The 54951-nt window shown below is 59.4% G+C and carries 63 protein-coding genes (2 of these 63 cut by a window edge); 26 read left to right on the forward strand and 37 right to left on the reverse strand.

Annotated elements, in window-relative coordinates; translation table 11 throughout:
• Positions 1–119, reverse strand: partial view of an enoyl-CoA hydratase gene (locus ACR0NO_RS16870; protein WP_480724804.1) — the start only. It extends 658 nt beyond the left edge of the window; 119 of the gene's 777 nt are visible here — the first part of the coding sequence; the start codon lies at positions 117–119; the stop codon falls past the left edge of the window.
• Between the two features lie 66 nt (positions 120–185).
• The gene (mutM, locus tag ACR0NO_RS16875) at positions 186–1037 is read right to left on the reverse strand and encodes a bifunctional DNA-formamidopyrimidine glycosylase/DNA-(apurinic or apyrimidinic site) lyase (protein ID WP_480724805.1); all 852 of its coding nucleotides are present in this window, start codon (positions 1035–1037) and stop codon (positions 186–188) included.
• An 86-nt stretch (positions 1038–1123) separates the two neighbouring features.
• On the opposite strand from mutM, the gene ubiE reads away from it, so the two are divergent.
• Together ubiE and ubiB are read left to right on the forward strand one after the other, a co-directional pair.
• Complete coding sequence (gene ubiE / locus ACR0NO_RS16880) at positions 1124–1876, forward strand: bifunctional demethylmenaquinone methyltransferase/2-methoxy-6-polyprenyl-1,4-benzoquinol methylase UbiE (RefSeq protein WP_480724806.1); 753 nt, start codon at positions 1124–1126, stop codon at positions 1874–1876.
• On the forward strand, positions 1877–3406 hold the full coding sequence (gene ubiB, locus ACR0NO_RS16885) for a 2-polyprenylphenol 6-hydroxylase (RefSeq protein WP_480724807.1): 1530 nt from the start codon (positions 1877–1879) through the stop codon (positions 3404–3406).
• 97 nt (positions 3407–3503) lie between these two features.
• Here the strand turns inward: ubiB and ACR0NO_RS16890 are convergent, their stop codons facing one another.
• Complete coding sequence (locus ACR0NO_RS16890; RefSeq protein ID WP_480724808.1) at positions 3504–4679, reverse strand: acetyl-CoA C-acyltransferase family protein; 1176 nt, start codon at positions 4677–4679, stop codon at positions 3504–3506.
• Between the two features lie 120 nt (positions 4680–4799).
• Here ACR0NO_RS16890 and ACR0NO_RS16895 point away from each other — a divergent pair, with 120 nt between their 5' ends.
• The 6 genes from ACR0NO_RS16895 (at position 4800) to ACR0NO_RS16920 (ending at position 10525) form a co-directional block, all read left to right on the forward strand.
• Positions 4800–5363: a helix-turn-helix domain-containing protein gene (locus tag ACR0NO_RS16895; protein ID WP_480724809.1), complete on the forward strand. Its 564-nt coding sequence runs from the start codon at positions 4800–4802 to the stop codon at positions 5361–5363.
• Between the two features lie 200 nt (positions 5364–5563).
• Positions 5564–6751 (forward strand): glycine C-acetyltransferase, encoded by a 1188-nt coding sequence (locus tag ACR0NO_RS16900; RefSeq protein ID WP_480724810.1) that lies wholly within the window; start codon positions 5564–5566, stop codon positions 6749–6751.
• Positions 6748–7698, forward strand: a complete 951-nt coding sequence (locus ACR0NO_RS16905; RefSeq protein ID WP_480673235.1) for a PLP-dependent cysteine synthase family protein — start codon at positions 6748–6750, stop codon at positions 7696–7698. Before ACR0NO_RS16900 ends, ACR0NO_RS16905 begins: the two co-directional genes overlap by 4 nt.
• 19 nt (positions 7699–7717) lie before the next feature.
• A complete protein-coding gene (gene tdh, locus ACR0NO_RS16910) occupies positions 7718–8746 on the forward strand; it encodes an L-threonine 3-dehydrogenase (protein WP_480724853.1) in 1029 nt (342 codons plus the stop codon).
• 64 nt (positions 8747–8810) lie between these two features.
• On the forward strand, positions 8811–9686 hold the full coding sequence (locus ACR0NO_RS16915; RefSeq protein ID WP_480724811.1) for a tryptophan 2,3-dioxygenase: 876 nt from the start codon (positions 8811–8813) through the stop codon (positions 9684–9686).
• Positions 9686–10525 carry an alpha/beta hydrolase gene (locus tag ACR0NO_RS16920; protein ID WP_480724812.1) on the forward strand — a complete coding sequence of 280 codons (840 nt, stop codon included), beginning with the start codon at positions 9686–9688 and terminating at the stop codon, positions 10523–10525. Before ACR0NO_RS16915 ends, ACR0NO_RS16920 begins: the two co-directional genes overlap by 1 nt.
• Positions 10526–10553: 28 nt before the next feature.
• Here the strand turns inward: ACR0NO_RS16920 and ACR0NO_RS16925 are convergent, their stop codons facing one another.
• The 7 genes from ACR0NO_RS16925 to pip all read right to left on the reverse strand — a co-directional run bounded on the left by ACR0NO_RS16925 (position 10554) and on the right by pip (position 18862).
• Positions 10554–11318, reverse strand: a complete 765-nt coding sequence (locus ACR0NO_RS16925; protein WP_480724813.1) for a caspase family protein — start codon at positions 11316–11318, stop codon at positions 10554–10556.
• A gap of 260 nt (positions 11319–11578) precedes the next feature.
• A complete protein-coding gene (gene infB, locus ACR0NO_RS16930; RefSeq protein WP_170470980.1) occupies positions 11579–14053 on the reverse strand; it encodes a translation initiation factor IF-2 in 2475 nt (824 codons plus the stop codon).
• 8 nt (positions 14054–14061) lie between these two features.
• The gene (locus ACR0NO_RS16935; RefSeq protein ID WP_480724854.1) at positions 14062–14685 is read right to left on the reverse strand and encodes an RNA-binding protein; all 624 of its coding nucleotides are present in this window, start codon (positions 14683–14685) and stop codon (positions 14062–14064) included.
• Positions 14686–14708: 23 nt separating this feature from the next.
• Entirely contained in the window at positions 14709–16319 is a 1611-nt protein-coding gene (nusA, locus tag ACR0NO_RS16940; RefSeq protein ID WP_170463030.1) for a transcription termination factor NusA, read from the reverse strand.
• A complete protein-coding gene (gene rimP / locus ACR0NO_RS16945; protein WP_480724814.1) occupies positions 16319–16909 on the reverse strand; it encodes a ribosome maturation factor RimP in 591 nt (196 codons plus the stop codon). The genes nusA and rimP overlap by 1 nt, the downstream gene beginning before the upstream one ends.
• 160 nt (positions 16910–17069) lie before the next feature.
• Positions 17070–17888, reverse strand: a complete 819-nt coding sequence (locus ACR0NO_RS16950; RefSeq protein ID WP_480724815.1) for an ABC transporter substrate-binding protein — start codon at positions 17886–17888, stop codon at positions 17070–17072.
• Positions 17885–18862 (reverse strand): prolyl aminopeptidase, encoded by a 978-nt coding sequence (gene pip / locus ACR0NO_RS16955; protein WP_480724816.1) that lies wholly within the window; start codon positions 18860–18862, stop codon positions 17885–17887. The genes ACR0NO_RS16950 and pip overlap by 4 nt, the downstream gene beginning before the upstream one ends.
• Positions 18863–18911: 49 nt before the next feature.
• On the opposite strand from pip, the gene ubiG reads away from it, so the two are divergent.
• Positions 18912–19658: a bifunctional 2-polyprenyl-6-hydroxyphenol methylase/3-demethylubiquinol 3-O-methyltransferase UbiG gene (gene ubiG, locus ACR0NO_RS16960; protein WP_480724817.1), complete on the forward strand. Its 747-nt coding sequence runs from the start codon at positions 18912–18914 to the stop codon at positions 19656–19658.
• 397 nt (positions 19659–20055) lie between these two features.
• Here the strand turns inward: ubiG and ACR0NO_RS16965 are convergent, their stop codons facing one another.
• The 4 genes from ACR0NO_RS16965 to ACR0NO_RS16980 are packed head-to-tail and all read right to left on the reverse strand — an operon-like array spanning position 20056 to position 22401.
• Positions 20056–20496 (reverse strand): MarR family winged helix-turn-helix transcriptional regulator, encoded by a 441-nt coding sequence (locus tag ACR0NO_RS16965; RefSeq protein WP_170379967.1) that lies wholly within the window; start codon positions 20494–20496, stop codon positions 20056–20058.
• A 14-nt stretch (positions 20497–20510) separates the two neighbouring features.
• Positions 20511–21341, reverse strand: a complete 831-nt coding sequence (locus ACR0NO_RS16970; protein WP_480724818.1) for a carbon-nitrogen hydrolase family protein — start codon at positions 21339–21341, stop codon at positions 20511–20513.
• The gene (grxC, locus tag ACR0NO_RS16975) at positions 21341–21598 is read right to left on the reverse strand and encodes a glutaredoxin 3 (RefSeq protein WP_170379965.1); all 258 of its coding nucleotides are present in this window, start codon (positions 21596–21598) and stop codon (positions 21341–21343) included. The genes ACR0NO_RS16970 and grxC overlap by 1 nt, the downstream gene beginning before the upstream one ends.
• A 38-nt stretch (positions 21599–21636) precedes the next feature.
• The gene (locus ACR0NO_RS16980) at positions 21637–22401 is read right to left on the reverse strand and encodes a double zinc ribbon domain-containing protein (protein ID WP_480724819.1); all 765 of its coding nucleotides are present in this window, start codon (positions 22399–22401) and stop codon (positions 21637–21639) included.
• Between ACR0NO_RS16980 and ACR0NO_RS16985 the strand changes: the two genes are divergently transcribed.
• A complete protein-coding gene (locus ACR0NO_RS16985) occupies positions 22382–23212 on the forward strand; it encodes a class I SAM-dependent methyltransferase (protein ID WP_480724820.1) in 831 nt (276 codons plus the stop codon). The genes ACR0NO_RS16980 and ACR0NO_RS16985 overlap by 20 nt on opposite strands.
• A gap of 56 nt (positions 23213–23268) precedes the next feature.
• Complete coding sequence (gene hemH / locus ACR0NO_RS16990) at positions 23269–24318, forward strand: ferrochelatase (RefSeq protein WP_480724821.1); 1050 nt, start codon at positions 23269–23271, stop codon at positions 24316–24318.
• Between the two features lie 75 nt (positions 24319–24393).
• On the opposite strand, the gene ACR0NO_RS16995 is transcribed toward hemH, so the two are convergent.
• A complete protein-coding gene (locus tag ACR0NO_RS16995) occupies positions 24394–24576 on the reverse strand; it encodes a hypothetical protein (RefSeq protein WP_170379961.1) in 183 nt (60 codons plus the stop codon).
• 140 nt (positions 24577–24716) lie between these two features.
• Positions 24717–25316, reverse strand: a complete 600-nt coding sequence (locus ACR0NO_RS17000; RefSeq protein WP_170641872.1) for a L,D-transpeptidase — start codon at positions 25314–25316, stop codon at positions 24717–24719.
• A gap of 169 nt (positions 25317–25485) precedes the next feature.
• Here ACR0NO_RS17000 and dalA point away from each other — a divergent pair, with 169 nt between their 5' ends.
• Positions 25486–26001, forward strand: a complete 516-nt coding sequence (dalA, locus tag ACR0NO_RS17005) for a divisome-associated lipoprotein DalA (RefSeq protein ID WP_170470962.1) — start codon at positions 25486–25488, stop codon at positions 25999–26001.
• 68 nt (positions 26002–26069) lie between these two features.
• On the opposite strand, the gene ACR0NO_RS17010 is transcribed toward dalA, so the two are convergent.
• The 7 genes from ACR0NO_RS17010 to ACR0NO_RS17040 form a co-directional block, all read right to left on the reverse strand.
• Positions 26070–26534, reverse strand: a complete 465-nt coding sequence (locus ACR0NO_RS17010) for a PTS sugar transporter subunit IIA (RefSeq protein ID WP_480724822.1) — start codon at positions 26532–26534, stop codon at positions 26070–26072.
• A 57-nt stretch (positions 26535–26591) separates the two neighbouring features.
• Complete coding sequence (hpf, locus tag ACR0NO_RS17015) at positions 26592–27155, reverse strand: ribosome hibernation-promoting factor, HPF/YfiA family (RefSeq protein ID WP_170379957.1); 564 nt, start codon at positions 27153–27155, stop codon at positions 26592–26594.
• A gap of 252 nt (positions 27156–27407) precedes the next feature.
• The gene (lptB, locus tag ACR0NO_RS17020; protein ID WP_170379956.1) at positions 27408–28166 is read right to left on the reverse strand and encodes an LPS export ABC transporter ATP-binding protein; all 759 of its coding nucleotides are present in this window, start codon (positions 28164–28166) and stop codon (positions 27408–27410) included.
• Positions 28166–28630, reverse strand: a complete 465-nt coding sequence (locus ACR0NO_RS17025) for an LptA/OstA family protein (protein ID WP_170379955.1) — start codon at positions 28628–28630, stop codon at positions 28166–28168. The genes lptB and ACR0NO_RS17025 overlap by 1 nt, the downstream gene beginning before the upstream one ends.
• Before the next feature lie 33 nt (positions 28631–28663).
• Entirely contained in the window at positions 28664–29263 is a 600-nt protein-coding gene (gene lptC, locus ACR0NO_RS17030; protein WP_170470960.1) for an LPS export ABC transporter periplasmic protein LptC, read from the reverse strand.
• A gap of 11 nt (positions 29264–29274) precedes the next feature.
• Positions 29275–30237: a KpsF/GutQ family sugar-phosphate isomerase gene (locus ACR0NO_RS17035; protein WP_480724823.1), complete on the reverse strand. Its 963-nt coding sequence runs from the start codon at positions 30235–30237 to the stop codon at positions 29275–29277.
• The gene (locus ACR0NO_RS17040) at positions 30234–30848 is read right to left on the reverse strand and encodes a ribonuclease D (protein ID WP_480724824.1); all 615 of its coding nucleotides are present in this window, start codon (positions 30846–30848) and stop codon (positions 30234–30236) included. Before ACR0NO_RS17040 ends, ACR0NO_RS17035 begins: the two co-directional genes overlap by 4 nt.
• Before the next feature lie 133 nt (positions 30849–30981).
• On the opposite strand from ACR0NO_RS17040, the gene ACR0NO_RS17045 reads away from it, so the two are divergent.
• The 8 genes from ACR0NO_RS17045 to ACR0NO_RS17080 all read left to right on the forward strand — a co-directional run bounded on the left by ACR0NO_RS17045 (position 30982) and on the right by ACR0NO_RS17080 (position 38030).
• Positions 30982–31236 carry a metal-sensing transcriptional repressor gene (locus ACR0NO_RS17045; protein WP_480724825.1) on the forward strand — a complete coding sequence of 85 codons (255 nt, stop codon included), beginning with the start codon at positions 30982–30984 and terminating at the stop codon, positions 31234–31236.
• Positions 31237–31239: 3 nt separating this feature from the next.
• A complete protein-coding gene (locus ACR0NO_RS17050) occupies positions 31240–32454 on the forward strand; it encodes an MFS transporter (protein WP_480724826.1) in 1215 nt (404 codons plus the stop codon).
• A 49-nt stretch (positions 32455–32503) separates the two neighbouring features.
• The gene (locus ACR0NO_RS17055; protein WP_170379949.1) at positions 32504–32932 is read left to right on the forward strand and encodes an Lrp/AsnC family transcriptional regulator; all 429 of its coding nucleotides are present in this window, start codon (positions 32504–32506) and stop codon (positions 32930–32932) included.
• A gap of 73 nt (positions 32933–33005) precedes the next feature.
• A complete protein-coding gene (locus ACR0NO_RS17060; protein ID WP_480724827.1) occupies positions 33006–33704 on the forward strand; it encodes a lytic transglycosylase domain-containing protein in 699 nt (232 codons plus the stop codon).
• A 69-nt stretch (positions 33705–33773) separates the two neighbouring features.
• Positions 33774–35801, forward strand: coding sequence for a flagellar biosynthesis protein FlhA (gene flhA / locus ACR0NO_RS17065; RefSeq protein ID WP_480724855.1), 2028 nt, complete (start codon positions 33774–33776; stop codon positions 35799–35801).
• Positions 35798–36571, forward strand: coding sequence for a flagellar biosynthetic protein FliR (locus ACR0NO_RS17070; RefSeq protein WP_480724828.1), 774 nt, complete (start codon positions 35798–35800; stop codon positions 36569–36571). The genes flhA and ACR0NO_RS17070 overlap by 4 nt, the downstream gene beginning before the upstream one ends.
• Positions 36568–37653 carry a flagellar type III secretion system protein FlhB gene (flhB, locus tag ACR0NO_RS17075; RefSeq protein ID WP_480724829.1) on the forward strand — a complete coding sequence of 362 codons (1086 nt, stop codon included), beginning with the start codon at positions 36568–36570 and terminating at the stop codon, positions 37651–37653. The genes ACR0NO_RS17070 and flhB overlap by 4 nt, the downstream gene beginning before the upstream one ends.
• Positions 37650–38030 (forward strand): hypothetical protein, encoded by a 381-nt coding sequence (locus ACR0NO_RS17080; RefSeq protein ID WP_480724830.1) that lies wholly within the window; start codon positions 37650–37652, stop codon positions 38028–38030. Before flhB ends, ACR0NO_RS17080 begins: the two co-directional genes overlap by 4 nt.
• Before the next feature lie 5 nt (positions 38031–38035).
• Here ACR0NO_RS17080 and ACR0NO_RS17085 read toward each other — a convergent pair whose 3' ends face one another.
• Genes ACR0NO_RS17085 through ACR0NO_RS17125 form a run of 9 tightly spaced genes read right to left on the reverse strand, consistent with a single transcriptional unit; the run spans position 38036 to position 42592 of the window.
• Positions 38036–38557: a flagellar basal body-associated protein FliL gene (locus ACR0NO_RS17085; RefSeq protein WP_480724831.1), complete on the reverse strand. Its 522-nt coding sequence runs from the start codon at positions 38555–38557 to the stop codon at positions 38036–38038.
• A gap of 9 nt (positions 38558–38566) precedes the next feature.
• The gene (gene flgH / locus ACR0NO_RS17090) at positions 38567–39298 is read right to left on the reverse strand and encodes a flagellar basal body L-ring protein FlgH (RefSeq protein ID WP_170470939.1); all 732 of its coding nucleotides are present in this window, start codon (positions 39296–39298) and stop codon (positions 38567–38569) included.
• Positions 39298–39714 (reverse strand): flagellar basal body P-ring formation chaperone FlgA, encoded by a 417-nt coding sequence (gene flgA, locus ACR0NO_RS17095; protein ID WP_480724832.1) that lies wholly within the window; start codon positions 39712–39714, stop codon positions 39298–39300. The genes flgH and flgA overlap by 1 nt, the downstream gene beginning before the upstream one ends.
• Positions 39714–40499: a flagellar basal-body rod protein FlgG gene (flgG, locus tag ACR0NO_RS17100; RefSeq protein WP_170470935.1), complete on the reverse strand. Its 786-nt coding sequence runs from the start codon at positions 40497–40499 to the stop codon at positions 39714–39716. The genes flgA and flgG overlap by 1 nt, the downstream gene beginning before the upstream one ends.
• Before the next feature lie 15 nt (positions 40500–40514).
• Positions 40515–41225, reverse strand: coding sequence for a flagellar hook-basal body complex protein (locus tag ACR0NO_RS17105; protein WP_419741276.1), 711 nt, complete (start codon positions 41223–41225; stop codon positions 40515–40517).
• Positions 41225–41497: a flagellar biosynthetic protein FliQ gene (locus tag ACR0NO_RS17110; protein ID WP_170379938.1), complete on the reverse strand. Its 273-nt coding sequence runs from the start codon at positions 41495–41497 to the stop codon at positions 41225–41227. The genes ACR0NO_RS17105 and ACR0NO_RS17110 overlap by 1 nt, the downstream gene beginning before the upstream one ends.
• 3 nt (positions 41498–41500) lie before the next feature.
• A complete protein-coding gene (gene fliE, locus ACR0NO_RS17115) occupies positions 41501–41791 on the reverse strand; it encodes a flagellar hook-basal body complex protein FliE (RefSeq protein ID WP_480724833.1) in 291 nt (96 codons plus the stop codon).
• Positions 41792–41803: 12 nt separating this feature from the next.
• Entirely contained in the window at positions 41804–42190 is a 387-nt protein-coding gene (gene flgC / locus ACR0NO_RS17120; RefSeq protein ID WP_170479807.1) for a flagellar basal body rod protein FlgC, read from the reverse strand.
• A 12-nt stretch (positions 42191–42202) separates the two neighbouring features.
• Positions 42203–42592 carry a FlgB family protein gene (locus tag ACR0NO_RS17125; protein WP_480724856.1) on the reverse strand — a complete coding sequence of 130 codons (390 nt, stop codon included), beginning with the start codon at positions 42590–42592 and terminating at the stop codon, positions 42203–42205.
• Between the two features lie 87 nt (positions 42593–42679).
• Between ACR0NO_RS17125 and ACR0NO_RS17130 the strand changes: the two genes are divergently transcribed.
• The 6 genes from ACR0NO_RS17130 (at position 42680) to ACR0NO_RS17155 (ending at position 49911) form a co-directional block, all read left to right on the forward strand.
• Positions 42680–44017, forward strand: a complete 1338-nt coding sequence (locus ACR0NO_RS17130) for a FliI/YscN family ATPase (protein ID WP_480724834.1) — start codon at positions 42680–42682, stop codon at positions 44015–44017.
• An 87-nt stretch (positions 44018–44104) separates the two neighbouring features.
• Entirely contained in the window at positions 44105–44944 is an 840-nt protein-coding gene (locus ACR0NO_RS17135; RefSeq protein ID WP_170641816.1) for a flagellar motor protein MotB, read from the forward strand.
• A 91-nt stretch (positions 44945–45035) separates the two neighbouring features.
• Positions 45036–46331: a flagellar hook protein FlgE gene (locus ACR0NO_RS17140; RefSeq protein WP_480724835.1), complete on the forward strand. Its 1296-nt coding sequence runs from the start codon at positions 45036–45038 to the stop codon at positions 46329–46331.
• A 27-nt stretch (positions 46332–46358) separates the two neighbouring features.
• A complete protein-coding gene (flgK, locus tag ACR0NO_RS17145; RefSeq protein WP_480724836.1) occupies positions 46359–47810 on the forward strand; it encodes a flagellar hook-associated protein FlgK in 1452 nt (483 codons plus the stop codon).
• 2 nt (positions 47811–47812) lie between these two features.
• On the forward strand, positions 47813–48820 hold the full coding sequence (locus ACR0NO_RS17150; RefSeq protein WP_170667926.1) for a flagellin: 1008 nt from the start codon (positions 47813–47815) through the stop codon (positions 48818–48820).
• The gene (locus ACR0NO_RS17155; RefSeq protein ID WP_170667925.1) at positions 48817–49911 is read left to right on the forward strand and encodes a flagellar basal body P-ring protein FlgI; all 1095 of its coding nucleotides are present in this window, start codon (positions 48817–48819) and stop codon (positions 49909–49911) included. The genes ACR0NO_RS17150 and ACR0NO_RS17155 overlap by 4 nt, the downstream gene beginning before the upstream one ends.
• A 24-nt stretch (positions 49912–49935) precedes the next feature.
• On the opposite strand, the gene ACR0NO_RS17160 is transcribed toward ACR0NO_RS17155, so the two are convergent.
• The 5 genes in view from ACR0NO_RS17160 to ACR0NO_RS17180 are tightly spaced (at most 10 nt apart) and all read right to left on the reverse strand, a layout consistent with a single transcriptional unit that may run on beyond the window.
• Positions 49936–50580, reverse strand: coding sequence for a DUF1523 family protein (locus tag ACR0NO_RS17160; RefSeq protein ID WP_480673174.1), 645 nt, complete (start codon positions 50578–50580; stop codon positions 49936–49938).
• Positions 50581–50590: 10 nt separating this feature from the next.
• Complete coding sequence (locus ACR0NO_RS17165) at positions 50591–50857, reverse strand: hypothetical protein (RefSeq protein WP_170379920.1); 267 nt, start codon at positions 50855–50857, stop codon at positions 50591–50593.
• A 1-nt stretch (position 50858) separates the two neighbouring features.
• Positions 50859–52196 carry a DUF6638 family protein gene (locus ACR0NO_RS17170; RefSeq protein ID WP_480724837.1) on the reverse strand — a complete coding sequence of 446 codons (1338 nt, stop codon included), beginning with the start codon at positions 52194–52196 and terminating at the stop codon, positions 50859–50861.
• Positions 52193–53227: a hypothetical protein gene (locus ACR0NO_RS17175; protein ID WP_480724838.1), complete on the reverse strand. Its 1035-nt coding sequence runs from the start codon at positions 53225–53227 to the stop codon at positions 52193–52195. Before ACR0NO_RS17175 ends, ACR0NO_RS17170 begins: the two co-directional genes overlap by 4 nt.
• On the reverse strand, positions 53220–54951 hold the 3' portion of the coding sequence (locus tag ACR0NO_RS17180; RefSeq protein ID WP_480724839.1) for an AAA family ATPase. 203 nt of this gene lie beyond the right edge of the window; 1732 of the gene's 1935 nt are visible here — the last part of the coding sequence; the start codon falls outside the window, past its right edge; it ends in the stop codon at positions 53220–53222. The genes ACR0NO_RS17175 and ACR0NO_RS17180 overlap by 8 nt, the downstream gene beginning before the upstream one ends.

Here is a 54951-nt window from a genome sequence, read left to right on the forward strand (position 1 = left end):
AGTGCGGCGCACAGCTCACCCACCAATTGGGTGTTCAGCGCATTCATCGCATCTGGTCTGTCGAGTTTGATAAGGGCGACGTGGTCTTCGATTTCGACGATGATCGTCTCAAAAGCCATGAGGTATAAGCTTCCGGTTGTTCCGTTCAGGTACGATTCCTTAACACGCGATTTCGCTGGATCAAGCTATCTTTGGCATTGCGCACAATAGAAGGATGAGCGACCGGACTGGGTGATTCTCTTGATTTCGGCACCGCAACCCTGGGTTCGGCAGGGTTCGCCTTCGCGGCCGTAAACATCAAAGCTGTGCTGAAAATATCCAAGTTCTCCATCGGCTTGACGGAAATCTTTCAGTGACGATCCCCCTGCCTCGATCGCGTCCTGCAACACCTGCCGGATAATCGGCACAAGGGCCGCGACACGTGCCGCAGAAATCTTTCCGGCCTTGCGACGTGGCGACACCTTGCCGCGATAAAGCGCCTCGCAAACGTAAATATTCCCCAACCCGGCAACGATTCCCTGATCCAGAAGTGCCGATTTGACCGGCGTGTTCTTACCCTTGAACGCGTCAATCAGGTGCTGTTCGTGAAAATCATTGCCCAATGGCTCTGGCCCCAGAACGGACAGCAGTTTGTGGTCTTCTGCGGTTGCGGTTGGCAGCAAATCCATGGCCCCGAACCGGCGCGGATCGTTGAAGGTCACGCGGGCACCATTGGCCATGTGGAACACGACATGGTCATGCTTTTCGGGCATCGGATGGTCATGGACGAACTGCCCCAGCGGATCACCCGACACTGTCATACGCCCCGACATACCCAAGTGAATCAACAACGTCTCGCCACTGCTGAGATCTGCCAGAATGTATTTTGAGCGCCGCCGCAGGCGCTGAACCGCCTGACCCGTCAACCGCTCGGCCATACGCTCCGGAAAGGGCCAGCGCAGATCGGGACGGTTCACATCGGCATGCTCGATGACCACCCCCTCCATCGCAGGGGTCAGGCCGCGTCTTACTGTCTCGACCTCAGGCAATTCGGGCATTAGATGGCTCCTATTCCAAAGGGCCGCATTGTGCCCGCCTCTGATGGCCCTATAACAGAGGCGAAATTCGACAAACGGCAAGGCAAATGTCCGACAACAGCGACAAGACCACTCATTTCGGGTTCGAAACCGTCCGCGAGGCTGACAAGGCCGGGCGCGTACAGGGCGTTTTCAACTCGGTGGCCTCGAAATACGACGTGATGAATGATGTCATGTCGATGGGCATCCACCGGGTCTGGAAAGACGCGATGATGGACTGGCTTGCCCCGCGCCCCGGTCAGCGCCTGCTGGACGTCGCAGGCGGCACCGGAGACATCTCGTTCCGTTTCCTGAAACGCGCGGGCTATGGCCACGCCACCGTTCTTGACCTGACCGAACCAATGCTGGTCGAAGGCCGTCAGCGGGCTGAGGCCGACCAGATGTCGGATAGCCTGAACTGGGTCGTCGGCGATGCGATGTCTCTGCCGTTCGAGGACAACACCTTCGACGTCTACACGATCTCCTTCGGCATCAGGAACGTCACCCGCCCGCAAGAAGCGCTGAACGAGGCCTATCGCGTTTTGAAACCCGGTGGTCGCCTGATGGTGTTGGAGTTCAGCCAGTTGCCCAACGATGGGCTGCAAAAGCTCTATGATCTCTACAGCTTCAACGTCATCCCGCGCATGGGCAAGCTGATCGCCAATGACTACGACAGCTACCAGTACCTCGTGGAATCGATCCGCAAGTTCCCCGATCAGGAGACATTCCTGAGTATGGTCCGCACCGCCGGTTTCGAAAACGCCAAATACCGTAACCTAAGCATGGGAATCGCCGCGTTGCATTCCGGCTGGAAGATCTAAATGCGCGGCCCTCACAACATCATACGCCTGATCCGAACAGGCGCCACGCTAGAGCGCACGGGCGCCATGGGTGTCGTGCTGGACGCGTTCGAAGCCCCCCGCGCGGTCCGCTTTGTGGCCCACGCGCTTGGCAAACCGTTTCAATGGCTTGGGTACAAGGGCGATCCAGAGATGCCCCCTGCCACACGCGCGCTGACCGCGCTGGGTCCGGCGTACATCAAATTCGGACAGGTCCTGTCGACCCGGCCCGACGTGGTTGGCAACGAACTGGCCGAGCAACTGCGCGTATTGCAGGACAAGCTGCCCCCTTTCCCGAAGACCGAAGCCATGGCCGAGGTCGAGAAAGAGCTGGGCCAGCCGATCTCAGAAATGTTCAGCGAGTTCAGCGAACCGATCGCTGCGGCCTCGATCGCTCAGGTTCACAAGGCCAAGCTGACCAGCACAGGAGAGGACGTCGCCGTCAAAGTCCTGCGTCCGGGAATCGAGCGCGCCTTCCGCAAGGATGTCGACGCGTTCTATTTCGCCGCCCGCATGGTACAACTCTGCGCCCCGGGCGCGCGCCGCCTCCGTCCAATGGAAGTGATCGAACATTTCGATGGCGTAGTACGGGGTGAGCTGGACTTGCGTCTGGAAAGCTCGGCAGCCTCGGAATACGCTGCCAACACCAAGGATGATGGAGGATTCTGGCTGCCTCCGGTCGTGTGGTCTCTGTCCGCGCGCCGTGTGATGACGCTCAGCTGGGCGGATGGCATCCCGCTTGGCGACAACGACGCTCTGGACGCCGCGGGCCATAACCGCCGCGATTTGGGCGAGCGTGTCCTGCGCCTGTTCCTGCTGCACGCCCTGCGCGACGGCTACTTCCACGCCGACATGCACCAGGGCAACCTGAAGGTCGCCGCCAATAGCGATATCATCGCCTATGACTACGGCATCATGGGCCATATCGACGAATACACCCGCCGGGTCTATGCCGAGATTCTTTTTGGTTTCATCCGCCGCGACTATAAACGCGTGGCCGAGGTGCATTTCGAGGCCGGATACGTCCCAGCCAATCAAGACGTCGACGAATTCGCCCGCGCCCTGCGCGCGGTAGGAGAACCCATCTTCGGCATGGACGCCACCCATATCTCGATGGGCCGCTTGCTGAATTACCTGTTCGAAGTCACCGAACGCTTTGGCATGGAAACCCGAACCGAGCTGATCCTGCTACAGCGCACCATGGTTGTCGTCGAAGGCGTCGCTCGATCACTCGATCCGCATATCAATATATGGGAGGTCGCGCGTCCGGTCGTCGAGGATTACATCAAGAAATCCATCGGCCCCCGCGCGGCGCTCCGCGACTTTGGCAAAACCGCTTTGGTTCTGGCTCGGTTCGGCCCACGCCTACCCGCGCTGGTGGAAGACGCCCTGATCGCGCAAACGCAAAAAGACGATCAGACCAACTCCCGCCTGTGGTCCAAAGCCCTTCCCGCCACGCTCGGAGCCGTGGCAGGCGCTGCTTTGGTCCTGTTGCTAACAGCGCTCAGCTAGGCGCAATCCGCCTGCTTCATCTGGCTGAAAATATCCTCGGGGGGAATCGCGCCCAGCGGCGCGATGGGGGCAGACAGCCCCCCTGCCCAACTCGAAGTCAGAGCCTTTCGATGGCAATCGCGATACCCTGACCACCGCCGATACACATGGTGATCAGACCTTTGGAGCCTCCAGTCCGCTCCAACTCATACAAGGCCTTCAGCGTGATGATCGCACCTGTCGCACCCACCGGGTGACCCAACGCAATCGCACCACCGTTCGGGTTTACCTTGTCGGCATCCAGACCCAGCTCTTTGTTCACGGCCAGAGCCTGCGAAGCAAAGGCTTCGTTGCTTTCGATCACGTCGAAGTCTTCCACCGTCAGGCCGGTCTTGGCCAGCAGGTTCTGAACCGCAGGCACCGGACCAATGCCCATCACTTCGGGGCGGACACCAGCGTGGCCGTAACCCAGAATTCGCGCTTTCGGCTTCAGACCAGCTTTCTCGGCCGCTTCTGCCGTGGCAAGAACCATCGCCGCCGCACCGTCATTGATGCCAGAGGCGTTACCCGCCGTTACCCTACCATCCTTCTTGAACGCCGGACGCAGACCCGCCAGCGCCTCAATCGAAGTCGCCTTGGGATGCTCGTCGACCATGAAATCAACCATGTCGCGCTTAACCTTGACCTGAACCGGCGCGATCTGGCTTTGGAAATATCCGGCCTCAATGGCAGCAGCGGCGCGGGTCTGGCTGGTAAGAGCGAACTCATCCATCTGCTCGCGTGTGACCTGATGTTCATCAGCGACGTTCTCAGCTGTCACACCCATATGGCCGGTGCCAAAGGGGCAGTTCAGCGCACCCAGCATCATGTCCAGAGATTTGATATCGCCCATCTTGGCACCCCAGCGCGCCTGCTGCAGGATGTAGGGGCTGCGCGACATGCTCTCAGCCCCACCAGCCACTGCAAATTCGGCATCGCCCAGCATCAGCGATTGCACCGCCGACACAATCGCCTGCGCCCCTGAACCGCACAGACGGTTCACGTTCATCGCGGGGGTTTCGACCGGGATACCTGCCTGTTTGGCGGCCGCACGCGACAGATACATGTCGCGCGGTTCGGTGTTGATCACATGGCCAAACACAACATTGCCAATCTGGCCGCCTTTGACGCCCGACTTCTCCATCGCGGCTTCGGTTACAACGGTCGCCAGATCAATCGGTGCGGTCGAGGCCAGGGCACCCCCAAACGTTCCAACAGCCGTACGGGCCCCATCCAGAATGACGATATCTTTCATGTCTCTACTCCCAGCTTGGATTTGGCGACACTATGCATCTGCGAAACAAGGCTGTCCCATGGGACGTACCGTCACAAGCAGAATTGACAACCCACCATGAAAAGCGCATCAGATTCCGTCATGACGGAAAACACAGACGATATCCTGACCCTTCTACCCGCCCGCCTGAAAGAGGCGCGCCGCGCCAAGGGCCTGTCGCTGGAAGCTGTTGCCAATCTCAGCGGCGTATCTCGATCAATGGTCAGTCAGATCGAACGGGGCGAAAGCAGCCCGACCATCTCAACCCTGTGGAACCTGACGCGGGCCTTGCAGGTGGATTTCGCAGGGCTGCTAGAAGAGACCAAAACCTCGGACCAGATCGAGGTTCTGCGCCAGGCCGAGGTGCCCAGCATCGACAATATGGGAAAGAACTGCCGCATCCGTATCCTGTCGCCCCCGGAAGAGGCCGGAGGACACGAGGTCTACGACATCCGCTTTGACCACGACGGCACGCTGAACAGTCAGCCGCATGCCCGCGGCACACGCGAACAGTTGACGGTTTTGGAAGGTGCGGTGCGCGTCACCTCGGGCACTGCGATATCTGAGATGCAGCAGGGCGACACCGCCCGATATGCAGCTGATGTGACCCATTCCATTTCTTCTAAGGGCCCCGCGCGGGTCTTTCTGATCGTCAAAAACGCCTAGGGCGTTTTGCGTTTTACCCGAGGCAAGGCCATCGAAATGCGCGTTCGACCGCAGGGAGAGGCAGCGTATTTCGTTTCAAATCAAACGCAAAACGATACACATTCCGCCTTCACGGAAATTTTTCCCGTATAGTGTAATTCTCCTATTTGGGAATTGTATCCGTTATGTTAGACATCCGACTCAGAAGAACGGAGGTCGCCATGGCAGATGCATTCCTGTCCCATATCACGGACACCCTCGCGCAGATCGAATCCGAAGGTCTGTATAAACGCGAACGCATGATTACATCGCCTCAGGGCGGTGAGATCACGGTGGGCGACAAGCAGGTCATCAACCTGTGCGCCAACAACTATCTGGGGCTGGCCGACCATCCCGCGTTGATCGACGCCGCCACAGATGCAATGGGCCCCAAAGGGTTCGGCATGGCCTCGGTCCGGTTTATCTGCGGCACGCAGGACATTCACCGCGAGCTGGAACAGAAGCTGGCCGAGTTCCTGAACAAGGATGACTCGATCCTGTTCGCCGCCTGTTTCGACGCGAACGGGGGGCTGTTCGAACCCCTTCTCGGCCCCAAGGACGCCATTATCTCGGACAGTCTGAACCATGCCTCGATCATTGACGGGGTACGGTTGTGCAAGGCCAAACGCTATCGCTATCTGAACAACGACATGAACGACCTTGAAGCCTGGCTCAAGCAAGCGCGCGAGGATGGGGCGCGGCATATCATGATCGCGACCGACGGCGTGTTTTCAATGGATGGTTACCTCGCCAACCTGCCGAAAATCCGCGAGCTGGCCGATAAATATGACGCCATCGTCATGGTCGATGACTGCCACGCCACCGGGTTTATGGGACCGAACGGCGCGGGCACACCGGATCATTTCGGTGTCGATGTCGACATCCTGACGGGAACCTTGGGCAAAGCACTTGGGGGGGCAATCGGCGGTTATATCGCCGGGCCGCAGCCAGTGATCGACCTGCTGCGGCAGCGGGCGCGGCCCTATCTGTTCTCGAACTCGCTGCCGCCCTCCATCGTCGCCGCCGGGATTGAGGCCATCCGTCTGGTCCAACAAGGCGACATGCTGCGCGCGCAGCTGTTCGGAAACGCCAAATACTGGCGGGCGGGGCTGGAGAAGCTGGGTTTTGACCTTTTGCCGGGTGAACACCCGATCATTCCGGTCATGCTGGGAGACGCGACTTTGGCGCAGGATATGGCGGCCCGGTTGTTTGACGAAGGCGTCTATGTCTCAGGCTTTTTCTTTCCCGTGGTCCCGCGCGGGCAGGCCCGGATCAGAACCCAGATGAACGCCGCACTGACAAGGCAGGAGCTTGACCAGGCGCTTGCCGCATTTGAGAAAGTCGGCAAAGAGCTTGGAGTCATCAAATGACCTTTGCCTCTGTCATCGACGCCATCGGCAATACCCCTTTGGTGGACCTGTCGCGCATCTGCCAGCAGCTTCAGCTGGACGGTCGCATTCTGGCCAAGCTGGACTATCTGTTGCCCGGATTCTCGAAAAAGGACCGCGCGGCAAAATCCATCATCGAAATGGCCTGCGCCGATGGAACGCTTGCGCCAGGGCAAACTGTTGTCGAGCTGACCTCGGGCAATATGGGAACCGGTCTGGCGATTGTCTGCGGAATCATGGGCCATCCGTTTGTCGCCGTGATGAGCGCCGGAAACTCGGTCGAGCGCGCGCGTATGATGCGGGCGCTGGGGGCAGAGGTGATCATCGTGCCGCAGGCCGAGGGCAGCAAACCGGGTGAGGTTTCGGGCGCTGATCTGGCGCTGGTGGATGAGGCGGCGCAGAAAGTCACAGCAGAACGCGGCGCGTTTCGCGCGGATCAGTTCGGTCATTCGGGTAACCCAATAGCGCATTCAACAGGGACCGGGCCGGAAATCTGGGAGCAGTCTGGCGGTGCGGTCACGGCCTTCTGTGATTTCGCCGGTTCAGGCGGCACCTTGGCCGGAGCAGCGGCATTCTTCGCGCCGCATGGCGTGCGGTGTTACGCCATCGAACCCGAGGGCGCACGGGCCTTGGCTGGTGAAGTCGTCGACACGCCCGACCATCCGATACAGGGCGGCGGCTATGCCATGGCTGACCTGACCCATGTGAACGGCGTCCCCCTCGCGGGGCACCTTTCGGTGTCAGGCAGCGCGGCCCGAGATTGCGCCCGGTTGCTCGCACGCAGCGAAGGGATCTTTGCCGGATACTCAGCCGGCGCGAACCTTGCCGCAGCGATCGATCTGCTGCGCGGCCCGGAGCGTGGCGGCTGCGTCGCGATCGTCATTTGCGACAGTGGTCTGAAATACCTGTCCACCGATTTATGGGAGTAGTGCAATGCGTCCCAACACAATGAAAGCGCTGGAAAAATCAGAATCCAAGGAAGGCCTGTGGATGGTACAGGCCCCGGTGCCCGAGATCGGCCCGGATGAGGTGCTGATCCGGATCAACAAGACCGGCATCTGCGGGACCGACATTCATATCTGGAACTGGGACGACTGGGCCGCAGCAACCGTTCCCGTTCCGATGATCACCGGTCATGAGTTCGCGGGTGAGATCGTTGAGATCGGCCGCAACGTAACCGGGCTTGAGATCGGGCAGCGTTGCTCGGGCGAGGGGCACCTGATCGGAACAGACAGCCGTCAGAGCCGCGCGGGCAAGTTCCACCTCGACCCCGGAACGCGCGGCATAGGCGTCAACGAACAAGGCGCGTTTGCGCAATATCTGAAACTGCCTGCCTTCAACGTCGTCCCCCTGCCCGACGACGTGCCTGACGAAATCGGAGCCATTCTCGACCCTCTTGGAAACGCCGTTCACACCGCGCTCAGCTTTGATCTGCTGGGGGAGGATGTGCTGATTACAGGCGCTGGGCCGATTGGCATCATGGCCGCTGCCGTCGCCCGCCACGCAGGCGCTCGCAACGTGGTCATCACCGACATCAACCCTGACCGCCTGAAACTGGCCGAACACGTGGTGCCAACGGTCCGCACAGTCGACGTCTCCAATGAGGACCTGCAGGATGTCATCGCCGAGCTAGGATTGAAGGAAGGTTTCGATGTGGGGCTGGAAATGTCCGGCTCGCAAATCGCGCTGGACCAAATGGTCGAGGCGCTGGTGATGGGGGGAAAGATCGCTTTGCTGGGTATTCCGCCCGGCAAATCCCCTGTCGATTGGTCCCGCATCGTGTTCAAGGCCATCACCATCAAGGGCGTCTACGGGCGCGAGATGTTCGAGACCTGGTACAAGATGATCGCCATGCTGCAAAACGGCCTGGATGTTAGCCGCGTGATCACCCATCAGATGAAAGTCGACGATTTTGCCGAGGGGTTTGCGGCCATGAAATCCGGCCAATCCGGCAAGGTGGTTCTCGACTGGACCTGACCCTCTGGCGCTGCGCGGGCTGACCCCTTACACATCGGGGAACCTCAGGCGTTTGGAGGAGCAAATGAGCGACACTGACAGGTATCTGGAACGCGGGATCGAAGACTCTCTGGTCACCGATTTCACCGAGACCCATCGCAAAAGCTATGGCGATTTTCTGCAACTCAAGACGCTGCTGAACCTGCAGAAGACCTTTCAGGACCCCGCCCAGCCCGATGAGATGTTGTTCATCATCATCCATCAGGTCAGCGAGCTGTGGCTGAAACTGATGCACCATCAACTGGTCGAGGTGCGCCGCTTCCTGCAGCAGGACGCGTTTGGTCCGGCGATGAAAAACCTCGACCGCATCAAAGCCATCCAACATCAGCTGATCGCGGCATGGGAAACTCTGCTGACCATGACGCCCGCCGACTACATGACCTTTCGGCAGGCACTTGGCAGTTCCTCTGGGTTCCAAAGCTATGGCTACCGCCAGATCGAGTTCATTTTGGGCAACAAGGATCCATCGACCCTGAAGGTTCACGCCCATGATCCCGAAGTGATGGAGATGCTGAACGCGGCCCTCACCAAACCGTCTCTCTATGACGAGGTGCTGCACATGCTGGCCCGCCAAGGCTTCGACGTGCCTCAGGACCTGCTGGAGCGGGATTATGCGCAGCCCTACTCCGGCGATCCTCGGGTGGTGAAAATCTGGGTTCAGGTCTTTCGCGACACCGAAAAACACTGGGAGCTTTATGCGCTGGCAGAGAAGCTGATGGATGTGGAATGCCTGTTCCAACGGTGGCGGTTCGATCACGCAACCGCCGTTGAACGTGTTATCGGGATGCAGCCGGGAACAGGAGGCTCCAGCGGCGTCGGCTTTTTACGCAAAGCATTGGAATTGCGCTTCTTCCACGATTTGTATGATATGCGCACAGAACTGATCTATGCGGGGGACTGATGCTGTATCGCGGGTTTTCACAGGCTGAACTGGAACAGGAATATTCGCCGAGATCAATGATCGGCGGTGATCTGACGCCTTACATTGCAAGCTATAGCGCCCTCAGTGCGCAAGCGAGGGCCAGTCTGACGGTTCAGGAAAATCTGACCTATGGCGGAGGCCCGGCACAGGTTCTGGATTACTTCCCAGCCGCCGAAGCAGGCGCGCCGCTGCATGTCTTTATCCATGGCGGCTATTGGCAGGCCCTCAGCCAGCGCGAGTCCGCCATGATGGCACCGGCGTTGATTGAAGCGGGTCAGGCTTTTGCGGCACTGAACTACACTCTGGCCCCTGATGCCCGCATCGCGGACATGATCGATGAGTGCCGTGATGCGCTACTCTGGCTGGCGTCGCAGGCTGAGTCCCTGGGGTTTGACCCCAGCAGGATCACCTTGTCAGGGCACAGCGCAGGGGCGCAATTGGCCAGCATGGTCATGGCGCAATCTGCAAACGCTCTAGCCCGCGCCGGGTTGCGGGTGCGCGACGTGATTCTGATCAGCGGGGTTTACGATCTGGAGCCGATCAGCCTGACTTCGGTCAATGATCCGCTGCAACTGACCCCAGTTGAGGTCAACGACCTGTCCCCCATCCGTCACGTGCCCCGCCCCGGACCACGCTACCACGTGACCGTGGCCGAGAGGGACACCCCGGAATTCATCCGCCAAAGCCGCGACTACGCCGAGCACCTGCGCAAGGCCGGACACTCTGTCAGCTTCGATCTGAAAAAGGGGATGCAGCATTTCGACATCATCATGCATCCCGGGACGTTCACAGCTTCAAAGCAGTCGGGAACGTCCTAGCCTTCGCGATGCACGGGTCTGACCCCTGTCAATTCGCACTCGGGTCCTTGATGCCAATCCGTATGTTCAGGGATGACCGGGCCCAAGGGGATTGCACTCCGTCCGTTTCGCCAATCACATCCGTGCGCACCTGATCAAACATCTGCTCAAGGGTGAGACCTCGGGTTCCGATCGCACGCGCAATGGCTGCTGTGTAAGGGCTGTTGGTCCCAGTCCCGTCCAAAGCGACGTCGCCGGGTCCGGTGGCATAAGCGATCAGGTTGTTGGTGCGGGCCGTCATACGCGCAAGCCCGTCGCCGACATCCAGTGCACCGTCCGTTTCACTTCCAAAAGGATTGTCGCGGCACGCGTCCAGAATCATGACACTAACGGCCTGAGGTGTGTGAATGCGATCGAGAACCCACTCGGCCGGGACAGCCTGATCTGAAATATCAGCCTCGGACTGAATGTTCACGCCGAGCGGAAGCAGGTAGTTGAAATCATCACTGCGCACCCCGTGCCCGGCAAAATAGAACACTGCCAAAGCCTCGGACCCCGCCGCGCGTACGGTGCTGGCAAAAGCCTCAACCTCCTGCTCCATCTCTGCGCGGCTTGCATCCGTCAGTGTCGTGACCTCAAAACCCACACCGCGCAGCTCTTCGCTCATCAAGCGCGCGTCGTTCACAGGGTTGTCGAGGGCGGGGACAGTTGTGTACCCAGCATTTCCGATCACAAGGGCGAACCGCTCATGCGCCAATGCGGGTCCGGCGATCAGGGTGATGACAAAGTAGAGTGCTGTAAAAAAACGCGTCAAATCTATCTCCAAATCCTGTCGAACGAGAGAAGTAGGTCTCTTCCTTTGGCCCTTAAGTGCTGCAAGTCCGTTCAATCACGACCAATAGTAAATCAAGACCGGGCCTCGAAAGTCCATATACGAACTTGTTACAGCCCCCTGCATAGCTTGAATGTAACGAGGAACACGTTGAACTAAAAAATAGACGCAGATCGCGATGTGCCAAAAAAAACAGCGGCCCAAGTCGAGCCGCTGTTTTCAAACTTACTTGCAGAACCGGATCAGTCCAGCGTGCGGGTGACTTCTTCGCGCTCGAAGATTTCGATCACGTCGCCTGCGCGGATATCGTCGTAGTTCTCGAACGCCATACCGCATTCCTGACCCGACTGAACCTCGGCCACTTCGTCCTTGAAGCGCTTCAGCGTCTTCAGCGTGCCTTCGTGGATCACCACGTTGTCGCGCAGCAGACGGACGCCTGCGGAGCGGCGGGCAACGCCTTCGGTGACCAGACAGCCAGCAACCTTGCCGACGCCAGTGACCTTGAAGACTTCGCGGATCTCGGCGTAACCGATGAACTTCTCTCGGATCTCGGCGCTCAGCAGGCCGGAAGCGGCGGCTTTCACGTCATCCACGAGGTCATAAATCACCGAGTAGTAGCGGATCTCGACACCCTTCTGGTTCGCGGTGTTCCGTGCCGATGCGTTGGCACGGACGTTGAACCCGAAGATCGGTGCGCCGGAGGCTTCTGCCAGCCCGACATCCGTCTCGGTGATCGCACCCACGCCCGAGTGCAGAACGCGCACGCGCACTTCGTCGTTGCCGATCTTCTCCATCGCCTGAACGATGGCTTCGGCCGAACCTTGTACGTCCGCTTTCATCAGAATCGGCAGCTCGGTGACGTTTTCGTCTTCCTTGGCCTTCTGCATCAGCTGCTCAAGGGTGGTCGCGGCACCGGCGGCGGCGCGTTTGTCCTTGGCGGCTTGCTCACGATAGGCAGCAATCTCACGCGCCTGCGCTTCGGTCTCGGTCACGTTCAGAACGTCACCGGCTTCGGGCGTACCGTTGAGACCCAGAACCTCGACCGGAACCGAGGGGCCAGCTTCCTTAACGCGGTCACCCTTGTCGTTGATCAGCGCACGCACCTTACCGTATTGCTCACCCACAACGAAGATATCGCCCTGACGCAGCGTGCCGTTCTGAACAAGAACGGTGGCCACGGGGCCGCGACCCACATCCAGCTGCGCCTCGATCACAGCGCCTTGGGCGGCGCGGTCGGGGTTGGCTTTCAGTTCCAGAATTTCGGCCTGCAGCGCGATGGCTTCCAGCAGTTCGTCCAGACCCTGGCCGGTGATGGCAGAGACTTCAACGTCCTGAACATCACCCGACATTTTCTCGACGATCACTTCATGCTGCAGCAGATCGGTCCGCACCTTGTCCGGGTTTGCATCTGGCTTGTCGACCTTGTTGATCGCCACGATCATCGGCACTCCGGCCGCTTTGGCGTGGTTAATCGCCTCGATGGTCTGCGGCATCACGGCGTCGTCCGCCGCAACAACCAGAACCACGATATCCGTGACCTGAGCACCGCGCGAACGCATCGACGTAAACGCCGCGTGGCCCGGAGTATCCAGGAATGTCAGCGTGGTGCCGCCATCGGTTTTCACCTGATAGGCGCCGATGTGCTGGGTGATGCCACCGGCCTCACCGGCCACAACGCGCGCGTCGCGGATTGCATCCAGCAGCGAAGTCTTACCGTGGTCAACGTGACCCATGATGGTGATGACTGGCGGACGCGGCTGCAGATCGTCTTCGCTGTCTTCGACCTCTTTGATGACGTCTTCAACATCCGAATCGGAGACACGAGTGACCTTGTGGCCAAACTCTTCGATGATCAGTTCCGCTGTGTCAGCGTCGATGGTCTGGTTCTGAGTAACCATCATGCCCATCTGCATCAGCGACTTAACAACATCAGCGACACGTTCGGCCATACGGTTGGCGAGCTCTGAGACCATGATGGCCTCGGGCAGCTGAACGTCACGAATGACCTTTTCGCGTTCAACCGAACCGCCCATGGCTTTCTGACGCGCACGCTCTTGCTTGCGCTTCATCGCGGCCATAGAGCGTTGGCGGTTGCCTTCGCCACCGGTGGCCTGACCCAGTGTCAGTTTGCCCGAACGGCGGTTGTCGTCACGGCCTTTGCCACGACCACGCTGTTCACGTTCACGATCCTGCTTGCGCGGAGCAGCTGCTGGCGCAGGCTTGCTGGCCGGGCTACGGGCCGCTTTGGGCTCTTCCGGGGCCGGGGCGGCAGCAGCGCGTTTGGCAGCTTCCTCCGCCTCTTGGCGCTTGCGCTCTTCCTCTTCGGCCTTGGCGCGGGCTTTCTCTTCGGCCTCACGCTGTTCGCGTTCCTTGGCCTCTTGTTCCGCACGGCGACGGGCGCGTTCTTCTTCACGCGCCTTTTCAGCTGCCTCACGGGCGGCGGCCTCTTCGACCTCGCGCGCTTTGGCGGCTTGCAATGCCTTCATCCGGCGGGCCATTTCCGCGTCGGAGATCCCGGCAGGACGGCGCGACGGATCACCCGAGGGCGTTGCTCCGCCACCCGGCTTTCCGGCACCCGGCTTGGGGACCACCACGCGCTTGCGTTTGGTTTCCACCACGACATTCTTGGTGCGTCCGTGGCTGAAACTCTGTTTCACATTTCCGGGGCGTGCCCCGCCACGAAGACCCAATGTCTTTTTGCCGTCATTATCGCTCATAAAGCTTCTTACCCTTCCGCGCGGCCCCTGCCGCCGTCATCCGTTTCGCGCAAGCCACGCAGGCGCTGCGCTTCCTCTACAACACGTTTGGCGAGTCCGCCAGAGGCCAGCGCCGCATGAATCACGGTTTGGCGCCCAAATGCCGCCCCTAACTCGTCTGCCGTGAGCCATCCAATGTATTTTCCGAAGTGCGGCGTGCTGAGTTTCGACTTACCGCGCCCCGATCCATCGCTGGCCTGAATCAGTACCTGAGCCTCTTCCCGGTCCAGCCACGTCTTGACCTTTTCGTATCCGGCGACCGCATCGCCGGACTTACGCGCCAGGCTGAGAAGCTCAACCACACGACGCGCGACTTGTTTTTCGACCTCGTCGGCCAGGTCCGCTTGGGCCGAGACCTGCGACTTGAACCCGCGCGAGAACAGCTTTTTGCTGACCGCCTTGTCCAAGGCTGCGCGATCTGCCGCCACATAGACCCCGCGTCCCGGCAATTTCGCCGCGACATCGGGATAGACCTGACCATCCGGCCCCGTCACAAAGCGGATCAGCCCGTATTTGGGCTGAACCTCGCCCGTGGCGATGCACTTGCGCTCAGGTCCGTCGGACCGATCTTTATGGACGCCACCGCGACCCATCTCAGCCACCCGAGGCCCTGAGATCAGGCCTCAGCCTCCTCTTCGGCTTCAACGTCTTCTTCTGCCTGCTCAAGCTCAGCCGGATCAACCCAGCCCAACATGATACGAGCAGTCATGACCAGATCCTGCGCCTCTTCCAGCGTTACGCCGAACGGCTCAAGCACACCGTCATCCTTGATACGCTCACCATCGACCGTGGTCCAGCCACCGGCCAGTTCCCAGTCAGCACAGGTTGCGAAGTCTTCCAAAGTCTTCACATCATCCTTGGCCAGCGCTTCTACCATCTGGGGTGTCAGGCCTTCGAATTCAATAAGGCTGTCCTCGGCACCCAGAGCGCGCGCAGCATCCAGCGCGGCCTTGGCCTGCGCCTCAAGGAAATCGCGGGCACGGGCCTGCAGTTCCTGCGCGGTGCCTTCGTCGACGCCGTCGATGACCAGCAGTTCGTCCAGCTCAACATAGGCAACCTCTTCGAGGTTGGTGAAGCCTTCGGAAACCAGCAGCTGGGCAAAGAACTCGTCCAGATCCAGGCTGTCCATGAACAGCTGGGTGCGGGCTTCGAATTCTTTCTGACGACGCGCCGATTCCTCGGCTTCGGTCATGATGTCGATGTCCAGGTTGGTCAGCTGGCTGGCCAGACGCACGTTCTGACCACGGCGACCGATGGCGAGGGACAGCTGTTCTTCAGGAACCACAACTTCGATCTTACCGGCTTCTTCATCAAGAACCACCTTGGAAACCTCGGCAGGCTGCAGAGCGTTCACCAGGAAGGTCGGCTGATCTTCGTTCCACGGGATGATGTCGATCTTTTCGCCCTGCAGCTCGTTCACAACGGCCTGCACGCGGCTGCCGCGCATACCAACGCAGGCACCGACGGGGTCGATCGAACCGTCATACGAAATCACAGCGATCTTGGCGCGCGAGCCGGGGTCACGGGCCACGGCCTTGACCTCAATGATGCCGTCATAGATTTCCGGCACTTCCATTTTGAACAGCTCGGCCATGAATTCCGGCGCGGTGCGCGACAGGAAAATCTGGTGGCCACGAACCTCGCGGCGAACTTCTTTGATGTAAGCACGCACACGGTCATTCGGGCGATAGCTTTCGCGGCCAATCTTGTCATTGCGGCGCAGAACAGCCTCGGCACCGCCCAGATCGACGATGACGTTGCCAAATTCTTCACGCTTGACCGCGCCGTTGATGATGGTGCCTGCGCGATCCTTGAATTCTTCGTACTGACGGTCACGCTCAGCTTCGCGGACCTTCTGCAGGATCACCTGCTTGGCGGATTGCGCCGCGATACGGCCCATTTCAACCGGCGGGACCTCTTCAACGAAGACGTCGCCAACCTCGGGCGATTCCATGTACTGACGCGCCTGCTCGACAGTCATCTCGGCCTGGTAGTTTTCCAGTTCCTCTTCCTCGACCACGGTGCGGACGCGGGTGAAAGTCGCCTTTCCGGTCTTGCGGTCGATGGAAACACGAATGTCCATTTCCGCGCCGTAACGGCTCTTGGCGGCACGGGCGAGCGATTCCTCCATCGCTTCGACAACCAGACCCGGGTCGATCATCTTTTCGCGGGCCACGGCCTCGGCGGTCTGCAGCAGCTCCAGCTGGTTGGCTGAGGTGATTGCCATCAGTTCGTCTCCTCTTCGGACCCTTCGGTCTCAATCTCGTCGAAAGCGTTTTCGTTCAGGGCGCCGGCGTCTTTGCGCTGGCGCAGCATTTCCTTGATCAGGTCATCGGTCAGGACCAGCTTGGCGTCGCTCAGCCAGTCGAATTGCAGACCGATGGTGATCGTCTCATCCCCCTCGGGGATATTGATCAGAACCTCATCCCCTTCGATCCCGGCCAATTCACCCTTGAAGCGGCGGCGACCGTCGATCAGCTCGGCAGTTTCGATCTTGGCCTCATACCCTTCGAAATTCTCAAAGTCCTTGAGACGGGTCAGAGGGCGATCAATACCGGGGCTCGAGACCTCAAGCGTATAGGCGTCAAGGATCGGGTCCTCGACATCCAGCGTGGCGCTGACGGCGTTTGAAATCTCAGCGCAGTCATCCACTTCGATACCGCCATCGGGCTTGTCAGCCATGATCTGCAGCGTGGTCTGCTTGCCGCTCATCAAACGGACGCGGACGAGTTCATACCCCAGATCCTCAATCACGGGGGTGATGATCTCGGCCAGTCGCCGGTCTATGGCCGCTTTGGCTATCAGGTCGTTTGTCATCAGGTTCTCTACCCTATCGATCGGGCACAAAAAAACGGGCGCGCGGCCCGTCGAATTTTCCGGTGGAGCCTTGAACCAGAAGTCCAACGCGCCGCTGTTGCAACTGCATATACGCAGGAGTTCCCGAGTCTGCAACCCCCGGCGCGATTCGTGATCAGATTTACGCCAACCACCACCGTTCGGCGATGCGACCGTCGTCCAGCGTGGCTTTGCCGATCTGCCTTGGCATCCCAACCTGAGCTGCCACGGCCAGCGCCATGTCCGATTCGCTCGGGTAATAGCGCAGCCCCCGCTGGGATTTCAGTTCGCCTCTTTCGGGCAGGGCTGCAATGTCCACATATCCGTCACGCAAGGCTTCGGCGCGGACGCGCGCATCAGGGATCACGATGATTTCCACTGTATCGGCCCAACCGGCCTGACCGTCCTTGTAGTGACCCGCGACTTTGCGACCCAGGAAATGACGCCCATCCTCGGCCCGCTCGACCCGGTAGCAACCGGTCCCGTTGGCCGCGTGCAGAGGCGTAACCGCCTGCCCATCGCGCGTTACGACAAAACGGCTATCAGCCAGCAGGAAAGGAAGACCGGGATTGGCTTCGGCCAGCTCCAGCCCCACGTGATCGGCAGCCAGGGCCTCGGCCTGACCGAGTTCGGCCAGCATGGCCACAACATCATCGGCGTGCAGCGCCGTTCCATCGTGGAACGGGACGTCTTGGCGCAGATTAAACCGCCAGATGCGCGCGTTGTCTTCCGTCTGCCATCCTGTCGCCAACTCCCCACGCAATGTGCCATCCGGTGCGATCTCGGTCAGGGTATCGAACACGGCCCCACGGGCCAGCTGCTCCAAACTGTCATCGCGCGGAACTGCCAGCCGCAGCGCGCCACCTTTCTTCGGAGTATCGGCCAAAGACGCCCCTGTTGCCGCCAGCAGCGCAGCGGCGGCACCCGAGGCAAACAGGGCACGGCGGTCCATCCGGGTCATGCGACCCCCTCGGCCACGCGGTCCATTATTCGGACCAGCTCGGCACTTATTCCGGGTTCCGACAGGGCGTGGCCTGCATGGCGAACCATCTTCAGTTCGACATTGGGCCAGCGCTCGGCCAAAGACCACGCCGCCTGAGGCGGGCAGATCATGTCATAGCGCCCCTGCACGATATGTCCGGGGATATGCGCGATGCGATCCATCTGATCCAGAATCTGCCCATCCTTCTGCAGGAAGGCATTATTGGTGAAATAGTGATTCTCGAGCCGCGCGAAGGCCCGCGCGTATTCACCGGGGCTTTCGCCGGTCGATCCATTCGAATGGATCGACGCTAGGGCGTTCTCCCACGCTGACCAAGCGCGCCCATAAAGGACCTCGGTTGCCCGGTCGCCCGAGAATAGACGTTTGTTGTAGGCCGCAATCGTATCCGACAGCTCTTCCTCGGACAGCAGGGCTGTGAATTTTGTCCACTGCTCGGGCCAGAACTTGCCCGCGCCGCCGCCGTAGAACCAATCCAGCTCGGCCTGCGTCGCAAGAAAAACCCCGCGCAGGACTAGACGGCTGACGCGATCCGGGTGCGCCTGCGCATAGATCAACGCCAGAGTCGCGCCCCAGCTACCGCCAAACACGGTCCATTCGTCAATATCCAACAGCGACCGCAGTCGCTCGATGTCCTCAACCAGATGCCACGTCGTGTTGTCTTCGACTGAAGCATGAGGCCGCGATTTCCCGCATCCGCGCTGATCAAACAGAATCACCCGGAAGACACTTGGATCAAAGTACCGCCGCATCGCAGGGCTGCAGCCACCGCCCGGCCCCCCATGCAGCACAACCACCGGCACCCCGTCGGGATTGCCACTTTGCTCCATATAAATCTGGTGCCCATCGCCCACACTGACCAACCGCTGATCAAAAGGATCGATCGGCGGGTAGAGATATTGCACTGCGCGCTTTTGGTCCGGGTACTTGTCCATTATGGCCCTATATAGTCCTTAAGACTTAAAAGAGCATACGGAGACAGGAATGCAAGCGCATCCGAACACGGTCGACCCATCCGAGATCGCTAAATTCGAGGCGATGGCAGCGGAATGGTGGGACCCGCATGGGAAATTCAAACCTCTGCACATGCTGAATCCGTGTCGTCTGGACTATATCACACAGCAAATCGCGGGTGAGTTTGACCGCGACCTGACCGCGCCTGTGCCGTTTGAGGGTCTGCGCCTTCTGGATATCGGCTGCGGTGGCGGGCTGCTGAGCGAACCCATGGCCCGCCTTGGGGCCGAGGTGGTGGGGGCCGACGCCGCCGAGGGCAACCTGCCCGTCGCGCGCATCCATGCCGAGCAATCGGGCCTTGAGATAGACTATCGCCACACCACCGCCGAGGACATGGCCGCTGCAGGCGAGCAGTTCGACGTTGTGCTGAACATGGAAGTGGTCGAACATGTTGCCGACCCGCTAAGCTACCTGACCGCCACGCAACAATTGCTGAAACCCGGCGGGCTCGAGATTTGCTCGACCATCAACCGCAACCCGAAATCCTATGCCATGGCCATCTTCGGGGCCGAGATTGTCATGCGCTGGCTGCCACGCGGCACACATGAGTGGAACAAGTTCATCACCCCCGATGAGCTGTTCGAACTACTACGCCAAGCAGGGCTGGAGCCGGTGGACCGCAAGGGATTCGTCTTCAACCCGATCCTCTGGAGCTGGTCGATCTCAGACAGGGATTTGAGCGTGAACTATGTGACGGCGAGTTTGAAGCCGGGGTAGTCTCAGCACAAATATGCGACCGATCAGCAACTGGACAATTGGGTGGTTCCTTCCGCTCTATGATCGAAATCCGCTTGTCGGAAGCGTGTCGGGCTTAGCGTGCATATTGTTTGCGCTCATTGCGATTGGTGTGTTCATGCTTGCGATCAAAGAGAACGCCGGAACTCCAATTCCGACAACCGGGCTGGTATAGGCGCCTATTGTCATCATGCCGTTGAAACCATTGTCGATGGTTATATGCCTAGCGTGCGAATTCCTATGACGGAATTTTGGCGTATATTCTCTTCTGAGAGTTAAAGGTTGCCCCATTCGCGGAAGATATGAACCTGCAGACTTGAGCAAGGTCCTCTAGCGCCCTTTAGAATCCATCACTGGTGCAGAGTAGCATTTCTCACCGCTACTCCCCCTCCAACTGCAACCGCAAATCCCTCAATACGGGCAGCGTGCTGCGGACGCGCTCCAACCCCAGCTCTCCAACCACGCGGTTGATCAGCGGAGCAATCGAGGAAATCGCCTGATCGCGCGCGCGGCGGCCAGCGGGGCTGATCGCGACCATCTTGCGGCGGGCGTCGTCCCAGTCGGGGCGGATATGGATGTAACCGGCCCATTCGAGCTTGGCCAACGTGTTGGTCATTGCACCTCGGGTCACGTGGAAGGTGCTGGCGAGTTGCGCGGGCGTCCGTTCCCCTCCGGCATAGGCCAGATGGTTCAGCACCGAGAAGTGTGAGATTTCCATGCCCTTGGGCAGCACCCGGCTCAGCCGGTTGCGCAATAGCTGGTCGGCGGTCAGGATCTCGCTGAATAGCGTGACCGCAAGGGCATTGGTGTCGTCTGTCATGGTCCGGTTCTGGTTCAGGGGCCGTCGAAAGCCCTCACATGGGTCAATGAGGGCACGCGGCGGCGCGCCTCGGACACAGAACTATCATTCAATTCGAAAAAGTGAATGCCCGGATCGGTCCCTGCGTCGATCAGAACCTCTCCCCAAGGGGCTACGACCATGCTGTGACCATGTGTGTGGCGGGTTTTACCCCGCGTTTTGGGATGCGTGCCGGTTTGCGCAGGGGCCAAAACCCAGCAGCCGGTCTCAATCGCGCGGGCGCGCAGCAGCGATTCCCAATGCGCGGCCCCTGTGACGGGCGAAAACGCCGCCGGAACCGTCAAAATCCTCGCCCCGGCCTGCGCCAGCGCGGCATGCAAGTACGGAAAGCGGATGTCATAGCAAATCGTCAGGCCGACCTTGCCGAAATCCGTCTCAGCGATCACGGCCTTGTCGCCGGGGCGGTAATTGGCCGATTCGCGGAAGGTTTCGGTCTCGGTCACCTGCACATCGAACATGTGGATTTTGTCATAGCGCGCTACGATCTGCCCTTTGGGGTCGATCATGAAGCACCGATTGGCGAAGCGGCCATCCGCATCATGGGTCTTGATCCCCAATGATCCGATCAGCAGCCACACACCCAACTCGGCGGCCTGCGCCCGCAGACCGGCCAGAGTGATGTCGTCTTCCTCATGCTGCAACACCTCGCGCTGCCGCGTGGTGCTGTTGGACACGCAATTCGTGACCTCGGGGGTCAGGATGAACTGCGTGCCCTGCTCGGCGGCCTCGGCCATCATGGCGCACACCATTTGCAGATTCGCAGCCGGATCGTCCGACGAGGTGATTTGCAGCAGAGCGGTCTTCATCACGCCGCCAGAAGACGGTCCAGCTTGCCCTGACGGTCGAGCTCATAGAGATCATCACAGCCGCCCACGTGATCGGGGCCGATGAAGATCTGCGGCACGGTGCGTTTGCCGCCGGCACGTTTGATCATCTCGGGCTTGCGCTTGGGATGCATCAGCACGTCGATTTCCTTGAACTCGACCCCTTTTTGCTTCAGCAGGCGTTTGGCCGCGTGGCAGAAGCCGCACAGAGGCGATGTGTAGATTTCAACTGGTTTCATAAATCCGTCCCTTCGGGTTTCACACGATCTTGTGCGAATTAGGCATCCTTGGCAACGCGCGCCAGCACCAACACGAAAATATGATTTGCACCCGCGGCAAGGCATGCCCGCGTACAGGCTGCCAGCGTGGCACCCGAAGTCATCACGTCATCCACCAACAGGATATCGCGCCCTTTGATGCGCTGATGCCGTTTGGGATGAGGCGCAATGACCCCATCCAGTGCCTCGGTACGTTGGGCAGCTGTTTTGCCGTCCAGAACCGGCGTGCGCGCCGTTCGCACCAAAAGGTCGGGGCAGACCTCTAACCCTGTCTCGCGCCCCAGATGCTGTGCCAGAAGCGCCGATTGGTTGTATTGCCGTTTCACCAGACGGGACCAGTGCAGCGGAACCGGAGCGATCAGCATGTCGGGCTTCAGAACCTCTCGGCCCGCTTGCGCCATCCAGCGCGCGGCGGGTTTGGCCAGTTCGGGCCGGTCACCATGTTTCAACGCCAGGATCAGGGATTTCGCCCGCCCTTTATACAGCAACGCCGCGCGCCCGTCCTGCCACGGACGCGGCGTTCTTCGGCAATCGTCACAGTCGATCCGAAAACCGTCCCTTTCGCCGGGGACGGGCATGCCGCAACTGTCGCAGACCGTCCCTCCGATGAACGGCGTGTCCCGCCAACATGTGGCACACAGGCCAAAGTCGGATTCGGTCAGCTCTCCGCAACTCATGCAACGCGGGGGATAGATCAGGTGCAACGCTGTTTGAACTCGGGGCCAAATGCGATACCTGCGGGGTATGAAAATGCCTGCGTCCAATGCACCCTCTCTGTTCGACCGAGCCACCCTGCGCCACCGCCGCGCGCGGGTTAAGGATGAGGCCCTGTTCCTGCACCGCGCCGCTGTGGACGAGGTGCAGGATCGGCTGAGCATGGTTAAAAGAGTCTTTACGGCGCCCGCGATTGTGACCCCGTTTGCGCATATCTGGCGGGATGCCCTGCACGGCGCAACACGCGTGGCGGATGAGGAAACGCTGGAGCTTACGCCCGGCGCGCATGATCTGGTGGTTCACGCGATGGCCCTGCATTGGGCCAATGACCCGGTCGGCCAGTTGATCCAATGTCACCGCGCCTTACGCCCAGACGGGTTGCTTCTGACCGTCTGTCTGGGCGGAGAAACCCTGCATCAGCTGCGCGCCGCCTTGGGGCAGGCCGAAATCGAGGTGACCGGTGGCCTCAGCCCCCGAATCGCTCCGATGGGAGAGCTGCGGGATTTAGGCGCTCTGCTGCAACGCGCGGGGTTGGCGCTGCCAGTGGCGGATGCAGTGCCTGTGACGGCAGAATATCGCGACCTGACCCATCTTATGCAGGACCTGCGCGCGATGGCCGAGACCAACGTGCTGACCAATCGATTGAAAGCCCCGACCCGCCGCAAGGTGTTCGAACGCGCGCAGAGTATCTACGCGGAACACTTCGCGACGCCTCAAGGCCGCCTGCCCGCCACGTTCGAGCTGATCTGCCTAACCGGCTGGTCGCCCGACGACAGCCAACCCAAACCGCTGCGCCCCGGATCCGCCCGGATGCGCCTTGCCGAAGCCCTTGGTACCGATGAAGGCAAACTGTCCGATTGACGACCGGATATTTCCCCTTATCTCAGGCCAGACCTAGAAAATGCAGGAAGACCCAAATGTTTGACGCCACACGCCCCGTGCATGCACCAGCCGACCACCCCAAGGTTAAAATGGGGCGCGTGGGCATCCTGCTGGCCAACCTAGGCACGCCCGATCACTACAGCTATTGGCCAATGCGCCGCTATTTGAACGAGTTCCTCTCGGACCGCCGAGTGATCGACTATCCGGCTTGGAAATGGCAGCCGATTCTGCAGGCGATCATCCTGACAAAACGCCCCTTCAGCTCGGGTGAGGCTTACAAGTCGATCTGGAATCACGACAAGGGTGAAAGCCCGCTGATGACGATCACCAAGGACCAGACCGCCAAGCTGCGCGATGCGATGCAGGCCCGCTATGGCGATCAGGTCATGGTCGATTTCTGCATGCGCTACGGCAATCCGTCTACCAAATCCAAGGTCCGGAATATGGTGGCGGAAGGCTGCGACCGTATCCTATTCTTCCCGCTCTACCCACACTATGCCGGTGCCACGACGGCAACCGCCAATGACCAGTTCTTCCGTTGCCTGATGGAGGAACCATGGCAACCTGCCAGCCGCACGGTGCCCGCCTATTACGACGAACCCACCTATATCGAGGCATTGGCCCAATCTGTCGAACGCGCCTATGCCAAGACGGAGACCAAGCCGGATGTGCTGGTCTGTTCCTACCACGGGATGCCTGAACGCTATCTGCAACAGGGCGATCCCTATCACTGCCAATGCGTCAAGACCTCACGATTGCTGAAAGAGCAGCTCGGCTGGTCGGACGATCAGCTGGTCTCAACCTTCCAGTCGCGCTTTGGCCCCGAGGAGTGGTTGAAGCCCTATACGGTCGACCACGTGGCCGATCTGGCGAAACAGGGTAAAAAGAACATCGCGGTTATTGCACCGGCGTTCTCGGCCGATTGCATCGAGACGCTGGAAGAGATCAATGAAGAGATCAAGGAAAGCTTTGAAGAGGCCGGCGGTGAACACTTCACCTATATTCCCTGCCTCAATGACGATGATTCGCATATCGCCGCTTTGGGCAAGATCATCGAAGACAATCTGAACGGCTGGCTGGACTAACCAGCCCCGACAACTGGACATGAAAAAAGGCGGTGGAAAGCTCCACCGCCTTTTCTCTGGATATTGCTCGTCGAATTAGCTTGCTGCAACAGCTGCGGCAACTACAACCAGCAGGATCAGCGGCAGGATGATGCCCTGCGATGTGCCCTGGGTTTCTTCAACAACAACAGGTGCCTCAACAACCGGCTCTTCCAGGTTACCGGCATAAGCGGTCGAAGCAGCAGCGGTCAGTGCAGCGGCGAGAACGAGTTTTTTCATATTAACCTCCAGAATCTGCACGGCTCCAGTCCGCGGAACCGCACATCTAAGACTTACCTCGTGATATTTTTCTAATCAGCAAAGCGGTTGGAATGCAATTGCAACTTGCCGATTAATCGAGTCGGTGAGCGAAAATGTCGTCAAATTAGCAACACTTGCGTGCCGACCTTCGCCATTGAGAACAGCTCGGCGATGTCTTTGTTGAACAGGCCGATGCAGCCATTCGAGGATTTCCGCCCGATCTTGCGCGTGTCATGGGTGCCGTGGATGCGGTAATACTTCCACCCCAGATACAAAGCATGCGTTCCCAATGGGTTATCGGGACCAGGCGGGATGTAATCGGGCCATTCGGGGTTTCGCCTCTTCATCGACGGCGTCGGAGACCAGCTTGGCCCCTCAACCTTGCGAATGACGCTTGTGCGCCCGCGACGGGTCATCTCCTCGGTCAACGGAACCGAAGAGGGATAAAGTTTGTATACAGATTGATCATTTGACCAATAATGCAGCGCTCGCGACGTGGTATCGACAAGAATGGCCCCGTTTCTGGTGTTCGAGAAATAAGGCCGCCAGTCCTGAGCGCGGAATCCTGAGACATTACGCCGGACCGGCGCTTCGGGTTCAGGTGCAGGTCGCAGCGGGTCGCCCGGGATGTACTGCGCGATCGCAGGCGCGGCCAGCAGAGACGAGGCTCCGGCCAGAAACCCCCGGCGGGTCGAAAGAGGAATGTGCTTTTTGACCATGACAAAAGGTCCTTCGTTATGGCGAAATGGAAAATCTGACCCATTTTATTGCCAGAATGCTTCAGTCGCAAACCAAACCGGCAGAATCATGCAGGGTATGGTCATTGTGCGTTTGCTCAAGACAGCCTAGCGCGTTATGCCCGTTAGCGACACAATAATCAGGTCGATCATGACGCGTATCTTTTCTTTTCTGTTGATTTGCCTTGTCGCCTTGGCGGCATGTACCGACACGAGCACCACGGCGCTGGGTGCCGATGGGCGCCCCTTGCCTTCAGTCTACAAAATCCGTGGCAACCCCGAGAAGCTGCAATTCCGCATGCTCGATTCGGTGAATGCGCTGCGGCAGGCACAGGGCTTGCAGTCCGTGCAACTGAACTCTCAGTTGAACGCGGCGGCGGCGACGCATTCCAAGGATATGGCCCGGCAGAATCGTCCCTGGCATTTCGGATCGGATGGTTCTTCCCCGATCGACCGTGCGGCACGCGTGGGCTATTTCGGGACATTCTTGGGTGAGGCGATCTCGGAAACCTACGAGACGGAAACCGAGACACTGGCCGCCTGGATGCAGGAACCCGGCCCTCGTTCTGTAATCCTGGACCCCCAGGCCACCCAGATGGGTTTTGCGTGGCATCAGGAAAACGGTGGCAAGATCTGGTGGACGCTGGAAATGGGAACCGGCGGCTAACAACCCGCCCCTTCCAAAAACAAAAAAGCCTGCGGTTTTCGTGGGCTTTTTTGTAATTTCACAAAGATTTAAGCGGCTTGCATGGACTGCGCTTCGGTCAGGATCGCGTATAGCTTGACCGGATCAGGGTTCGCCCTGAGCTTGGCGCAAACAGCGCTGTCACGCAGGGTGCGCGATACCAGTGCCAAAGCCTTGAGGTGATCCACACCCGCCTCTGCGGGCGCAAACAGCGCAAAGGCGATATCCACCGGCTGGCGGTCAACTGCGCTAAAGTCGATCGGCTTTTCAAGCATTACAAAAACGCCCGAGACCGACTCGATCCCGCCCAGCCGCGCATGTGGCAATGCCACGCCATGACCCACACCCGTGGGGCCGAGGCTTTCGCGCTCCAGCAGGCAATCCACGACGACCTGGGTATCCAGGTCCAAAGCACCGGCAGCGACGTCGCCGATTTCCTGAAACAGCCGCTTCTTGCTAGACGCGGCAGATAACACACGTACTGCTTCGGGCTTGAGAATGCTCGAAAGCTCCATGATCATGCTCCATAGCGGCCTTTGCGTGCTGAGGCCGATCTCTCTCAACTTGCCTGTTTAAGGATCGATCCAGCCGATATTGCCGTCATCGCGGCGATACACGACATTCAACCCATCCTTGTTCTCATTCCGGAACACTAACACCGGCGCTCCGGCAAGTTCCATTTGCATTACGGCCTCACCAACGCTGAGCGATGGGATCTTTGTTTCCATCTCAGCCACAATCATGGGCTGTAGCGATTCGGGTTCATCTGCCGTGTTCGATTCGTCAGAGGCGAGGATATAAGAGGACGCCCCAAAGAGTTCAACAGGCTCAGAACGATCCTTGTGATGGTCCTTCAGGCGGCGCTTGTAGCGGCGCAATTGTGTTTCCATCTTGTCGCAGCATGCCTCGAACGCTGCATAGATCTCGGTTGCGTGGGCCTTGGCCTGAGCGGTCAGGCCGGTAGATAAATGTACTGTAGTTTCGCATACATATTCATGCGCCGAACGGGAAAAGACGACATTGGCGTCGGTCGGGCGCTGGGCATATTTGCCAACAACTTCGCCCAGTTCGGTCTGCACATGGGTCTGCAGGGCCGCACCGATGTCGATCTGTTTTCCGCTGATTTGGTAACGCATGTGATCTCCTTCACAATTCACACCCATTCTGACGTTGCGTCACGCAACATGCTTGTTTTTATCGGGTGGGGGATATCGACATTTTGATCGGTTGCTGCCGTCCCAGCCCTTCAGTGAAGGGGTATCGAGATCCAGACTGGAACCGAATAAATGCCATACCCCAATTGAGACAAGAGGCGGCGGAAGAGTCAATCAAAACAGAGGTGTATATACGCGATTTCCGCAAAGCGTCCGGCAGAAAATCGCCCAACCCTATGAAATACGGAAGTTTTCGCCCAGATAAACCCGGCGCACGTTTTCGTTCTCGACCACTTCGTCAGGTGTACCTGACATCAGAACCTGCCCGTCATGCAGGATATAGGCGCGATCCACGATCTCGAGCGTTTCACGCACGTTGTGGTCGGTGATCAACACGCCGATCCCGCGTTTCTTCAGATCAGCCACCAAATGCCGGATGTCGCCCACGCTGATCGGGTCAACACCCGCAAAGGGTTCATCGAGCAGCAGGTATTTCGGATCGGCGGCCAGACAGCGCGCGATTTCTACCCGGCGCCGTTCACCGCCCGACAGGGCAAGCGCAGGCGCGCGGCGTAGGTGTTCGATCGAGAAGTCCGACAGCAGCTCCTCCAACCGCTCTTTCCTGCGATGGGCGTGCTTGACGGTGATATCGAGAACCGAGGCGATATTGTCCTCGACGCTCATGCCGCGGAAAATCGACATCTCCTGCGGCAGATAGCCGATCCCAAGACGCGCGCGCCGATACATCGGCAGCGTTGTGACGTTCTGTCCGTCTATCGTGACTTTTCCTGCTTCGGGAAAGACCAGCCCGGCGACCGAGTAAAAAGTCGTCGTCTTGCCCGACCCGTTCGGACCCAGCAGTGCAACAACCTCGGACCGGTCGAGCGTCATGGACACATCCCGGATCACGGTCTTTTTCCGATAGGATTTGCGCAGTTTCTCGATGCGCAGGCCAGCGCTACCTTCCGCGACAGACAAGGTTGGGGCAGCCATCAGTTTCCGCCACCCTGTTGCAGGATGGTTTTGACGCGCCCTGTCATCGTTGCAGTGCCCGAGGTTAGGTTCGCAACCATCTGGTCGCCGCTGATCGTGCTGGGACCTTGCGTCAGCAGCACGTTGCCTTTCATCACGATCACACCGGTGTCGATGGTGTATTCCGCCTGATCCCCTTCGGCGGCATCCGGAGGGCTGACCAGAACGACATTCTCGGTCGCTTCCATCCGTTCGATGGAGGAGCGATCCTGACTGTAGATCACCAGAACCCGCTCAGCCGACAGGCGCATTTCCCCCTGAATCACGATCACATTGCCGAGAAACTCGGCCGATCCATCCTCCTGATTGACGTTCAGTGAGTCCGAGGTCACCTCGACCGGCAGGCTGGGGTCGGCCTTGACCGAACCGAATGCAACCTGCGCTTCCTGTGCGATGGCAGAAACCGGGCCCATCAACAGAGCCATGCAAACAAAGAGAAATCGAAAATAGATCACAGGTTATCTTTCTGCTTTTGTTGGCTCATATACCAACTTCACGCCGTCTGTAAAAAGAATATGGACCGGACCGTCCTTTTTTTCAGTGCCAAATTGCATACGACCGGCAGAGAATGTGCCGATGACGCCGGTGCCATCGACCTGACCGGGGGTGTCGCCACGTATTTCTTCCAGCGATGTATTCAGCAGGTCGGTCGTGACCTGAATGCCGTCCGAGGTGGTAATCACCACATCGCCGACAAAGGTCGCCGTCCCCTTGTCGGGCCGGATCAGGCCAGAGTTGGAATCCAGTTTGATCTCACCGCCGTTCAGCATCCCGAACCGCCCGCGAAACTGCGATGCCGTCGGCTCTTCGCCCTCGGACCCTTGGGTCACCCTGGTCGACTCAATCTGGACCTCTTCGCCCTTTTTGGTGGTGCCGCGGTAGTTGGGTTGCGTAATGACCTGCCCGGCCAGGCGATCTTCGATATCCTCCTGCGAGAAGGGCACCGAGACATCAGTCTCGATGCTGCGCGACAGAAGGAAAACGGTGGACAGCAAGACAATCGCCGTCAGAGGCAACAGCACCTTGAGGAACTGAACCATGCGGGAATAGCGATCCACCGTATCACTCCCTAACCCAGACCGACGCGCAGGCAGTCGTGGATATGCAACAGACCCTGAGCCTGCCCATCCGCGTCGGGATCAACTACGAAAAGCGATGTGATCTTGCGGTCGTTCATGATGCCCACGGCCTCTTCCGCCATGGCGTTGGGCGCGATGGTCAGAGGATCGCGAGTCATGACCTCATCCGTGGTCTTGTTCAAAAGCCCGTCCATGTTGCGGCGCAAGTCGCCATCTGTGACGATGCCCAAAAGGCGATCCGCATCATCTGTCACACCCACCACGCCAAAGCTCTTCTGGCTCATCACCAGCAGCGCCTCGCTCATGGAGGTGCCGGACCGTACCACGGGCAGATCGGCATGCATGAGGTCGCGGACGGTGGACAGCTGCGCGCCCAGTTTGCCGCCAGGGTGAAACGCGCGGAAGTCCTCGGGCTTGAAATCGCGGTGTTTCATCAGCGCGATCGCCAGCGCATCGCCCATGGCCAGCGTCAGCGTGGTCGAGATCGAGGGCACCATGCCGAACCCACAGGCCTCACCCATAGACGGGATCAGCAGATGCACGTCAGCTTGCTTCATCAACGTGCTTTCCGGCTTGCTGGACAGGCCGATCAGCGGAATGCCGAATCGGCGCGTAAAGGCCAGAAGGTTGACCAGCTCCGGCGCCTCGCCGGAGTTCGAGATCGCCAGAACCACATCATCCTTGGACACCATGCCCAGATCACCGTGGCTCGCCTCGGCGGGGTGGACGAAATACGCGGGCGTGCCGGTCGAGGCCAATGTGGCCGCAATCTTGTGGCCGATATGGCCAGACTTGCCGATACCGCTGATGATGATGCGACCGTTGGCTTGCAGGATCAGCTGCACCGCTTCGGCAAAATCCTCGTTCAGGCCTTCGGCCAGCGCGTCCAGCGCACGGGCCTCATCGGTGACAACCTGACGGGCGGTTTTCAGGAATGCTTCGGTATCGGTCATGAGTGCGCAAAAATATCAGTTTCCGGCCAGCCTGCGAGGTCGAGTTTCGCACGCATCGGCAGGAAGTCAAAACAGGCCTGCGCCATCTCGGTCCGGCCTTCGCGGGCCAGCCGTTTGTTCAGCTCATCCCGCAGGCGGTGCAGGTGCAACACGTCCGAAGCCGCGTATTCCAGTTGGGCCTCAGACAGGGTCTCGGCGCCCCAATCGCTCATCTGCTGTTGCTTCGAGATATCGACGCCGATCAACTCCTGACACAGGTTTTTCAGCCCGTGGCGGTCGGTATAAGTGCGCACAAGGCGGCTGGCGATCTTGGTGCAATAGACCGGTGCGGCCAATGCCCCAAAGGCGTGGTACATCGCGGCGATATCGAAACGCCCGAAATGGAACAGTTTCAGCACGTCGGGGTCTTCCAGCATGGCGCAGAGGTTCGGAGCCTCGGTCTGCCCTTTTTCAACCTGAACGATATGGCTGTTTCCGTCGCCGCCAGACATCTGGATCACGCACAAGCGATCCCGATGCGGATTCAGCCCCATGGTTTCACAGTCAATGGCCACGATCGGCCCTAGGTCCAGCCCGTCAGGCAGGTCGTTTTTATACAGGTGGTTTGCCACAGAGGTTTCCTTTGCGCGGTCTCGACCCCGAGATATGCGGTTTATCCGGCAAACTCAACGCTGACCCTGTAGCCGGGCATTCTGTCGCTGGGCAGGCTTGATATTATCCCCATGGGGGGGATATGGATGTATCATGACCAATCACACGCATGAATCACACCCGCAAATCACCGCCCGCCTTAAGAGGGCGCATGGGCATCTGGCGAAAGTCATTGCCATGCTCGAAGATCACGCGCCTTGCTCCGACGTTGCCCAGCAACTGGCCGCCGTCGAAAAAGCAATCACCAATGCCAAACGGGTTCTGATCCACGATCATATCGACCATTGCCTGACATCCGAGGACGGATCGGCCATCGAAGATTTCAAAACCATTACAAAGTACCTCTGACCAATGCTCAGTGTCCTGCAAAATCGTACCTATCGCCACCTTCTGGCTGCTCAGGTCGTTGCGTTAACGGGGACCGGGTTGGCGACGATCGCTTTGGGCCTTTTGGCCTATGATCTGGCGGGCGAGGCTGCAGGGATGGTGTTGGGCACGGCTCTGACCATCAAGATGGTCGCCTATGTGGGGATCGCCCCTCTGGCGGCGGCGTTTGCAGAACAGCTCGACCGGCGCAGGATGCTGGTGGTACTGGATCTGATCCGGGCCGCGGTCGCCCTGTGCCTGCCCTTCGTGTCAGAGGTCTGGCAGGTCTATGTACTGATTTTCGTCCTACAATCGGCCTCGGCCGGGTTCACCCCCGCGTTTCAGGCTACGATTCCCGACGTCCTGACGGATGAGCAGGACTACACGCGCGCGCTGTCCTTGTCGCGCCTTGCCTACGATCTGGAAAGCCTGCTCAGCCCGATGCTGGCGGCTGCGTTGTTGGTCTTTGTCAGTTTTGACACGCTGTTTTGGGGGACCGGAGCTGGGTTTATTGCCTCGGCGCTGCTGGTGGTGTCCGTTGTTCTGCCCTCGCCCAAACCCGCAGAGCGACGAGGAATATACGACCGGACAACACGCGGCATCCGCATCTATCTATCGACAACACGTTTGCGCGGCCTTCTGGCACTCAGTTGGTCTGCAGCCGCGTTAAGCTCTATGGTGATCGTCAATACTGTGGTCCTAGTGCGTGCGGATCTGGGCCTGTCCGAAAGCGCCGTGGCCATTGCTCTGGCCGGGTTCGGCGGCGGCTCGATGATCGCGGCCTTCGTACTTCCCTCTCTGCTGGATCGGTTCAAGGACCGCCGGGTCATGCTGACCGGGGCGACACTTGGCGTGCTGGCAATGGCCGGAGCAGCCATGACATCCGGAGCACTCTCCCTACCGCTGCTCACGGCCTTCTGGGCCTGCGTGGGCTTTGGATATTCAATGACCCTGACACCCTCGGGGCGTCTTTTGACCCGCTCGGCCCGGTCCGAGGACCGACCTGCCGTATTTGCCGCCCAATTCACCCTATCCCATGCCTGTTGGCTGGTCCTCTATCCACTATCGGGGTGGCTGATGACCCGTTTCGGCGCGACCGTGGCCATGACCACGATAACCTGCGCTTCCGCATTGGGGATCGCTGCTGCACTGATCATCTGGCCGCGATCCGACAAAGCCCCCTCGGCGCAGAAGCCTTGAGCCTCCGGGCGCTTCTACCGTAAACCAAAGCGACCCTGCCGGAGGCCCCATGGATCAGCTCGACCGCCGCATCATCACCGCGCTGCAGCACAATGCCCGTGAATCGACCACGAATATAGCGGCCAAGTTGGGCGTGGCCCGCACCACCGTGCATGAGCGGATCAAGCGCATGGAAGAGCGTGGCGTGATTGCGGGCTATTCCGTTCAATTGCACGCCACTGACGATACCCCGCGCGTGCAGGTGATCGTGATGCTTGAGGTCCAGCAAAAGGAAACCACCCGCATCATCAAACGGCTTGAGGCCTACCCCGAGGTCAAGCGCTGCCTTTCGATCAATGGCGAGTTTGACCTGCTGCTGTCCGCCGAGGCCCCCCGGATCGAGGATCTGGATATTTTGGTCGATGAACTGGCCAAAATCCCCGGCGTTCTGCGCACCAATACCAGCGTCGTGTTCGGGCGTCGGATCGACCGAAAATGATGGAGCGATAACCCTCTGTAAACCGATCACTGGCTAGCTTGGCCCGGAATGACCCGAATCCCGGACCGGCAGAATGCCCCATCGTTTCGTCTCGATTGTCTTTGTGCTGACGCTTGCGCTGATACCGCAGGTCGGGCGTGCCATGCCGGATGCGCGAACGGGTGATATCTGCGATCAGGCCGCACGCCGCGCCGCGCTGTCCGAAGGCGTACCACTGGACGTGCTGCGCGCCATTTCACGGGTTGAGACGGGGCGCACCCATGACGGGCGGCTGCAACCCTGGCCCTGGACCATCAATGCCGAAGGGCAGGGCTATTGGTTCACTTCGGAGATTGAGGCCAAGACCTATGTTTTCCGGATTTTCAAAGCCGGCAAGCGAAGCTTTGACATCGGGTGTTTTCAGATCAACTACCGCTGGCACGGCAAGGCCTTCCGCTCGATCGACGCGATGTTCGATCCGCAGGAGAACGCCACCTACGCCGCAAGGTTTCTCAAAGACCTCTATGCCGAGCTTGGATCCTGGCCCGCCGCCGCCGGGGCCTATCATTCGCGCACGCCGTCTTTGGCCGAAGCCTATCGCGGTCGGTTCCAGACCGTTATGGCTCAGCTGGACGGGTCCGCTCCACCCCAAACTCATGTGGCATCGCGGGACCCTTTCACAGGGGCAGCCGCCCCGCTGATCCCGGTACAACCAGTTGAATCCAATGGCGGGTCTCTGGGGTCTCTGGTTCCAGCGGCAGGTGCTGCCACCGCCTTCATCGCATTCAACTAGGAGGTCAGCGTGCCCACCATAAACGCCCGGTCCCTGTTCTCGCCTACAGTCCTATTGGCACTGGCGCTGATGACAGTCATCGTGATGATGATCCTGCCAATGCCAGCCTGGGTGCTGGATGTGGGGCTGGCCGCCTCCTTTGCTCTGGCTATTTTGATTTTCACCCTGACCCTGTTCATCGAACGCCCGCTGGATTTCTCATCCTTCCCGACAATCCTGCTGGCCTCGCTGATGCTGAGGCTGTCGCTGAACGTCTCATCCACCAAACTGATCATCGGTCAGGGTCATACCGGGCCAAATGCGGCGGGCAACGTCATCGAAGGATTCGCCAATTTCGTGATGGGCGGCAGTATCTTTCTGGGCCTCGTGGTGTTCTGCGTCCTGCTGATCGTAAATTTCATGGTGATCACCAAGGGCGCCGCGCGGATGGCCGAGGTCGGCGCGCGCTTTGCTTTGGACGGGATGCCGGGCAAACAGCTGGCCATCGACAGCGACATGTCCGCCGGGGCCATCGACCACCAGCAAGCCAAAGAGCGGCGCGAACGCGAACAGCAAGAGACGACCTTCTTCGGCTCACTCGACGGTGCGTCGAAATTCGTCAAAGGCGATGCGGTTGCCGGGCTGTTGATCACGCTGCTGAACCTTGTGATGGGGCTGGTCATGGGCGTGATCGTGCATGGCATGCCGGTCACATCTGCCTTTGAAACCTACGCCATTCTGACCGTGGGCGATGGTCTGGTTTCGCAAATCCCAGCGGTGATCATCTCGATCGCTTCGGCGCTATTGCTGGCGCGCGGCGGTACGCAGGGCGCGACCGACAACGCCATCTTCTCGCAACTGGGCAAGCACCCGGCCGCGCTGGGCACAGTGGCTGTGTTGATGGTTCTCTTCGCCCTCGTTCCCGGCCTGCCCTTCCTGCCCTTCATGCTGGGCGCGGGTGTCTTGGGATACGCGGCCCACAGGGTCCATCAAAAGCAGAAGGCCGACACGCTTCAGGCCCAGACCCCCGCGCCCGAAGCGGAAACCCCTGTTTCGCAAGCCATTGGCGATATTCTAGATCTGGACGACGTACATCTGGAGTTCGCGCCCGACCTTGTCAGCATGGTGCTAAACCCCGGAACCGGGCTGGACGCGCGCATTGCAAATATGCGGACTTATGTGGCCTCGACCTTTGGCCTCATCCTGCCCGAGATTCGCCTGACCGACCGCGCCGACCTGCCCACCGGCACCTATGTCATCAAGGTGCAGGGCGTCGAACAGGCGCGCGGTGTGCTAAACCCCGATCTGGTATTGGCGCTGGTGCAGGACGGGCATGAGTTTTTGCCCGATGGCAATGACGTGACCGAGCCTGTCTATGGTGCCCCTGCTCGCTGGATTCTACCCAAAGATCAAGAGGATGCCGCCCTGAACGGCGCCACCATCGTTTCTCCGCCCGAGATTCTGGCGACCCATATGCTGGAGATCATCAAGCAGAACTTTTCACGCCTGCTGACATTGAAATCCCTGCGTCGTCTGTTGTTGGAAATGACCCGCCTCAGCGATCCCGGCCGGGCCGAGGCAAACCGCAAGCTGCTGGATGAACTGATCCCCGACAAGGTGCCGATCGACACGCTGCACGCCGTTCTGAGGTTGCTGCTGGATGAGCGTGTTTCGATCCGCAACATGGCCCTCATCCTCGAAAGCGTGGCCGAAGCGCGGCTGACCACAACCCAGCCCGAAGGCATTTGCGAGCTGGTCCGCCAGCGGCTGGGCTTTCAGCTGGTGGCCGAGATGAAGCGTGAGGATGGCTCGATCCCGCTGATCCAACTGGCTCCGGAATGGGAGGATACGTTTGCCAGCTACCAAATCGACGGACACGCCGCCGGGCTGGACGTGGCGCTGCCCCCCAACCTGTTCAACAAGCTGGCCGATGGCGTGGTGGACAGCGTCGCACAATCCGCCGATCACGGGTTGTTTCCAGCCGTCGTGACCTCAACACGTCGACGACGCCTGTTGCGCTCGATCATGCAGGCGCGCGGGGTGTCCAATCCGGTTCTCTCTTTCGAAGAGATTGGTCTCGAGGCTCGCCCCGCCCTGGTCGGAACCGTACCCGCATGATCGCCCTGCCGCCCGAGCTGTTGGGACAACTCGGCACGGGGCTGTGGCATGCATTTGCCGTTTTTCTGAGGGTGTCCGCTGTGGTCACCCTCTTGCCCGCTTTTGGCGAACGCAGCATCCCGGTCCGGGTCAAGTTTGCGGTCACCGTGGCCTTTACCCTGATCGTGTTGCCTGCGGTGCCCTCCCCGCAATCCAATCCGGACCTGCTGCCGATGGCGCGTCTGGTCGGCACCGAGGTTCTGGTCGGCATGGTTCTGGGCATGGGGCTGCGCCTGTTTGTGCTGGCCCTGCAGACCGCCGGGACTATTGCGGCGCAATCAACATCGCTATCTCAACTTTTGGGTGGCGCGGCCGCCGACCCGGCCCCCGCCTTGGGGATTTTCCTGACATTGGCCGGACTGGCCCTTGCGGTGCTGATGGATCTGCACATCAGAATAGCCGAGTTTCTGATCCACAGCTACGCGATGTTTCCGATGGGTCAAGCCCTCTCGGCCCCTGATCTGTCGCAGTGGGGCGTCAGACAGATCGCCCACAGCTTCGGGCTAGCCTTTGCGCTGGCCACTCCGTTCGTGATCGCCTCATTGATCTACAACCTCGCCCTCGGGGTCATCAACAGGGCGATGCCTCAGCTGATGGTTGCCTTCGTCGGCGCCCCCGCGATCACCTTTGCCGGGCTGTTCCTGCTATTTGCCGGAGCGCCCCTGATCCTGTCTGTGTGGGCAGATGCGTTGTTTTCATTTACCCTCAACCCACTGGAGTCCGGTCGATGAGCACCGATGACGACAGTGACAAGTCCTTTGACCCGACGCCTCAGAAGCTACAGAAGGCACGCGAAAAAGGTGAGGTTGCAAGGTCAACTGATCTGTCCGTTGTTGCCGCCTATACCGGTTTGCTGATCGCGCTGCTGACGGTCGGCAAGTTCACGGTCGATCAGATGGGCGCATTGTTTGTGGTTCTGATCGACCAGCCGGATGGCATCGCGCAGCTTGTTACATCGGGGCCGGCAACAGCACCGGTCGCCGGAATGCTGAAAGGCGCGCTTTTACCCGTGGCCCTTCTGTTTGCGCTTCCCACGGCGGCGGTCTTGCTGAGCCTTATCGCCCAGCGCGCATTGATTTTTGCACCCACCAAGTTGCAACCCAAACTCGCGCGGATCTCACTCCTATCCAACGCCAAAAACAAGTTCGGACGGGGCGGGCTGTTCGAATTCGCCAAGAGCTTTGCCAAATTGCTGATCTACGGCACTTGTCTGGCCCTATTCCTCAAGGCCAACCTGACCGAGATCGTTTCGGCCAGTGCAGCCCCAGCCCATGGGTCGATCTTGCTGATGATGAACCTGCTGTTTCGCTTTCTGTTCATCGTAATCGCCATCGCACTCGCGATCGGAGTCGTTGACTACGTTTGGCAATATGCTGAACACATGCGCAAAAACAGAATGTCGCGCAAAGAAATCCAGGATGAGACCAAGGACGCCGAGGGCGACCCGCATGTCAAACAACAGCGCCGCGCGCGGGCGCAGGAGATTGCGACCAACCCGATGATGGCCGATGTGCCGAAAGCCGACGTCTTGATCGTGAACCCGACCCACTACGCGGTCGCTTTGAAATGGTCACGGGCGGCTGGGGCGGCCCCTGTCTGTGTGGCCAAGGGGGTCGATGAGGTGGCCGCAGCAATCCGGACGGCTGCGGGCGAGGCCGGCGTTCCTATCCACTCGGACCCGCCAACAGCACGCGCGATTCACGCGACCGTCGAGATCGGGCAGGAGATTGCCGAAGAACACTACCGCCCGGTCGCCGCAGCGATCCGCTTTGCCGAAACCATGCGAAAGCGCGTGAAAGGACGGATTGGATGAAACGCCACGAACTGCCCGCCCTGACATCAGTCACCGAAGCGGTCTATCAAAGCGAATATCAAAAGCTGCGCCCCGCGTTGGAGGCCGAAGCGCGTGTGCAGGCGCTGTTGGCGCGTCTTGACGCTCAGGTTGTGCGAACCCGACAGGACAGCGCGGTGACCGATGGGTATCAGATCACAGGAACCGATGTCTTGTGGAATAAGTGGGAGGCCGCGACACGGCGGCAATTGAACATGGAATTGGCGCGATGCCGGGCACAGAAACTTGCAGCCATGCAGCAACTGCGTCAGGCCTTTGGGCGCAAACAAGCCGTTGAACGCCTGAATGACACCCTCAAGGCCGAACAGAAACGCGCGCGGTCACGGCCCAAACCGTAACGGCCTCAGGTATCCTGGCGACTGACACTCATGATCAGGACCTTCGAGACATCGTCGCCCAGATCCTTCTTCGCCACCTCAAGCAGAGATTTTCGCAAGGTGCTTAGGTTGTCGGAATGTGTGAAAGCACCGTCAAACCCTCCGGTATTGGCGTGATCGAACAGCACTTGCAGAAAACCGTCCCGCAGCTTTGGCTCGATCGCGTAGAAGGTTTCGGTGATGGCCGAGTTTGCCTCAAGGCTCAGGGACATGGTGACGAGGGCTGAAATCTCCTCATCCTCCACAATCGGCACGACAAATTGCTTGGTGAGCTTGAGGTATTCGAAGCCTCCGCCCTCACCTTTTTTCCCTTTGTCCCTTTCCTTGGACTCGGTGGGTTTTTCCTTTTTTTCTTTATCGGCCCTTTCAACCTTTTCGGTCTTCTCGGACTCGACCTTTGCCTCGCCGCCGCCAAGGAATTTCCCAGCGCCAATACCGGCGCCCGTGCCAGCGATCAGAAAGATCACAGGAAGCAGATTCTTGATCATGAGAACCCCTTAGAACGGCAAAACGGTATCGAGGATCTGCTGGCCGTAGCGCGGCTGTTGCACATCCGTGATCTGCCCGCGACCACCATAGGACACACGCGCCGAGGCGATCTTGTCATAGGTGATCTCATTCTTGCGCGAGATGTCTTGCGGGCGCACATAACCTGCCACCAGCAGCTCTCGCAGTTCGAAATTCACGCGCAACTCTTGCGCGCCCGAGATCGAGAGAACTCCGTTCGGCAGCACGTCAATCACCGTTGCGGCCACGCGCAGGGTCAGTTTCTCATTCCGCCGCACCGATCCGCGGCCGGAACTTGAGGCCTCAGATTCGATCCCAACGGCCTCGTCGAACGAGGCCCCTTCGGGCAGTTTATCCTGTGCCCTTTGTGGCAATCCGAACAGGTGCGGCACCGACAGATTTTCAGATCCTGACCGCGACCTGTTGGTGTTGTTGGAAATCTCAGCCTCTTCATCCAGCTCAATCACGACGGTCAGGATATCGCCTTTCTTGATGGCCCTCTGGTCACCAAGCAGCGACTGCTGCCCCCCACTCCAAAGCGACGACCGATCCACCGTTCGCTGCGGTTGAGTATGCAAGGGCAGGCCCGGCCACAGCATCGCCACCTGTTCCGGCGAATCCTCGGTCGGGGTGAAGCTGGGCGGTTTGCCCAGGTGATCCAGTCGCCCGCAGGCCGAAATCGTAAGTACCGCAAGAAGAAGGGGTTTTGACAATCCAGACATCATTTTACCTCGATTTGACCATCAGACCGGATACGGCCCGTAACTGTTGTCCGCGAGGACAGGTTCATTACACGAATTCGGTCCCCCACCGCGCCTCGGCCCAGCGCGCGGCCTTCGGTGGTGATCGACAGCGGCTGGCTGCTGAACACCAGAACGACCAGATCATTGCGATCCACAAGCGCGGGTGGTCCGACATCCGCCGCGCGAATGGGGCGGCCAGGATAGAGTGCGGCGCGGGCCTCCTGCCCGATCAGCGCATTCGGATCGGTTACAGCCCCCGGCAGGTCACGGGGCTTTGTCTCAAGATCCGCGGGCGAGATGATCTCTTTCGCACGGATCGTCCGGGTCGGCACCACAATCTCGGCGAGGGCCCCAACTGGCGCCATCAGGGCCAGGCTCAACAGCAACACACGCATCAGCGCACCTGCGTCGTTGCGCTCATCATCTGATCGACGGCGGTGATGACCTTGGCGTTCATCTCATAGCCCCGCTGGGCCTCGATCAGTTCCGTCACCTCGCGCACGGCATCGACCGAGCTGTCCTCAAGATACCCTTGCCGCAAAGTGCCCAATCCGTCCTCTCCCGGTACGCCCTGTACCGGTGCGCCGGAAGCCTCGGTCTCTTTGAACAGGTTGCTGCCAATGGCCTCCAGACCCTTGGCGTTTGAGAAACTGGTCAAGGTGAACTCACCAAGGCGTTGGCCTTCGGGCGCATCGTCGAAATAGGCGTAGACCTCGCCCGAGGCATTGATCGAAATGGACCGTGCATCGTCCGGGATTGTGATCTCGGGTGAGACGGCGAACCCGTCCGATGTCACGATCAGCCCTTCGGCCGAGCGTTTCAGACTGCCATCGCGCGTAAAGGCGGCCTGACCGTTTGGCAGCGTCACCTCAAGATAGCCGCGTCCTTCGATGGCCACGTCCAGATCATTCCCCGTCGCCGACACGGCCCCTTGTGCCAGCTGCACCGTCACAGCGGCAGGGCGCACGCCCAGACCCAGCTGAATACCCGTTGGCAGCACCGTCCCGTCTGAGGCATTGACCGCGCCGGCCCGCGCCATCTGTTGGTAGTGCAAATCCGCGAACTCGGCCCGGCGCGCGTTGTATCCGGTGGTGTTCATGTTCGCGAGGTTGTTCGAGATCGTCTCGACCCGCATTTGCTGCGCGGTCATACCTGTCGCTGCGATTTTCAATGCCCGCATGGGATGTCTCCTTTCTTAACGCATCAGCGCCTTGAGCGCGCCGCGTACCCGTTCATGTTCGGTTTCGAGAAAGCTCTGACCCAATTCATAAGCGCGCTGGATTTCGATCAGCCGGGTCACCTGAGCGATGGCGTTGACATTCGAACCTTCGAGAAAACGGTGCAGGACAACCGGCTCATCAACGGGGTCAATATTGCCGGTCGTGCTGAACCGCGTATTGCCCTCGCGCACCAGATCCTTGAGGTCTTCGACGCGGTAGACCCCGATCTGACCCAGCAATTGCCCTTCGACGCTGAGCGTCCCATCGCTGCCCACATCAATCGAGGCCGCATCGGGCGGGATGAAAACCGGCGAGCCATTGCTGTCCAACACCCGCGCGCCATCCGGTGCGACCAGATCGCCCTCGGCATTGGGGGAGAAGCTACCTGCGCGGGTCAGACGGTTGCCTTCGGGTGTTTCCACCATGAAGAAGCCGTCCCCTTCGATGGCAAAGTCGAACTGCCCTCCGGTTTCAGTCAGGACCCCTTGCCGCTGAGAGGTATTGCGCGCCTCGGCCCGGCTCATGGACAGGGACGGATTACCCGGCATGTCGCGGACGAACTCCGAGAACACCAGCCCCTGCGCGCGGTATCCGGTGGTGTTGGCATTGGCTATGTTATTCGCCACCAGGCGCATTTCGTTCATCAGCCCGGATTGGCGGGACAAGGTGACATAGGCGGTGTCCATCAGCGACCTCCCGCGATCAGCGGAACCAGGGTTCCCGTGAAAAACGTGACGAGTGTTTGGGTCATGAATCCCATCGAAATCCAGAACACGACAACGATGGCGATCAGTTTGGGCACGAAGGTCAGTGTCATCTCCTGCACCGAGGTGAGGGCCTGAAACAGACCTACGATCAGGCCCGAGATCAGCGCCACCGTCAGGATCGGGACCGAGGTGATCACCGCGACCCAAAGCGCCTGACGGACGATGTCGTAGAAAAGACCTTCGCTCAGCATGGCTCAGACCGGCATTCTCAGGATTTCCTGATAGGCTTCGACCACCTTGTTGCGGACGATCACGGCCGTTTCGACCGCAAGTTCAGTCTGGGCCAGCGCCTGCACCAGCGCGTGCGGATCGGCCTGCCCGGTCATCGCGGCCTGCGACATCTGCTCGCTTTGCTTGAGGGTTGTAGCAAAGTCCTGAAACGTTGAACGCAGGCCCTTTGCCATGCCTTCATGGTCGGGATTGGCCTGCGTTGCAGGGCGGGCCACCGTGTAGTTTTGTGCGGCGGTCAGGGATCGGATATCCATTCTGGTTCTCCTTTATTTTCTAAGCAATTCCATAAGAGACGAGGACATCTGCCGCGTCTGATCGAACATCTTCAGATTGGCCTCATAGCTGCGCTGCGCCTCACGCGCGTCGGCGATCTCGATCATTAGATCGACATTCGAGCCGAGGTAATGTCCGCTTTCATCCGCGAGCGGGTGGCTCGGATCGTGAATGCGCGACAGGTCGCGGCGATCCAGCTGCACGCGGCCCGCCTGAACCATCGCCTTGCCATCCTGCTGGACGGTCTCAAACGGAACAGTTTTGCGCCGGTATCCGGGCGTATCCGCGTTCGAGATGTTCTCGGACACGTGCCGCAACCGGGCTGCCTGCGCGCGCAACGCGCTGGCCGAGGCAGATAGGGAATGGGAAAAATCGCTCATATCAACCGCTCCTTACCCACGGCCCAGACTGGTGCGCAGAATGCCAATGGACGAGCGATAGATCGCTAAGGCGCGGTCATGCTGGCGCTTGACCTCAATCGCCTTCAGCATCTCGCCTTCCAGCGACACGCCATTGCCATTGGGATCGCCGTGCGGCTCAGCCTCATACTCGGCCCAGCTCTGCCCGGATGGGCCGCTGCCGTTCAGATGACCTTGCCGGGTGGCAGTCATTTCGGTCTTGGCCGAGGTGTTTTCGAATGCGGTTTTAAAGGCCTCGATATCGCGGGGCTGGTAGTCCGGTGTATCAGCGTTGGCCATGTTGCGCGCAATGACGGTCTGCCGTTGTCCGGCGTGGGTTGCCATTGCGTACGCTGTCTTAAAGACGTTCAGGTCATAGAACATCGGGGCTTCTCCCTCGATCAATTTCAATCAAGGCTTAACCTCGATTCCTTTAGAAACCGTTTTCAAAACCCAGTTGGAGAACCCACAATGTCCGATCTCGATCCGATGCTTCTGAAATACGAATTCGACAGGCTGTCCGCGGTGCGCCATGTGGGCCTTGTGTCCGGCGTGGCGCATGGGGTGATCGAGGTCAGCGGCCTGACAGACCACGCGCGAATCGGTGACCTGTTGACGCTCCAACGCCGCGCGGGTCCCGATCTTGAGGGCGAAGTTCTGCATGTGGGGGCCGAGCATATCCACATGATTCCCGGCTCTGCGCCCGATGGCGTCAGCCTTGGCGACCGTGTGAGCCTGAAGGCCTCGCCCGAGTTTGCGCCGGGGATGCATTGGTTGGGTCGGGTCATTGACCCGTTTGGCCGGGCGCTGGACGGAAAACCGCTGCTGCCGGGGGCGCAGGCGCGGGACATTGTGCAACCTCCTCCGCCCGCCGTGGAGCGCAAGCCGCTGGGTAAACGGATGGCCACGGGCCTGGCAGTGCTCAACACCATGCTACCGATCGTGCAGGGCCAGCGCGTGGGTCTATTCGCTGGCTCGGGCGTCGGGAAATCGACGCTGCTGGCGACTCTGGCCCGGTCGATGCAGGCGGATGCGGTTGTTGTGGCTCTGGTCGGGGAACGCGGACGCGAGGTGAATGAATTCGTGACCCATGCGCTGGGATCCGAGGCGATGAAACGCGCTATCGTGGTTGCGGCGACCTCGGATCAGTCCGCTCTGGCCCGTCGCCGTTGCGCGTGGTCTGCGATGTCAGTGGCCGAGTATCTGCGCGATCAGGGCCTCAATGTGTTGTTCCTGGCCGATTCGGTCACGCGCTTTGCCGAGGCGCATCGTGAAATCGCCGTGGCGATGGGGGAATCCCCCTCGCTGCGCGGGTTCCCTCCGTCAGTGACTCCTTTGATCGCCAATCTGTGTGAGCGCGCCGGTCCGGGCACACAGGCCCAAGGCGACATCACTGCCGTTTTCAGCGTTCTGGTCGCTGGCTCCGATATGGACGAACCCGTTGCGGATATCCTGCGTGGTGTTCTGGACGGCCATATCGTCCTGAGCCGCGACATCGCCGAGCGCGGGCGATTCCCCGCGATTGACCTCAGCCGATCGGTGTCGCGCAGCCTGCCTGCCGCCGCGACCGAGGCGCAGAACCAGATGATCTCGGAAACCCGCAAACTTGTGGGCAGCTACGAGCAATCCGAGGTGATGATCCGGGCCGGTCTCTATGCCGAGGGTTCGGACCCGTTACTGGATCAGGCCGTGCGTGTTCATGATGAACTGGACAGCTTCTTTGGCAAAACCGATCCGGAGGGTATTGAGAACAGCTTCAACCGGTTGTCCCTGATCCTGCGCAGGGCATCTGCGGGTTTGCCGCGATGAGGCGAAATCTGAAGCATTTTAAGTGTTAAGCCGCCCTTAAGACCTGCACTGCTACGCCTGTAACTGGGTGATAAAAAGGTGGTGGAGATGGGTGCGCAAACCAATGCGGCGCCAATCATCATCAAGAAGAAGCGTGTATCAGGTGGCGATGGCCATCACGGTGGCGCGTGGAAGGTCGCATATGCGGACTTCGTCACGGCCATGATGGCCTTCTTCATGTTGATGTGGCTGCTGAATGCAACGACCGAAAAACAACGCAAAGGGTTGGCGGATTACTTCTCGCCAACGATTCCGGTGAACCCGGTCTCGGGTGGGGGTGATGGGGCCTTTGGCGGCAACAACATGTTTTCCGAGAAAACGATGGTGATGGACGGATCGGGTGCAAGCGCCCGTTTCCCGACCGATGCCCGAAAGGCGCGCGGCTCCACCGGGGTGGATGCCGACGGCGCAGGCAAAGGAACGACCGAGGATTTTTCAACGCTCGAGGCGCAGCTTTTGGGGCGCACGGGCGAGAGTATGGTGTCGGACAAGGTGCTAAAGCACATCGTCACACGTGTCACCGACGAAGGGTTGGTGGTCGAACTATTCGACACCGAGGATCAGCGTCTGTTCGAATCGGGAACAGACAAGCCCACCACGATGATGCGCGCGCTTGCTCTGCTGGTGGCCCGATCATCGGATCTGGTGCGCAATGACGTCGCCGTCGAAGGGCATGTCAGCGCGTCTCCGGTGGTTCTGGCCGACAACCCGGCCTGGGATCTGTCCACCGCGCGCGCGCAGATTGTCCGGCAGCTTCTTGAGGATAAAGGCTTTTCAGAACACAGGCTTGACCGGGTGACCGGGCACGCGGACCGAGAGATGTCGAACAGTAATCCCATGGCCGTGCGCAACAACCGGATCGAGGTGATCTTTTTGCGAAATCGCTAAAGGATAGGTGGCATTTTACCTGTTAGCGCGCTGTTAAGGCCCAGCGCGTTACCTGTTGCATCAACGATTGACGCAACAGAAGGGCGTGCCAATGACCATTTCCTCTTCGCTGAATGCCGGTGTGGCGGCGTTGAAGGCCAATGCCAACAGGCTGGCTACGATTTCAGACAACATCGCCAACTCCTCGACCTATGGCTACAAGCGGGTGGAGACAGATTTTCACTCCATGGTCACTTCGGGCCAGGGGGGCAGCTATTCCGCCGGCGGTGTGCGCACAACAAGCCAGCGGCTAATTGATCAACGCGGCTCGCTGGTCACTACCAACAACTCGACCGATTTGGCCGTACGTGGGCGGGGGATGCTGCCGGTGCGGCCAAGTTCGCAGATTGCAGGTGGCTCGAATGAGATGCTGCTGACCACCACCGGCTCATTTCGCACCAATGATCAGGGCTATCTAGTCACCGAATCGGGTCTGGTGCTTCTGGGATGGCGCGCGAATCCGGATGGCTCTATCCCTGCTGTGCCGCGGGATACGCCAGCGGCGCTTGAGCCCATTCAGCTAAGTGTGAACCAGCTGTCCGGTGCCCCGACCACGCAGATGAACCTGCGCATGAACCTGCCCGCGACCGCCACAGATGCGGGCGCGCCAGGTGACTCGCAACCCCTATCCGTTGAATACTTTGACAACCTGGGCAAATCCGAAAGCGTCGATATCGAGCTGGTGCCAACCGTTCCGGCCACAGGCTCCAGCAATGAATGGACCATAATCATGCGCGATTCAGCGTCAGGCGGGGCGGTGATCGGCGAATACGCTCTGACCTTCACCGACAGCCGGACCGCAGGCGGTACGCTTGCCACGGTCACTCCGGTAACAGGTGGCGCGTATGATCCGGCAACCGGCAGCGTGGTGGTGAACGTCGCGGGCGGCCCGATGGAGATCAATATCGGCCAGATCGGCGATGCGGACGGGATCACGCAATTGTCGGACACCTTCGCCCCAGTCTCTATCACGCGCGACGGGTCAGCGGTGGGAACGATGACCAGCGTTCAGGTTGATGAAAACGGGTATGTCTACGCCTTCTACGACACCGGTGTCAGCCGCCGTATGTTCCAGATCCCTCTGGCAGATGTCCCAAACCCCAACGGCCTGACTGCACTAGACAGCCAGACCTACGCGCCCTCGCGGGAAAGTGGCACGTTCTTCCTGTGGAATGCAGGCGAGGGTCCAACAGGTGACCTCGTATCCTTTGCGCGAGAGGAATCCACCACGGATGTCGCGACCGAGCTGACCTCGATGATCAAGACCCAGCGCGCCTATTCCTCAAGCGCCAAGGTGATCCAGACCGTCGATGAGATGCTGCAGGAAACCACCAATATCAAACGCTGACTTTGACCCTCGGAAAGGACCCGTCGGATGAACCTGTCGACAGCTTTGAACAACGCCATGACCGGCCTGACCGCCACCAGCCGGGGTGCGTCGGTCGTCTCCGGAAACATCGCAAACGCCCTGACGCCCGGCTACGCGAAACGCTCATTGGAGCTGACCACCAGCCTGATTTCAGGCAATGGCGTCCGCACCGCAGGCATCATTCGGCATCAGGACCCGGTTCTGACGGCCAATCGCCGCGCCACTGACGCCGATCTGTCGCACCAATCCGTTGTGGCCGACTTTCACACTCAGCTTGAAAGGGTCGTGGGCACGCCGGAGGACGCGGCATCTCTCTCCAATCGTCTGGCCGAGTTCGAAAGCAGTCTGATCACCGCCGCCAGCCTGCCTGACTCGGTCGAGCGTTTGGCTCAAGTGGCCCGCAGTGGCAGCGACCTGGCCGCCAGTCTAAATCGGGCATCCGAAGGATTGCGGCAGCTGCGCTCGGACGCAGACCGGACGATCGGCTCGCAGATCGCTAGCCTGAACCAGACCCTCAAGGATATCGAGGATCTGAACGCCAGAATCCCTGCGATCCGGAACTCAGGCGGTGACATCAATGCCTTTCTGGATCAGAGGCAGGTTCTGATCGACCAGGTCAATGAGCTGATTCCGGTCAATGTCGTCCCGCGCGACAATGACCGTGTTTCTCTCTACTCCGATGGCGGGCTGATCCTGCTTGAAGGCAAAGCGGCTGAGTTTTCCTTCACCACCACAGGCGACACTCAACCTCATATGACCGTTGGCAACGGCCTGCTGTCGGGGCTGGAGATGAACGGAAACCCGGTCCGGACCAGCGGTGATACCGCACAAATCCGCGGCGGGGCTCTGGCGGCCCAATTTGAAATCCGAGATCAACTTGCGCCCGAGGTGCAAACCCAGCTCGACACGGTTGCGCGCGATCTTGTGGAGCGGTTTGAAGCGCCCGGGTTGGACCCAACCACCTTGGCCACCGATCCAGGTTTGTTTACCGATGGCGGAAACCGTCTGGACTTGACAATGCTGACCGGGATTGCCTCTCGCATCAGTCTCAACACAGTTGTCGACCCGGATTCTGGTGGCGACAGCTGGAGGCTGCGCGCAGGTCTCGGCGCTGCTGCCCCGAACGACGCCGGAGATTCGACCCAGCTGCAAGCCTTTAGCGCCGCTTTGGTCACAGCTCGCCCGGTCGCTGGCGGGATCTTTGGCACCGGAAACATGCGCGCCTCTGAGATCGCCGAGGCGATGATGTCGCACGTTGGCGCAGATGCCCATGTTGCCGAACAACGCAAGACATTTGCCACCGGCACCCAGAAGCAGATGCAGCAGCTAGAAGCAGAACAGGGCGTTGATACCGATCAGGAACTGCAACAATTAATGCAAATCGAACAGACCTATGCGGCCAACGCGCGTCTCATCTCGGTCGTGGATGAGCTGATGGAGACCCTATTGAGGCTATGAACATGACGTTGACATCCATAGGCGATCTGGCCCGAGGTCTGACCTTGCAGACCCGGTCCACCCAGATCAAGCAACAGATTGAAACCCTGTCGTATGAAATGTCGACCGGCAAGGTGCAGGACGTCTCAGGCCATCTGGGCGGCGACTATTCGCATCTCCTCGATCTGGACCGCAGCCTGACGCGTCTGGATGCGTTTGGCATCGCCACGTCCGAGGCCAAGCTGTTCTCGGACGCCATGCAGCAAAGCCTTAGCGTGTTCAGTGACTCTACTGGCGAGATGACGGCAACCTTGCTGGCCTTTGGCACGGCGAACCACGCTGTGACGCATGAACAAGCCTCGGTCCAGGCCCGCAATGAGCTGGACACGATGATGTCCGCGCTGAACACCCGGATTGGCGGCCGCAGCCTGTTTTCGGGCACCGCGACGGATGTCTCGCCGCTGCCCTCGGCTGAGACCTTGCTGACCGCGCTTGAGGCTGAGTTGACGGGTTTGGTGACTGTGACCGATATTCGCAACGCAGCCCAGACTTGGTTCAACGACCCAACAGGTTTCGACGCGGTGATTTACCAAGGGTCAGATACGGCTCTGCCATCAATGCAGATTGCCGAGAATGAGCAAATTACTCTCGATATCACGGCGACGGACCCTGCGCTGAAGGCGGCGATCAGGGATGTCGCTGTTGCCGCACTGGTCGCCGACGATGCTTTGGCGGTACCAAACGATCAGCGCACCGGGCTGTTCAAGCAGTTGGGCGTTGCTCTGGCAAATGCGCAGGATGACACGGTCATTTTGCGGGCCGAGGTCGGTGCAGCCGAAGCGCGCGTCGAACAGGCGACAAGCCGCAACGCCGCCGCGCGCACCAGTCTGGAATACACCCGCAACGCCCTGATTGAGGCCGATCTGTATGAAACGGCCACCAAGCTTCAGGCCGTGCAATTCCAACTGGAAAGCCTCTATTCCGTCACCGTTCGCAATGCGAACCTGTCACTGGTGAATTTTCTGAGATGAGGGTTCTTGTCTTTCTTCTGGCTTTGATGCCCAGCCTTACTTTCGCCGGCGCAATCCGTCTGAAAGATCTGGTTGATTTCGATGGGGTGCGCGGCAACGACCTGGTCGGCTACGGCCTTGTCGTGGGCCTAAATGGAACCGGCGACGGGCTGCGGAACTCTCCCTTCACCGAAGAAATCATGTCCAACATCCTCGAACGGCTGGGCGTGAATGTGAATGGCGAGGATTTTCGCCCCAAGAACGTGGCCGCCGTCCTTGTTACGGCCAGCCTCCCCCCGTTTTCGCGGGTCGGAGGGCAAATCGACGTCACTGTCTCGGCCATCGGGGATTCGAGCAGCCTGTTGGGCGGCACGCTGATCATGACCCCTTTGAACGCGGCGGACGGGCAAATCTATGCCGTGGCCCAAGGCACAGTTCTGGCAGGCGGCGCATCGGCTGAGGGTGAGGCCGCGACCGTCGTTCGGGGCGTTCCGACCTCGGGCGTAATCCCATCCGGCGCGCGGGTCGAGCGCGAGATCGACTTTGATTTGTCTACCCTGACCCAAATGCGTTTAGCCCTGCGTGAGCCTGATTTTACGACAGCGGGGCGGATCGAAACGGCCATCAACCGCGAATTCAACCGCGCCGTGGCCATTATGCGCGATTCCGGAACTGTTGAGCTGAACATCGCGGCAACTCAGTCCGTGTCGACAGCGCACGCAATCGGTCGGATCGAAAATATTCTGGTTGAGCCTGAAACCAAGGCCCGTGTTGTGGTGGATCAGCGCTCGGGCACGATTGTCATGGGGCAAGAGGTTCGGATCTCTCGGGTCGCGGTTTCCCAAGGCAACCTGACTTTGACGGTGGAAGAGGCTCCGATCGCCGTACAACCCAACCCGTTCGCTGACGGAGAGACCGTCGTGGTGCCTAGAACCTTCGCCGGCATCGAAGAAGAGGAAGGCACCGGTCTGGCCGAAATCCCAGAAGCCACCACCCTTTCTGAGGTCGTGGCAGGGCTGAATGCCCTGGGGGTTTCGCCGCGCGACATGATCGACATTTTGAAAACGATCAAAGCCGCGGGCGCCCTGCATGCCGAATTCATCGTACGATAGAGGCCCCCTTCACGGGCCGGGCCTCTATTTTGATTTCCAACTATCCAGCCAACGGCGGAACCGACTGCGCCGTTCATCTATGGCGTCGCCTGCGGCATAGATCCCATCTTCCATCGACTCGAGCATCGGGTCGATCCGCGCCTGACGGAACCGGCGCCAGCGCACCCAAAGCGCCCAGACAATGGCAGCAAAGACAGTCAGGAAGGCAATGTTGAACCATGGGATGATCCGCGCGTCTGGACCTTCGACCGGATTGATAAAGACGGCGTTGGGAAAGATCGACATGAACTCATTGCGCCAGCCATAGTGGGTTACAACAACCCAGTCGGGATTGTTCTTGTCCGAGATCGCGTCATTAGCCTCGGTATACAGGTTGGCGGTGTCGAACTTGAAATAGAAAGGCCATCCCCAGCCGGTATCCTCATTCCGATAGACGATGGGCTTCCCGTTGGCACGGACGGCCTGGATAAACTGCACGTCGCGGTTCGACAGGCTGGCGGATTGGTCTTCAGGCTCGGACCAGAAAATACGGGTCCAGTCGTTCAGGTCTTGCCGTTCTTCATAGGTGTTGACGATACGCACAACGTCATGCTGCGGCAGCGAATATTGCAGGATCACAGCGACGGTGCCCCAGAAGATGATAATGAATGCCCATTTCACATAGGCCATGCTGTAACCCTCACATATAATTCACGATGTAGATCAATGCGCCGATTGCCACCCAAGGGACAATATACACCGCCAGGATCAGTTTGCGCCGGAACGAATTGTCATAGACGTGCAGCCCGCGTTCCACAAAGGCTTCTTTGTTTCCCTGTTTGCCCTTCTCGTCCCACCACGTCTCAAGCTTGCGACGCCGGACGCCGCGCGAATAGAGCGACAGCGCGAAATAGGCAATTGTCTGCAGAACCAACAGGACCAGAAACAGGCGCATCGCTCCGAACATATCAACTCCTCCCGACGGCGCCCCAAGGTCCGACCCGCGCGATGATTGTATCGCTGACACGATCTTCTCCGCTCATGTCCGGTTCATGACCGAACAGAGCCGCACGGGCACCGGATTTATCCACTTGATACTCGCGGGCCAGAAACTCGGCAACATAGGCCTTTTTGGCCTCGGGCCATGTGGCATAGGTTTTGTAGAACAGCTCTTTGTGGCAGATGAACATCTGGCGAGGATCGAGCGGAGCCAGTTCGGACAGCAACATATTCACCAAATCGCGGTACGGCGTATCCGCAGCGCGAAGTGTGTAAAAATACGCCGGATGGTCCGAGGTGATGCGCGGCCAAGGCCCGCCATCCGTCGCCCAGCGCAACAATTGGGCGAGACCGTGATATGCCTCGGGCAGGCGATCTGAGTGGTTTCGCGCCAACCGCCTCATATCGCGGCGATCCAAGCCGGTAAGATCAACATCAGCATCTGCGGCGGCGGCAACGGTCAGAAAATCCATCTTTTGCTTAAGGATCGCCGCCGCATCCACGCCGCGCGCCTTCACGATGGGTTCGACCAGATCGTTATAGTCGAGGAATTTGGCAATCTGGTTCCTTTGGGACGGGTCAAACGTGTATTTGATTTTCAGATCGTCGGGCTTTTCGCCCATGCAGATCGCCGCCGGGTGATCCACATCCGGGAACAGGTACAGCCCGCCGAAATGCGCCGTCCAGAAGTTGCGCTGCTCAAACGCCGTGTGGCGGAGGTGGACCGGGTTGCGGGTGACGTCTCCGGTTTCTTTCGCCGTTTCGATCATCCGGGCGATCAGCACGTCATCGAACCACGCATCCTCGGCGGTTTTGAACTGTTGGACCATGCCCGCCAGCTGCTCGGCCTTGCGCAGGGTGCCGCCTGCTGTATCGGCCTCAATCTCGATTTTGCGCAGGTTCAGCAGATCATCGGGCGTGGTGAGTTTGAAGACCGAGTTCACCATCTCTCCGGCCACCGCGTCGGTGGCGGTCAGGGCGAACAATTGCGCCTCGTTCAACTCGATAAACTCACGCAGAATATCGCGCGAGGTCGAGAATTTGACGTTCAGCAAAGGCGCGCGTTTCTGCTCGGTCGTCAGCAGGATGAACTGCCGGTTAACCCCATTGGGGTTGAGGTAGAGCGGGTCGTCCAGCTCAATCCCCACCTCCGGCGAATAGCCCGAGATATCCACGTGGAAATCCGTCAGAGCCGTGGTCTTCCCCGCCAGATGCTGCAACGCGCGGTTATACCGCTCGACCAAGGCCGGGCTGGAGATGTGGACGAGGTTGCCGAACATCAGGCCTTTTTCGATGAGGCGGATCATTTTCGCCTCCTATGTGACGGAGCATAATCTCGCCGCAACAGGAGAGACATTGCTGAAGGCGGGCGGTTGCCTGACCCCGAGATCTTTGCCGCGATCTCTTTTCCATCCATCCTAAACTCTGCAAGCCGGTCCTGAACTCGCCCTATTGCACCGATGTTTAGGTTAACCCTAAGGATCGTTCCGGGAAACGATGTAGAGAAGTTCGCCTTGGTCTTTGGAGTCATGCAAATAGCAGTGTTGCCGCTGCAAATTACGAAGTTGCCGCCGTTTCTTGCCAATCGGTTAGTCATGTAAAGACCATACCCAGAATTGAACCAATTATCCGACCTTCTTGGTTCGTGGGTTCTACCCGAGACGCTGGGAAGTAAAGAACACTCGAGTGCTTGTTTATCTGAATTAAATCTAAAGTTTGGGTTCCGTCCCAGCCCCCTTCTTACTCCAATTCCAAAATCACATGCCGCGAACTCTACTTTGTTGCTCGTAGGCCAATACTGGGCGCAGTAGTAAATCTTATCTGTCTCACCATGCTCAAAGCTATTCCGAAATACTTCTCGCAAAGAGTATCCAAGTACATCGAATAGATCACGATTCTCATTTTGGTCGTGAGCCAAAACGAGGGCAATCCGATCCACCGAACGCTGCAGCAAGTCTTGCATTTCTTCATATTCGTCAGTCGGCTTTTCAACCAACTCTTGTTCCCGTAGTTCAGTAATCGGAAGATATCGAGAATTTCCCGGGGCCTGCCCCATCGAATTCCCATGATCGAATCCGCACATGCTAAAGAAGCCCATGTGCGATAGATATGAGTGGTTATTCCAGTTATCGAACACGACCCTCAGGTTCTCGCAACGATCTTTCAGGTGTTTAATCTTCGCACCCAAAATCAACATCGTGAATGGTGAGCAAAACGCTTTGTCGGGCATTTCGATAACTAAGCGATCATGGCCGCTGTAGTAGTCCAACTCTTTGGCAAATCCGAAGATTGAACCTAAGTCTGTTTTTTCGGGAAAGCTAATTCTTGCGTTAGGCATCCTTCCCCTCCAGATACCGCCGCTTGGCCTCTTCCATCCGGCCCATCTCGCGGACGGCGTTTTCTATGGCGACCTCGTCGCTCTTGTCGGCATAGCGGAACTCGCTGTCGGCGTAGCGGTTGATCTCCTGCATCACCATTTCCACAGTGATCGGCTGGCGCAGGTCCTCGATCATGGCCTTCTTGGTGTCGTAGTCGCGGAACAGGAACAGGTCGGGGTTCTCCATCCATTCATCGGGCAGTTCGAAATCCATCGCGCGGACCTTGACCGCGTCGGTGATGTTCTTGATCGCGCGCCCGGTGAAGCGCTCATCCGCCTGTTGGATCGCTTTGAGGTAAGTCCCCAGTTTGGCGATCGTGTCCATCTGGCCAATCTCGCAGGAGACCCGGTCATAGACCTGCATCAGGGCGTCCTCATGCGGGCGGGCATGGCTTTCGAAACTGGCGGCAACGGCCTTTTTGATCTCCTGCGCGGCATAGGCTTCGTGCTCGCCCAACGGGATGTCGTGGTTGCGGCCCATCAGCAGGTGCAGGATGTCGATATAGTCCTCACGCGTTTGCGGCCCGTCCACCAGAAACCGTGCTCCGGCACGCTGACGCAGGGCGTCGTCCACGTTCTCGGGATAGTTCGAGAACATGCCAAAGGTGCAGTTGCCGCGGACAACGGTGTTGGCGCCGGCAAAGCTTTCCATCAGCACGGCGGTGATTTCCAGCTGCCCGGCCGAGGACTGCCGGTCGCCGCGTTTGCCCGCAAGCTGGTCGATATCGTCGATCGTGCCGAAACCGATGACAGAGGGGTCGATGATCGTGTTGATAAACGCCTTGGCGTTCTGGCCGGATTTACCCTGATAGCTGTCGATATTGTCGGTGCTGAGGTTCTGATAGCGGAACGGATAGCCTGCGTTCTGGCAATAGTCGTTGATCAGCCCTGCCATCATCTGGATCAGAGTGGTCTTGCCCGTACCCGGCTTGCCGTCGCCCATGAAGGTAAAGATAAACCCGCCGAGTTCCGCGAACGGGTTCAGGCGACGGTCGAAGTCATAGGCCATCAGCATCTTGGCCAGCTTCATCGCCTGATACTTGGCGATATGATTGCCCACCACCTCGTTCGGTTTCTTGAACGTCATGGTCAGGGTGGTGGACTTGGCCTTGGATGCTGGCTCAAACCCCCGGATCGTCAGATCATCAGCTTCAACATGCCAGGCCGCGTTCTGGAACGGGGCCAGATGGCCCGCCGATTGGGCGCGCAGGGCAGCCTTGTCCATCAGTTGCTCGGCATAGGCGCTGGTCGCTGCGATCAGATGCGCATCGTCGGGGGCATGTTTGGCGAGGGTCTGGTCCAGCTCCCACAGCGCGCCGTGCAGGGCGAGCTGGCCATTGTCGGTCAGAACCTCTTCGATTTCACCGAGGTCAACGGTCGTTTCGCCCAGATGGGACGACATCAGATAAGCCAGCGCGTTGCCCAGCACATGGGAGGTGATCAGTGCCTCAGCCGTCAGCAACTCCGAAAACTCGGTCTTGCGCGCAACAGGCAAATCCCCCGTCAGATTGGCCCGCTTCAAATCGCCCAACGGCGTCTGTTCAGCATATGCCTCGGCCACGGCCAGAGCGATAGCAATCGCGCGCCGAATGGCCTGCTGCGCCGTGGCCTGAGGGGGCGAAACGAGCGTATCACCATCATCCGAGGCCTCGATCCGCTCAACCAGATGCACTCCATCGGCTCGC

The organism is Ruegeria sp. CL3, assembly GCF_056536505.1.

Bases quoted from the DNA above. Each gene is read 5' to 3' on its own strand.
- ACR0NO_RS16900 (WP_480724810.1), top strand. From the start codon at position 5,564: ATGGCAGATGCATTCCTGTCCCATATCACGGACACCCTCGCGCAGATC.
- dalA (WP_170470962.1), top strand. From the start codon at position 25,486: ATGACGCGTATCTTTTCTTTTCTGTTGATTTGCCTTGTCGCCTTGGCG.
- infB (WP_170470980.1), bottom strand. From the start codon at position 14,053: ATGAGCGATAATGACGGCAAAAAGACATTGGGTCTTCGTGGCGGGGCA.
- pip (WP_480724816.1), bottom strand. From the start codon at position 18,862: ATGGACAAGTACCCGGACCAAAAGCGCGCAGTGCAATATCTCTACCCG.
- fliE (WP_480724833.1), bottom strand. From the start codon at position 41,791: ATGGATATCCGATCCCTGACCGCCGCACAAAACTACACGGTGGCCCGC.
- ACR0NO_RS16995 (WP_170379961.1), bottom strand. From the start codon at position 24,576: ATGAAAAAACTCGTTCTCGCCGCTGCACTGACCGCTGCTGCTTCGACC.
- ACR0NO_RS17000 (WP_170641872.1), bottom strand. From the start codon at position 25,316: ATGGTCAAAAAGCACATTCCTCTTTCGACCCGCCGGGGGTTTCTGGCC.
- ACR0NO_RS16970 (WP_480724818.1), bottom strand. From the start codon at position 21,341: ATGAAGACCGCTCTGCTGCAAATCACCTCGTCGGACGATCCGGCTGCG.
- ACR0NO_RS17155 (WP_170667925.1), top strand. From the start codon at position 48,817: ATGAGGGTTCTTGTCTTTCTTCTGGCTTTGATGCCCAGCCTTACTTTC.
- flgH (WP_170470939.1), bottom strand. From the start codon at position 39,298: ATGTCTGGATTGTCAAAACCCCTTCTTCTTGCGGTACTTACGATTTCG.
- hpf (WP_170379957.1), bottom strand. From the start codon at position 27,155: ATGCGTTACCAAATCAGCGGAAAACAGATCGACATCGGTGCGGCCCTG.
- ACR0NO_RS16915 (WP_480724811.1), top strand. From the start codon at position 8,811: ATGAGCGACACTGACAGGTATCTGGAACGCGGGATCGAAGACTCTCTG.
- ubiB (WP_480724807.1), top strand. From the start codon at position 1,877: ATGCGCGGCCCTCACAACATCATACGCCTGATCCGAACAGGCGCCACG.
- ACR0NO_RS17165 (WP_170379920.1), bottom strand. From the start codon at position 50,857: ATGTTCGGAGCGATGCGCCTGTTTCTGGTCCTGTTGGTTCTGCAGACA.
- ACR0NO_RS17060 (WP_480724827.1), top strand. From the start codon at position 33,006: ATGCCCCATCGTTTCGTCTCGATTGTCTTTGTGCTGACGCTTGCGCTG.
- ACR0NO_RS16905 (WP_480673235.1), top strand. From the start codon at position 6,748: ATGACCTTTGCCTCTGTCATCGACGCCATCGGCAATACCCCTTTGGTG.
- ACR0NO_RS16920 (WP_480724812.1), top strand. From the start codon at position 9,686: ATGCTGTATCGCGGGTTTTCACAGGCTGAACTGGAACAGGAATATTCG.
- ACR0NO_RS17050 (WP_480724826.1), top strand. From the start codon at position 31,240: ATGCTCAGTGTCCTGCAAAATCGTACCTATCGCCACCTTCTGGCTGCT.
- ACR0NO_RS17140 (WP_480724835.1), top strand. From the start codon at position 45,036: ATGACCATTTCCTCTTCGCTGAATGCCGGTGTGGCGGCGTTGAAGGCC.
- ACR0NO_RS17085 (WP_480724831.1), bottom strand. From the start codon at position 38,557: ATGATCAAGAATCTGCTTCCTGTGATCTTTCTGATCGCTGGCACGGGC.
- hemH (WP_480724821.1), top strand. From the start codon at position 23,269: ATGTTTGACGCCACACGCCCCGTGCATGCACCAGCCGACCACCCCAAG.
- ACR0NO_RS16935 (WP_480724854.1), bottom strand. From the start codon at position 14,685: ATGGGTCGCGGTGGCGTCCATAAAGATCGGTCCGACGGACCTGAGCGC.
- flhB (WP_480724829.1), top strand. From the start codon at position 36,568: ATGAGCACCGATGACGACAGTGACAAGTCCTTTGACCCGACGCCTCAG.
- ACR0NO_RS17125 (WP_480724856.1), bottom strand. From the start codon at position 42,592: ATGTTCTATGACCTGAACGTCTTTAAGACAGCGTACGCAATGGCAACC.
- ACR0NO_RS16985 (WP_480724820.1), top strand. From the start codon at position 22,382: ATGAAAATGCCTGCGTCCAATGCACCCTCTCTGTTCGACCGAGCCACC.
- ACR0NO_RS17025 (WP_170379955.1), bottom strand. From the start codon at position 28,630: ATGGCTCTGTTGATGGGCCCGGTTTCTGCCATCGCACAGGAAGCGCAG.
- ACR0NO_RS16895 (WP_480724809.1), top strand. From the start codon at position 4,800: ATGACGGAAAACACAGACGATATCCTGACCCTTCTACCCGCCCGCCTG.
- flgK (WP_480724836.1), top strand. From the start codon at position 46,359: ATGAACCTGTCGACAGCTTTGAACAACGCCATGACCGGCCTGACCGCC.
- ACR0NO_RS17150 (WP_170667926.1), top strand. From the start codon at position 47,813: ATGACGTTGACATCCATAGGCGATCTGGCCCGAGGTCTGACCTTGCAG.
- nusA (WP_170463030.1), bottom strand. From the start codon at position 16,319: ATGGCAATCACCTCAGCCAACCAGCTGGAGCTGCTGCAGACCGCCGAG.
- ACR0NO_RS16890 (WP_480724808.1), bottom strand. From the start codon at position 4,679: ATGAAAGATATCGTCATTCTGGATGGGGCCCGTACGGCTGTTGGAACG.
- ACR0NO_RS16965 (WP_170379967.1), bottom strand. From the start codon at position 20,496: ATGACAGACGACACCAATGCCCTTGCGGTCACGCTATTCAGCGAGATC.
- ACR0NO_RS17135 (WP_170641816.1), top strand. From the start codon at position 44,105: ATGGGTGCGCAAACCAATGCGGCGCCAATCATCATCAAGAAGAAGCGT.
- tdh (WP_480724853.1), top strand. From the start codon at position 7,718: ATGAAAGCGCTGGAAAAATCAGAATCCAAGGAAGGCCTGTGGATGGTA.
- ACR0NO_RS17160 (WP_480673174.1), bottom strand. From the start codon at position 50,580: ATGGCCTATGTGAAATGGGCATTCATTATCATCTTCTGGGGCACCGTC.
- flhA (WP_480724855.1), top strand. From the start codon at position 33,774: ATGACAGTCATCGTGATGATGATCCTGCCAATGCCAGCCTGGGTGCTG.
- ACR0NO_RS16950 (WP_480724815.1), bottom strand. From the start codon at position 17,888: ATGACCCGGATGGACCGCCGTGCCCTGTTTGCCTCGGGTGCCGCCGCT.
- ACR0NO_RS17010 (WP_480724822.1), bottom strand. From the start codon at position 26,534: ATGGAGCTTTCGAGCATTCTCAAGCCCGAAGCAGTACGTGTGTTATCT.
- ACR0NO_RS17080 (WP_480724830.1), top strand. From the start codon at position 37,650: ATGAAACGCCACGAACTGCCCGCCCTGACATCAGTCACCGAAGCGGTC.
- ACR0NO_RS17175 (WP_480724838.1), bottom strand. From the start codon at position 53,227: ATGCCTAACGCAAGAATTAGCTTTCCCGAAAAAACAGACTTAGGTTCA.
- mutM (WP_480724805.1), bottom strand. From the start codon at position 1,037: ATGCCCGAATTGCCTGAGGTCGAGACAGTAAGACGCGGCCTGACCCCT.
- grxC (WP_170379965.1), bottom strand. From the start codon at position 21,598: ATGAAACCAGTTGAAATCTACACATCGCCTCTGTGCGGCTTCTGCCAC.
- ACR0NO_RS17130 (WP_480724834.1), top strand. From the start codon at position 42,680: ATGTCCGATCTCGATCCGATGCTTCTGAAATACGAATTCGACAGGCTG.
- ACR0NO_RS17170 (WP_480724837.1), bottom strand. From the start codon at position 52,196: ATGATCCGCCTCATCGAAAAAGGCCTGATGTTCGGCAACCTCGTCCAC.
- flgC (WP_170479807.1), bottom strand. From the start codon at position 42,190: ATGAGCGATTTTTCCCATTCCCTATCTGCCTCGGCCAGCGCGTTGCGC.
- flgA (WP_480724832.1), bottom strand. From the start codon at position 39,714: ATGCGTGTGTTGCTGTTGAGCCTGGCCCTGATGGCGCCAGTTGGGGCC.
- ACR0NO_RS17055 (WP_170379949.1), top strand. From the start codon at position 32,504: ATGGATCAGCTCGACCGCCGCATCATCACCGCGCTGCAGCACAATGCC.
- flgG (WP_170470935.1), bottom strand. From the start codon at position 40,499: ATGCGGGCATTGAAAATCGCAGCGACAGGTATGACCGCGCAGCAAATG.
- ubiE (WP_480724806.1), top strand. From the start codon at position 1,124: ATGTCCGACAACAGCGACAAGACCACTCATTTCGGGTTCGAAACCGTC.
- ACR0NO_RS17045 (WP_480724825.1), top strand. From the start codon at position 30,982: ATGACCAATCACACGCATGAATCACACCCGCAAATCACCGCCCGCCTT.
- lptB (WP_170379956.1), bottom strand. From the start codon at position 28,166: ATGGCTGCCCCAACCTTGTCTGTCGCGGAAGGTAGCGCTGGCCTGCGC.
- ubiG (WP_480724817.1), top strand. From the start codon at position 18,912: ATGCAAGCGCATCCGAACACGGTCGACCCATCCGAGATCGCTAAATTC.
- ACR0NO_RS17105 (WP_419741276.1), bottom strand. From the start codon at position 41,225: ATGGACACCGCCTATGTCACCTTGTCCCGCCAATCCGGGCTGATGAAC.
- ACR0NO_RS17110 (WP_170379938.1), bottom strand. From the start codon at position 41,497: ATGCTGAGCGAAGGTCTTTTCTACGACATCGTCCGTCAGGCGCTTTGG.
- ACR0NO_RS17070 (WP_480724828.1), top strand. From the start codon at position 35,798: ATGATCGCCCTGCCGCCCGAGCTGTTGGGACAACTCGGCACGGGGCTG.
- rimP (WP_480724814.1), bottom strand. From the start codon at position 16,909: ATGACAAACGACCTGATAGCCAAAGCGGCCATAGACCGGCGACTGGCC.
- ACR0NO_RS17035 (WP_480724823.1), bottom strand. From the start codon at position 30,237: ATGACCGATACCGAAGCATTCCTGAAAACCGCCCGTCAGGTTGTCACC.